The 50,808-nt window shown below is 67.4% G+C and carries 47 protein-coding genes; 25 read left to right on the top strand and 22 right to left on the bottom strand.

Annotation, left to right across the window (positions count from 1 at the left end; translation table 11 throughout):
* Positions 1 to 592: 592 nt before the first annotated feature.
* The 4 genes from EKL94_RS14250 to EKL94_RS14235 are packed head-to-tail and all read right to left on the bottom strand — an operon-like array spanning position 593 to position 4,397.
* Complete coding sequence (locus tag EKL94_RS14250; RefSeq protein ID WP_005414428.1) at positions 593 to 1,243, bottom strand: response regulator; 651 nt, start codon at positions 1,241 to 1,243, stop codon at positions 593 to 595.
* A gap of 28 nt (positions 1,244 to 1,271) precedes the next feature.
* Positions 1,272 to 2,327 (bottom strand): ABC transporter substrate-binding protein, encoded by a 1,056-nt coding sequence (locus EKL94_RS14245; protein ID WP_126929575.1) that lies wholly within the window; start codon positions 2,325 to 2,327, stop codon positions 1,272 to 1,274.
* Entirely contained in the window at positions 2,324 to 3,715 is a 1,392-nt protein-coding gene (locus EKL94_RS14240) for a sensor histidine kinase (RefSeq protein ID WP_087802434.1), read from the bottom strand. The genes EKL94_RS14245 and EKL94_RS14240 overlap by 4 nt, the downstream gene beginning before the upstream one ends.
* Entirely contained in the window at positions 3,708 to 4,397 is a 690-nt protein-coding gene (locus EKL94_RS14235; RefSeq protein ID WP_126929574.1) for a response regulator transcription factor, read from the bottom strand. Before EKL94_RS14235 ends, EKL94_RS14240 begins: the two co-directional genes overlap by 8 nt.
* Positions 4,398 to 4,639: 242 nt before the next feature.
* Between EKL94_RS14235 and EKL94_RS14230 the strand changes: the two genes are divergently transcribed.
* From EKL94_RS14230 to EKL94_RS14210, 5 genes are all read left to right on the top strand, one after another.
* Positions 4,640 to 5,779: an OprO/OprP family phosphate-selective porin gene (locus tag EKL94_RS14230; RefSeq protein WP_126929573.1), complete on the top strand. Its 1,140-nt coding sequence runs from the start codon at positions 4,640 to 4,642 to the stop codon at positions 5,777 to 5,779.
* A 75-nt stretch (positions 5,780 to 5,854) separates the two neighbouring features.
* On the top strand, positions 5,855 to 7,183 hold the full coding sequence (locus EKL94_RS14225) for a CitMHS family transporter (RefSeq protein ID WP_032130486.1): 1,329 nt from the start codon (positions 5,855 to 5,857) through the stop codon (positions 7,181 to 7,183).
* Between the two features lie 24 nt (positions 7,184 to 7,207).
* The gene (gene phbB, locus EKL94_RS14220; RefSeq protein WP_126929572.1) at positions 7,208 to 7,948 is read left to right on the top strand and encodes an acetoacetyl-CoA reductase; all 741 of its coding nucleotides are present in this window, start codon (positions 7,208 to 7,210) and stop codon (positions 7,946 to 7,948) included.
* A gap of 208 nt (positions 7,949 to 8,156) precedes the next feature.
* Positions 8,157 to 8,681, top strand: coding sequence for a hypothetical protein (locus EKL94_RS14215; protein WP_126929571.1), 525 nt, complete (start codon positions 8,157 to 8,159; stop codon positions 8,679 to 8,681).
* A gap of 160 nt (positions 8,682 to 8,841) precedes the next feature.
* The gene (locus EKL94_RS14210; protein ID WP_126929570.1) at positions 8,842 to 11,139 is read left to right on the top strand and encodes a TonB-dependent receptor; all 2,298 of its coding nucleotides are present in this window, start codon (positions 8,842 to 8,844) and stop codon (positions 11,137 to 11,139) included.
* Between the two features lie 439 nt (positions 11,140 to 11,578).
* On the opposite strand, the gene EKL94_RS14205 is transcribed toward EKL94_RS14210, so the two are convergent.
* Together EKL94_RS14205 and rsgA are read right to left on the bottom strand one after the other, a co-directional pair.
* A complete protein-coding gene (locus tag EKL94_RS14205) occupies positions 11,579 to 12,832 on the bottom strand; it encodes a flavohemoglobin expression-modulating QEGLA motif protein (RefSeq protein ID WP_024956039.1) in 1,254 nt (417 codons plus the stop codon).
* 158 nt (positions 12,833 to 12,990) lie between these two features.
* Positions 12,991 to 14,100, bottom strand: a complete 1,110-nt coding sequence (gene rsgA, locus EKL94_RS14200) for a ribosome small subunit-dependent GTPase A (RefSeq protein ID WP_032965961.1) — start codon at positions 14,098 to 14,100, stop codon at positions 12,991 to 12,993.
* 114 nt (positions 14,101 to 14,214) lie between these two features.
* Between rsgA and EKL94_RS14195 the strand changes: the two genes are divergently transcribed.
* The 3 genes from EKL94_RS14195 to EKL94_RS14185 are packed head-to-tail and all read left to right on the top strand — an operon-like array spanning position 14,215 to position 16,834.
* Positions 14,215 to 15,489, top strand: coding sequence for a pyridoxal phosphate-dependent aminotransferase (locus tag EKL94_RS14195; RefSeq protein WP_005414441.1), 1,275 nt, complete (start codon positions 14,215 to 14,217; stop codon positions 15,487 to 15,489).
* Between the two features lie 3 nt (positions 15,490 to 15,492).
* Positions 15,493 to 16,110, top strand: coding sequence for an SGNH/GDSL hydrolase family protein (locus EKL94_RS14190; protein WP_126929569.1), 618 nt, complete (start codon positions 15,493 to 15,495; stop codon positions 16,108 to 16,110).
* A gap of 4 nt (positions 16,111 to 16,114) precedes the next feature.
* Positions 16,115 to 16,834, top strand: a complete 720-nt coding sequence (locus EKL94_RS14185; protein WP_126929568.1) for a class I SAM-dependent methyltransferase — start codon at positions 16,115 to 16,117, stop codon at positions 16,832 to 16,834.
* 112 nt (positions 16,835 to 16,946) lie between these two features.
* On the opposite strand, the gene EKL94_RS14180 is transcribed toward EKL94_RS14185, so the two are convergent.
* Positions 16,947 to 17,726 (bottom strand): polysaccharide deacetylase family protein, encoded by a 780-nt coding sequence (locus EKL94_RS14180; protein ID WP_126929567.1) that lies wholly within the window; start codon positions 17,724 to 17,726, stop codon positions 16,947 to 16,949.
* Positions 17,727 to 17,785: 59 nt separating this feature from the next.
* Here EKL94_RS14180 and grxD point away from each other — a divergent pair, with 59 nt between their 5' ends.
* On the top strand, positions 17,786 to 18,712 hold the full coding sequence (gene grxD, locus EKL94_RS14175) for a Grx4 family monothiol glutaredoxin (RefSeq protein ID WP_126929566.1): 927 nt from the start codon (positions 17,786 to 17,788) through the stop codon (positions 18,710 to 18,712).
* Positions 18,713 to 18,789: 77 nt separating this feature from the next.
* Here the strand turns inward: grxD and EKL94_RS14170 are convergent, their stop codons facing one another.
* On the bottom strand, positions 18,790 to 19,329 hold the full coding sequence (locus EKL94_RS14170; RefSeq protein WP_006384394.1) for a DUF924 family protein: 540 nt from the start codon (positions 19,327 to 19,329) through the stop codon (positions 18,790 to 18,792).
* Positions 19,330 to 19,372: 43 nt separating this feature from the next.
* Positions 19,373 to 20,149 carry an AMP nucleosidase gene (locus EKL94_RS14165; RefSeq protein WP_005414446.1) on the bottom strand — a complete coding sequence of 259 codons (777 nt, stop codon included), beginning with the start codon at positions 20,147 to 20,149 and terminating at the stop codon, positions 19,373 to 19,375.
* A gap of 152 nt (positions 20,150 to 20,301) precedes the next feature.
* Between EKL94_RS14165 and EKL94_RS14160 the strand changes: the two genes are divergently transcribed.
* From EKL94_RS14160 to EKL94_RS14140, 5 genes are all read left to right on the top strand, one after another.
* Positions 20,302 to 21,711: an amidohydrolase gene (locus tag EKL94_RS14160; protein ID WP_126929565.1), complete on the top strand. Its 1,410-nt coding sequence runs from the start codon at positions 20,302 to 20,304 to the stop codon at positions 21,709 to 21,711.
* Positions 21,711 to 22,994: an amidohydrolase family protein gene (locus tag EKL94_RS14155; protein ID WP_126929564.1), complete on the top strand. Its 1,284-nt coding sequence runs from the start codon at positions 21,711 to 21,713 to the stop codon at positions 22,992 to 22,994. The genes EKL94_RS14160 and EKL94_RS14155 overlap by 1 nt, the downstream gene beginning before the upstream one ends.
* A 20-nt stretch (positions 22,995 to 23,014) precedes the next feature.
* Positions 23,015 to 23,647: a 2-hydroxychromene-2-carboxylate isomerase gene (locus EKL94_RS14150; RefSeq protein WP_126929563.1), complete on the top strand. Its 633-nt coding sequence runs from the start codon at positions 23,015 to 23,017 to the stop codon at positions 23,645 to 23,647.
* Positions 23,648 to 23,742: 95 nt separating this feature from the next.
* On the top strand, positions 23,743 to 24,684 hold the full coding sequence (locus EKL94_RS14145; RefSeq protein ID WP_126929562.1) for a DegV family protein: 942 nt from the start codon (positions 23,743 to 23,745) through the stop codon (positions 24,682 to 24,684).
* 77 nt (positions 24,685 to 24,761) lie between these two features.
* A complete protein-coding gene (locus tag EKL94_RS14140) occupies positions 24,762 to 25,100 on the top strand; it encodes a hypothetical protein (protein ID WP_006469105.1) in 339 nt (112 codons plus the stop codon).
* 109 nt (positions 25,101 to 25,209) lie between these two features.
* On the opposite strand, the gene EKL94_RS14135 is transcribed toward EKL94_RS14140, so the two are convergent.
* The 4 genes from EKL94_RS14135 to EKL94_RS14120 all read right to left on the bottom strand — a co-directional run bounded on the left by EKL94_RS14135 (position 25,210) and on the right by EKL94_RS14120 (position 30,323).
* Positions 25,210 to 26,622: an efflux transporter outer membrane subunit gene (locus tag EKL94_RS14135; RefSeq protein WP_126929561.1), complete on the bottom strand. Its 1,413-nt coding sequence runs from the start codon at positions 26,620 to 26,622 to the stop codon at positions 25,210 to 25,212.
* The gene (locus EKL94_RS14130) at positions 26,619 to 27,701 is read right to left on the bottom strand and encodes an HlyD family secretion protein (protein ID WP_126929560.1); all 1,083 of its coding nucleotides are present in this window, start codon (positions 27,699 to 27,701) and stop codon (positions 26,619 to 26,621) included. The genes EKL94_RS14135 and EKL94_RS14130 overlap by 4 nt, the downstream gene beginning before the upstream one ends.
* A 21-nt stretch (positions 27,702 to 27,722) precedes the next feature.
* Positions 27,723 to 29,252: an MFS transporter gene (locus EKL94_RS14125; protein ID WP_126929559.1), complete on the bottom strand. Its 1,530-nt coding sequence runs from the start codon at positions 29,250 to 29,252 to the stop codon at positions 27,723 to 27,725.
* Between the two features lie 153 nt (positions 29,253 to 29,405).
* On the bottom strand, positions 29,406 to 30,323 hold the full coding sequence (locus EKL94_RS14120; RefSeq protein ID WP_005411002.1) for a LysR family transcriptional regulator: 918 nt from the start codon (positions 30,321 to 30,323) through the stop codon (positions 29,406 to 29,408).
* 141 nt (positions 30,324 to 30,464) lie between these two features.
* Here EKL94_RS14120 and EKL94_RS14115 point away from each other — a divergent pair, with 141 nt between their 5' ends.
* Both EKL94_RS14115 and EKL94_RS14110 read left to right on the top strand, forming a co-directional pair.
* Positions 30,465 to 30,911, top strand: coding sequence for a universal stress protein (locus EKL94_RS14115; protein WP_032129880.1), 447 nt, complete (start codon positions 30,465 to 30,467; stop codon positions 30,909 to 30,911).
* A 5-nt stretch (positions 30,912 to 30,916) separates the two neighbouring features.
* Positions 30,917 to 31,387, top strand: coding sequence for a hypothetical protein (locus tag EKL94_RS14110; RefSeq protein WP_126929558.1), 471 nt, complete (start codon positions 30,917 to 30,919; stop codon positions 31,385 to 31,387).
* A 54-nt stretch (positions 31,388 to 31,441) separates the two neighbouring features.
* On the opposite strand, the gene EKL94_RS14105 is transcribed toward EKL94_RS14110, so the two are convergent.
* The 5 genes from EKL94_RS14105 to frmR all read right to left on the bottom strand — a co-directional run bounded on the left by EKL94_RS14105 (position 31,442) and on the right by frmR (position 35,787).
* Positions 31,442 to 32,887 (bottom strand): GGDEF domain-containing protein, encoded by a 1,446-nt coding sequence (locus EKL94_RS14105; RefSeq protein ID WP_126929557.1) that lies wholly within the window; start codon positions 32,885 to 32,887, stop codon positions 31,442 to 31,444.
* A gap of 186 nt (positions 32,888 to 33,073) precedes the next feature.
* Positions 33,074 to 33,904, bottom strand: a complete 831-nt coding sequence (fghA, locus tag EKL94_RS14100) for an S-formylglutathione hydrolase (RefSeq protein ID WP_126929556.1) — start codon at positions 33,902 to 33,904, stop codon at positions 33,074 to 33,076.
* Positions 33,905 to 33,967: 63 nt separating this feature from the next.
* Positions 33,968 to 34,327, bottom strand: a complete 360-nt coding sequence (locus EKL94_RS14095; protein WP_126929555.1) for a YqcC family protein — start codon at positions 34,325 to 34,327, stop codon at positions 33,968 to 33,970.
* 8 nt (positions 34,328 to 34,335) lie between these two features.
* Complete coding sequence (locus tag EKL94_RS14090) at positions 34,336 to 35,445, bottom strand: S-(hydroxymethyl)glutathione dehydrogenase/class III alcohol dehydrogenase (protein ID WP_126929554.1); 1,110 nt, start codon at positions 35,443 to 35,445, stop codon at positions 34,336 to 34,338.
* A gap of 66 nt (positions 35,446 to 35,511) precedes the next feature.
* Positions 35,512 to 35,787, bottom strand: coding sequence for a formaldehyde-responsive transcriptional repressor FrmR (frmR, locus tag EKL94_RS14085; protein ID WP_005411009.1), 276 nt, complete (start codon positions 35,785 to 35,787; stop codon positions 35,512 to 35,514).
* A 213-nt stretch (positions 35,788 to 36,000) separates the two neighbouring features.
* Here frmR and EKL94_RS14080 point away from each other — a divergent pair, with 213 nt between their 5' ends.
* Together EKL94_RS14080 and EKL94_RS14075 are read left to right on the top strand one after the other, a co-directional pair.
* A complete protein-coding gene (locus tag EKL94_RS14080; RefSeq protein WP_126929553.1) occupies positions 36,001 to 39,090 on the top strand; it encodes a TonB-dependent receptor domain-containing protein in 3,090 nt (1,029 codons plus the stop codon).
* Positions 39,091 to 39,302: 212 nt separating this feature from the next.
* Complete coding sequence (locus EKL94_RS14075; RefSeq protein ID WP_126929552.1) at positions 39,303 to 39,722, top strand: Imm70 family immunity protein; 420 nt, start codon at positions 39,303 to 39,305, stop codon at positions 39,720 to 39,722.
* Positions 39,723 to 39,732: 10 nt separating this feature from the next.
* On the opposite strand, the gene EKL94_RS14070 is transcribed toward EKL94_RS14075, so the two are convergent.
* Positions 39,733 to 40,638, bottom strand: coding sequence for a LysR family transcriptional regulator (locus tag EKL94_RS14070; protein ID WP_126929551.1), 906 nt, complete (start codon positions 40,636 to 40,638; stop codon positions 39,733 to 39,735).
* 128 nt (positions 40,639 to 40,766) lie between these two features.
* On the opposite strand from EKL94_RS14070, the gene EKL94_RS14065 reads away from it, so the two are divergent.
* Together EKL94_RS14065 and EKL94_RS14060 are read left to right on the top strand one after the other, a co-directional pair.
* Positions 40,767 to 41,870, top strand: a complete 1,104-nt coding sequence (locus tag EKL94_RS14065; protein ID WP_126929550.1) for an alkene reductase — start codon at positions 40,767 to 40,769, stop codon at positions 41,868 to 41,870.
* A 59-nt stretch (positions 41,871 to 41,929) separates the two neighbouring features.
* A complete protein-coding gene (locus EKL94_RS14060; RefSeq protein WP_126929549.1) occupies positions 41,930 to 42,346 on the top strand; it encodes a VOC family protein in 417 nt (138 codons plus the stop codon).
* A 12-nt stretch (positions 42,347 to 42,358) separates the two neighbouring features.
* On the opposite strand, the gene EKL94_RS14055 is transcribed toward EKL94_RS14060, so the two are convergent.
* Positions 42,359 to 43,054, bottom strand: coding sequence for a DAPG hydrolase family protein (locus EKL94_RS14055; RefSeq protein ID WP_126929576.1), 696 nt, complete (start codon positions 43,052 to 43,054; stop codon positions 42,359 to 42,361).
* A gap of 76 nt (positions 43,055 to 43,130) precedes the next feature.
* On the opposite strand from EKL94_RS14055, the gene EKL94_RS14050 reads away from it, so the two are divergent.
* Complete coding sequence (locus tag EKL94_RS14050) at positions 43,131 to 43,793, top strand: TetR/AcrR family transcriptional regulator (RefSeq protein ID WP_126929548.1); 663 nt, start codon at positions 43,131 to 43,133, stop codon at positions 43,791 to 43,793.
* 110 nt (positions 43,794 to 43,903) lie between these two features.
* On the opposite strand, the gene EKL94_RS14045 is transcribed toward EKL94_RS14050, so the two are convergent.
* Positions 43,904 to 44,788 (bottom strand): LysR family transcriptional regulator, encoded by an 885-nt coding sequence (locus EKL94_RS14045; RefSeq protein WP_126929547.1) that lies wholly within the window; start codon positions 44,786 to 44,788, stop codon positions 43,904 to 43,906.
* Between the two features lie 107 nt (positions 44,789 to 44,895).
* Between EKL94_RS14045 and EKL94_RS14040 the strand changes: the two genes are divergently transcribed.
* Positions 44,896 to 45,954, top strand: a complete 1,059-nt coding sequence (locus EKL94_RS14040) for an NAD(P)-dependent alcohol dehydrogenase (RefSeq protein ID WP_126929546.1) — start codon at positions 44,896 to 44,898, stop codon at positions 45,952 to 45,954.
* A 91-nt stretch (positions 45,955 to 46,045) separates the two neighbouring features.
* Positions 46,046 to 47,302: an NnrS family protein gene (locus tag EKL94_RS14035; RefSeq protein WP_126929545.1), complete on the top strand. Its 1,257-nt coding sequence runs from the start codon at positions 46,046 to 46,048 to the stop codon at positions 47,300 to 47,302.
* A 77-nt stretch (positions 47,303 to 47,379) separates the two neighbouring features.
* Here the strand turns inward: EKL94_RS14035 and EKL94_RS14030 are convergent, their stop codons facing one another.
* On the bottom strand, positions 47,380 to 48,744 hold the full coding sequence (locus tag EKL94_RS14030; RefSeq protein ID WP_126929544.1) for a glutamate--cysteine ligase: 1,365 nt from the start codon (positions 48,742 to 48,744) through the stop codon (positions 47,380 to 47,382).
* A gap of 152 nt (positions 48,745 to 48,896) precedes the next feature.
* Between EKL94_RS14030 and EKL94_RS14025 the strand changes: the two genes are divergently transcribed.
* Positions 48,897 to 49,601: a VIT1/CCC1 transporter family protein gene (locus EKL94_RS14025; RefSeq protein WP_032129894.1), complete on the top strand. Its 705-nt coding sequence runs from the start codon at positions 48,897 to 48,899 to the stop codon at positions 49,599 to 49,601.
* On the top strand, positions 49,598 to 50,422 hold the full coding sequence (locus EKL94_RS14020; RefSeq protein WP_126929543.1) for a helix-turn-helix transcriptional regulator: 825 nt from the start codon (positions 49,598 to 49,600) through the stop codon (positions 50,420 to 50,422). Before EKL94_RS14025 ends, EKL94_RS14020 begins: the two co-directional genes overlap by 4 nt.
* Positions 50,423 to 50,808 lie beyond the last annotated feature (386 nt).

Raw genomic sequence — 50,808 nt, 5'->3', positions numbered from 1 at the left:
GCAATGGCTTTGACCGATGTGGAGGTCTTGCAGGCCTCTTTGGCGACCTGCAGTTTGAAACGCGCGTCGTATCTGTTCATGTATCCCTCGGGTTGGAACTGGTGTCCAACTCCCGGGGGTCACTTCACCTTGGGGGCTTGGCCGCGGCATCCATGCCGCGGACACCCCGCACTACCCACCCACCCGGCCGCTGACAGATTCCGGGTGCTCCTCACCCACGGAAGAGAAAAGAAGATCAAAAGCAAAGGCAGCCTGGCAGGCTGCCTTTTGCAGAACCGAGCCCACGCTCGGCTGCTGTCCGGCCGGTCCGCGAAGCCGAGCATGGGCTCGGCTCTACACGAGCAAGCGCAGTGCGGCGACCCGCTGTTGATCTTCTTTTTCTTCTCCGTGGGTGACAGGCCACCGAAATCTGTCAGCGGCCGGTCGGGTTGGGTGCGCGGGGGTGTCAGCCGCATGGATGCGGCTGCCAAGCCTCCAGGGACGGATTCACGGCGTCCCCCGCGCACCCAACCCGACCGGCCCACTCGCAGCTTCTGCCTTCAACGACCCACCCAATGCTCCACCCACGAGAGGCTGCGCCGTTGGCTGGAAACTACAACCCGATGCCGGCGTCGCCCTCGGGCTCCAGCGCCTTCACCAGCACCGCCGCCTGCGTGCGGCTATGGCATTCGAGCTTCTTCAGGATCGCGGTGACGTGCACCTTCACCGTGTTCTCGGCCAGGCCCAACGTGTAGGCGATCTGCTTGTTGAGCAGGCCATCGGCCAGGCACAGCAGCACGCGGAACTGCTGCGGGGTCAATTGGGCCAGGCGGCTGGCCAGCAGCGCATCGGCCTCGGAGCGTTCTGCGGCCATCGCCGGGAACCACAGTCCGCCGTCCAGCACCGCCTGCACGGCTTCGCCGATGGTCTCGGCCGGGGCCGACTTCGGGATGAAACCGGCGGCACCGAACTGCTGGGCGCGGCGGATCACACGGGGGTGGTCGTTGGACGAGAGGATCACCACCGGAATGTCCGGGTGCGAACCGCGCACGTGCAGCAGCGCGGAAAAACCATGTGCACCGGGCATGGTCAGGTCAAGCAGCACCAGGTCCACATCCGGGTGTGCGTCGAGTGCTTCGGCCAATGCCTCGGCACTGGCGACCTCGCGCACCTGCGCCAGCGGCAGGCTCTGCCGCAATGACTGCACCACCGCCGAACGCAGCAGCGGGTGGTCATCGGCGATCAGGATGGTGTATTCGCTCATGCCGCCATTGTACGGGCAGGCCGGAGCCTCAGCGCCCTGCCGGCTCCACGCTACTGCGCCAGGCATCCAGGAACTGGCGGCGCTTGAGTGCATCCAGATACACCAGCAGTCCCGGACCCAGCTGGATCGGACGACGGCTGCGACCCGGTGCGTCTTCGCCCCGTGCGCTGCCGGTCACGATCGGCATCAGCCGTGCCTCGCGTGACAGCACCTGCTGGCCTCGCGGCGACAGCAGGTAGTCGAGGAAGCGTCGCGCTTCTTCCGGGTGTGGGCCGGTGCGTGGAATCACCGCGGTACGCAGCACCACCAGCGTGTAGTCCTCGGGCTCCACGATCGCCAGCGGGGCACCCGCGTCGATGCGCGCCTGCGCGTAGGAGCCGAGCACGTTGTAGACCAGCGACAGCTGTCCGCTGGCGACCTTGTCCAGCAGTACACCGGTGCGCTCCTCGCGCACCACGTCGTTGTCGCCCAGCGCGCCCAGCAACGCGCCGGCGATGCTGCCACGCTGCGCATCCTGGGTAGACAGCAGGTAGCCGACGCTGCTGCGCTCGATGTCATAGGTGCCGACCCTGCCGCGCAGCGGTGCCCCCTCCGCGCGCAGCCGGTCCAACAGCTGGCGGCGCGTATGCGGCACCTTCGCCGACGGCAGCGCACGGGTGTTGTAGACCATCACCACCGGCTCGTAGCTGATGCCGAATGCCTCGTTGCGCCACTGCGCCCAGGCCGGCAGCGCGGCGGTCTGCGCCGAGCGATGTGGCAGCGCGTGGCCATCGTTGACCAGCTTGGTCTGCAGGTCCATGCCGCTGGAGATCAGCAGGTCCGGCGATGCCGGTCCGCCACGGTCGTGCAGGTAACGTGCGTACAGGTCCTGGGTGATGATGTCCTCGTACACCACTTCAGTGCCGGGGTGCAGCCGCTGGTAATCGGCAATCACTACCGCGAACACTTCGATGTCAGTGGTGCCGTGAATGCGCAGCTGCGCAGTGGCCTTTGCCTGGGCCGGGAAGCGGCGCACGTCGCCCGGTGCCGCAAGCACCGGCACGGCCAACAGCAAGGCAACGGCAGCAGCGAACAGGCGGATCATGGACTGCTCCGGGGCAGACGGATGGTCGCGACCAGCCCGCCCTGCGGACGGTTGCTGAGGTCGATGCGGCCGCCGTGGCTGTCGACCACGCGCTTGACGATGGCCAGGCCAAGCCCGGCGCCGCCGGACGGCGCGCCTTCGCCACGGGCGAAGCGCTCGAACACGCGTTCGGCATCAGCGGCGGCAATGCCGGCACCGTGGTCGGCGATGGTCAGCACGGCCTGCCCGCCTTCCACGGTCAACGCGATCTGCAACGGGCCGTCACCGCCGTACTTGAGTGCGTTGTCGACCAGGTTCTTGATCGCCTCGCGCAGCAGCAGTGCATCACCATGCACCTGCACCGGCTCGGCCGTCATCGCCAGCTGCACGCGCGGTGCCGGGCCGGCCTGGGGCAGGGCTTCATGCAGGGCCTGGTGCACGGTCTCGGCCAGGTCCACCGCCGCAAAACGCTGCAGATGCGAGCGATGGATCACGCTGGCATCGCTGAGCAGCTGGTTGAGCAGCCGGCTCATGTGGGTGGCATTGCGCTCGATCGCCTGCAGGCTGCGCCGCATGTCTTCCGGGTCGTCGTCATCCAGCGCCAGCTGTGCCTGCGCGCGCAGGGCAGCCAAGGGTGTGCGCATCTGGTGGGCAGCTTCGGCCATGAATGCACGCAGGGTTTCATTGCTGCTGGACAGGCGTTCCATGAAGCGGTTCAACGCCGCCACCATCTGGTCCATCTCGCGCGGCACGCGCGCATCCAGTGGCTTCAGGTCGGACGGCTCGCGGCGCGACAGCTCGCGTTCCACCCGCACCAATGGCCGGAACGCGCGATGCACGCCAAAGGCCACCAGCGCCAGCAGCAGCCCGGACAGCACACCGATCGCCAGCAATGCACGGTTGACCATGTCCTGCGCGACCGCTTCGCGCGCACGCCGGGTCTGGCCGACCTGCACCTGTACTTCCCCCTGCGCCGAGGCGGCGGCGAAACTGCGGCCGACCACCACGAAGCGCACGGTCTCGCCGCTGTACGCCGCATCAAACAGCTGCGGTTGCGTGCCGGGCCGTCGCGGCGGCGCCGGCAGGTCGCCGTAGCCGGTGATCAGGTTGCCGCGGCTGTCGGCGACCCGATAGAACACGCGGTCTTCCGGGGCCATCGCCAGCAGGTCCAGCGCGGCATAGGGCAGATCGACCTGCCATTGGCCATCGACCAGGGCCACCGAATCGGCAATGGACAGCGCCGAGGACACCAGCAGGTGATCGTAGGAACGGTTGGCGGCGCGCTGGCCATAGCCGCGCGCGGCAAACAGCAGGGCCACCGCGAACACCGCCAGCAACGCGCCGAGGTAGAGCAGCAGCGTGCGCCGCAGCGAGCCCGGTGCGGCATTCGCGGTACGCGCGTCAGCCATCGGCGTCGGCGCTGTCATCGCTGGTTTCCAGCAGGTAGCCAACGCCGCGCACCGTGGTGATGCGCAGCGGTGCGCCTGCCAGCTTTCTTCTCAGGCGACCAACATACAGCTCGATGGCATTCGGGCCGGCTTCGTCGTCGAAGCCGAACAGGCCGTTGCCGATTTCGTCCTTGCCGACCACCTGGCCGAGGCGGCCGACGAGGATCTCCAGCAGCCGGTATTCGCGGTTGGGCAGTTCGATCGGTTCGCCGTCGAGACTGACCCGGTGCGCCGCGTTGTCGAACTGGAAGCCGCCAATCTGCACCACTTCGCTGGCCTGGCCACGCGCACGCCGCAGCAGCACGCGGCAGCGCGCCTCGAACTCGCGGAAGTCAAAGGGCTTGCCCAGGTAGTCGTCGGCACCGACATCCAGCGCCTGCACACGGTCTTCGATGCCATCGCGCGCGGTCAGCATCAGTACCGGCGTGCTGTCGCCGCGCTCGCGCATGCCGGCCAGCACGCGCAGGCCATCGAGCTTGGGCAGGCCGATATCCAGCACCACCAGGTCGAAGCTCTGGTAGCGCAGCACGCTGGCTGCGGCCAGGCCATCGGCCTGCCAGTCCACGGCGTGCCCGCTGCGGCGCATGCGGCGGATGATCGCATCGGCCAGATCCGGATTGTCTTCGACCAGCAGCAGGCGCATGGGCACGGGGGTGGGAGGGGAAACGAATGCTACCGCATGCCGCTGCCGCGCTCGCCGGGCCCCGCCCGGAGGCAGCAGCGGGCCGCTTTACGCTGCACCGCACAATCCGTTGACAGGACGATGACAGCTTGCCCGACCCAGACTGCGGCCGCGCACCGTCCGGTGCCCACGATTGCCGCGCGCCTGGCGCGCACCTGGGAGGGTTTGTGGAATTCACGTTTGCCTGGCGGCGTCCTGCCGCCATGATGGCTCTGGCTGCCCTGTCAGCGCCGGCCTTTGCCGCCGAAGACGACCGTCCGGTCACGGCCTCCCTCGGGGGCCGCCTGCACCTGGACTTCGCCACCTTCGACAACGACAACCGCGGGACGCCAAACAAGGACGACACCGAGATCCGTCGCGCCTGGCTGGACGTGTCGGGCAAGTTCTTCGTGGTCGACTACAAGCTGGAAGCCGATTTCTCCGGCGACCGCGTCGAGGCCAAGGACGTGTACCTGGCACGCAGCTTCGGCAAGGCCGGCAAGCTGACCGTAGGCCAGTTCAAGCAGTACTTCTCGCTGGATGACCGTACCAGCTCCAACTACGGCAGCTTCCTGGAACGCGGCAATGCCGGCACCACGCTGGCGCCGCTGTACCGCCTGGGTGCGTCATGGCAGGCCAACCCCGGTGACTTCACCTGGGCGGCCAGCATCTACAGCCTGGAGAGCATCGACGCCTGGCAGGTGAAGGGTCGCGCCGCCGGTGGCCGCGTCACCTGGGCGCCCTCGCCCAGCGACGGTGACGTGCTGCACCTGGGCCTGTCGCTGGCCCGCGAGGCCTACGACAACCCCGGCGCCAACGGCGTGCCCGGCCTGCGCATCCGCCCGCGCCCGGCCGGCCACCTGTCCGACGAGAGCCGCCTGACCCTGGTCGACTTCTCCGCCGGCCGCGATACCGACGTCAACAAGTGGTCGCTGGAATACGCGCAGGTGCGCGGCCCGCTGTCGTGGCAGGGCGAGTTCAGTGGCGCCACCTTCGATGACGGCGCCCAGCGCGGCGACGTGATGGCCGCCTACGGCATGCTCAGCTGGTTCGTGACCGGCGAAAGCCGCGCCTACGACCGCAAGACCGGCCGCTTCGCGCGGGTGAAGGACATCCGGCACAAGGCCGGTGCCTTCGAAGTGGCGCTGCGCTACGACCAGATGTGGGGTGCACAGCACCTCGATGGCGCGCCGGACCTGCGCCGCGGCAGCACCGAAGCGTGGACGCTGGGTGGCAACTGGTACCTGCGCGACAACCTGCGCTTCATGCTCAACGTGATTGAAAGCCGCAACCGCGACCGCCTCGCCGGGGTCACGGTGGACCGCACGCGCGCGGTCACCGGGCGCCTGCAGTACGACTTCTAAGCCTGATATCCCGGGCATGCCGCCCGGGCCCCTTCCACTTCCCCACGTCCTGTTTTCGCAAGGAGTCCGCAGATGATGCTGAGCATCCTCGGCTTTGGCATGGTCATTACGTTCATGTACTTGATCATGAGCAAGCGCCTGTCGCCGCTCGTCGCCCTGATCACCATCCCCATCCTGTTCGCGCTGATCGGCGGCTTCGGTGCCAACATCGACGAGATGATGCTGGAGGGCATCAAGAAGATCGCGCCCACCGGCGTGATGCTGATGTTCGCCATCCTCTACTTCGGGGTGATGATCGACGCCGGCCTGTTCGACCCGCTGGTGAGGGTGATCCTGCGTTTCGTCAAGGGCGATCCGATGAAGATCGTGCTTGGCACCGCGGTGCTGGCGATGCTGATCTCGCTCGACGGTGATGGCTCGACCACCTACATGATCACCGTCTCGGCGATGCTGCCGCTGTACCAGCGGCTGGGCATGAACGCGCTGAACATGACCTGCGTGACCATCCTTGCCGGCGGCGTGATGAACCTGACCCCGTGGGGCGGCCCGACCGCACGCGCGGCCACGGCGCTGCACGTGGACCCGGCCGACGTGTTCGTGCCGCTGATCCCGTCGATGGTGATCGCCTGTGCCGGCGTGCTGCTGCTGGCCTGGTACCTGGGCCTGAAGGAACGCCGTCGCCTGGGCGTAGTGACCCTGCCCAAGGGCGGCAGCTGGATGGACAACAGCGTGTCCGATGACAGCAACCCGCTGCCGACCGTGGAAGACGCCGAAGACATCAAGCGCCCGAAGCTGCTGTGGGTGAACCTGGCCCTGACCGTGGCACTGATGACCGCGCTGATCATCGGCGTGCTGCCGATGCCGGTACTGTTCATGGTCGGCTTCGCCATCGCCCTGGTGATCAACTACCCGAACCTGGCCGAGCAGCGCCGCCGCGTGGTCAACCATGCCGGCAACGTGCTGTCGGTGGTGTCGCTGATCTTCGCTGCAGGCATCTTCACCGGCATCCTCAACAACACCGGCATGGTCGAAGCGATGTCGCACAGCTTCCTGGCCGTCATTCCGGAATCGTGGGGCCCGTACCTGGCGGTGATCACGGCGGTGGCGTCGATGCCGTTCACCTTCTTCATGTCCAACGACGCGTTCTACTTCGGCGTGCTGCCGATCCTGTCCGAGGCCGCCGGCAACTACGGCATCACCCCGGTGGAAATGGCGCGCGCCTCGCTGGCCGGCCAGCCGGTGCACCTGCTCAGCCCGCTGGTGCCGTCCACCTACCTGCTGGTGGGCCTGGCCAAGGTCGAATTCGCCGACCACCAGAAGTTCACCCTGAAGTGGGCCATCGCCATCTCGATGCTGCTGATGGTCGGCAGCCTGCTGTTCGGCCTGTACCCGCTCGCCGCCTGACCCTCTACCAAGGAGCCTTCTGCAATGACGCTTCGAATCGCTTACGTCACCAGCGGCATGGGCAGTGTCGGTACTGCCATCTGCCAGAGCCTGGCCCGCAGCGGCCACACCGTGGTTGCCGGCTGCGCGCCGAACTCGCCGCGCAAGGCCAACTGGCTGCGCGAGCAGCGCGAACAGGGCTTCGACTTCATCGCCTCCGAAGGCAACGCGACCGACTGGGCCTCGACCAGCGCCGCGTTCGCCAAGGTGCGCGCCGAAGTCGGTGAAGTGGACGTGCTGGTCAACAACTCCGGTGGCAGCCGCGACCTGCTGTTCCGGCAGATGACGGTGGAGGACTGGAACGCGGTGATCGCCTCCAACCTCAATTCGCTGTTCAACCTGACCAAGCAGGTGGTGGACGGCATGGCCACGCGGGGCTGGGGCCGCATCATCAACATCGGTTCGGTCAGTGCCCACAAGGGCCAGATCGGCCAGGTGAACTACGCCACCGCCAAGGCCGCGATGCATGGCTTCAGCCGTGCGCTGGCCGCGGAAGTGGCCTCGCGTGGCGTCACCGTCAACACGCTGTCGCCGGGCTACATCGCCAGCCAGGCGATCAGCAGCTTCCCGCCGGATGTGCTGGACCGGCTGGCCGCCTCGGTGCCGGTGCGCCGCCTGGGCCGCCCCGAGGAAGTGGCCGGCCTGTGCGCGTGGCTGGCTTCGGATGAAGCCTCGTATGTGACCGGTGCCGACTACGCGGTCAACGGTGGCCTGTACATGGGTTGAGCCCGTCTCCACGCAACGCGTGGACCGCCTCCCCCACGGAGCGCGCGGGGCCGGTGAACCTTCGCTTGCGAGGGGGATCCGACCCCTTTTTTGTTTCTGCATTTTCGGGACGCATTGCCCGATACATCGGCAGAACCGGTGCTATACCTGCCAACGCTCGCTGAGCCCGATGGATGAACGGCCGGAATCGTGGATCAAGGAGGTTGGCATGCGTGCATTGCTGATTGCGCTTCTTGTGGTCGCCACCCCGCCACTGGCGGCCACGCCACCCACTGCCACTGCGGAAGAGGCGGATGCAACATGGCGGCTCGTGGAACGCTGGTCCCTGCAGCTGGCACGCTCTGACCTTGTCGCGCAGCTATCACCACTGGCTCCGGCCGGCTCGCGCTCGGAAGCAAGAATGGGCCGGGGCGACAGCGCCACCATCGATCTGGCGCCCTTCGTGGTCGCCGGGAGGATCAAGGGGCCTTCTGGCCAGATCTACACCGATGCGTCGGGGCGAATCATCAAAGGCATTACGCTGTCGCTGGGCGGCGCCTGCATCTCGCGAAAGCAGATGGGTCGTCGCTACCCCGACTTCAATGTCCTTTCCGTGCCGTCAGGGCATAGCCTGGACGAGTCGACGGTGTTCGGCACGGTAGTGAACGGCATCCAGATCGGGTTCTCATTCTCCGAACATGACCGTGACTGCATGGACCAGCTCAAATTGAGCTGGCCTGGGGAGCGCTTCTGATTCCCATCGGCATACCACCATGACGAACATGTTGCAGGACACGCACCACGGCCCTGCAGCCTTCGTTGGTTTTTCGTAAAGAAGGTTTCATGTTCCGTTCGCATAGTGGCCGTGCACCGCGCACGCGTGCCGGTGACCACCCCCAATGCAACGGACCACCATGCAGACCCGACACCTGACGATCGCCGTGGCGATCGCGCTCTCCGCCGCCGCCAGCGCCCATGCCGCCACCGCCGCCGATACCGGCGCCAGCACCGATGCCGCGCTGAGCGCGCAGACGCTGGATACCGTCTCCGTGATCGGCCAGGGCGAGACCCGCCAGGTGCAGCGCATCACCACCGTCGACAAGCAGGTGCTGCCGCCGGGCACCAGTGGCCAGAAGATCCTCGACCGCCTGCCGGGCGTGTCGGTGCAGTCCAACGATGCCTTCGGCGCCAACGAAGAATCGCAGACCATCAGCCTGCGCGGCTTCGACAAGAGCCGTCTGGGCTACACGCTGGACGGCATCCCGCTGGGCGACAACAGCTACGGCAACTACAACGGCCTGAGCGTCTCCCGCGCGATCATCGCCGAGAACCTGGCCGGTGCCGAGCTGTCGCAGGGCATCGGTTCGCTGGGCGTGGCCTCGACCAGCAACCTGGGCGGCACCATCCAGTACTTCTCGATGGACCCGTCCACCGAATTCGGTGGCCGCGCCAGCGTCACCGTCGGCGACAACAGCCAGCGCCGTGGCTACCTGCGCGTGGATACCGGCGACATCAACGGCTTCTCGGCCTATGTGTCCGGCGTGCACCAGGACCAGGACATGTGGGCCGCGCCGTACCAGAACCAGACCACCCGCCAGTTCAACGCCAAGGCAGTGTGGAACGTCGGCGACCACCGCTTCGGTGCGTTCGTGGCCACCTCGCGCGCCAGCCAGGCCAACTACGCCTACCTGTCCAAGGACATGCTGGCACGTGGCATGGGCTATGACTGGAACATCTACGCGCCGGACTGGGACCGTGCCGTCGCCGCCGCGTACTGCGCGCCCGGCACCTTCAATGCTTCGAAGTGCAAGTACAGCGGCAATGTCCGCAGCATCGACGACGCCTACTACCAGAGCCGCGCACTGCGTGACGACAACCTGTACTCGGTCGATGCCGACCTGCGCCTGGGCGAGCAGGGCCGCCTGAAGCTGCTGGCCTACCACCACGACAACCGTGGCCAGGGCCACTGGTGGGCACCGGGCCAGCCGTCCTACCCGGGCACCGACAAGATGCTGCCGATTTCGATCCGCAGCACCAACTACACGATCAACCGCGATGGCCTGACCGCCGCACTGTCGTGGACGGTCGGCATCCACGAGCTGGAAGCCGGCCTGTGGTACGAACAGAACGACCACAACGTGTCGCGCAACTTCTACTACATCAGCGGCCCGTTCCTGGACGACCTGTACCTGAAGAACCCGGACCGCCTGCTGTTCAACCAGGACTTCGACATCCGCACGCGCCAGTTCTACGTGCAGGACCGCATGCGCTTCCTGGACCAGCGCCTGACCGTGGATGTGGGCATCAAGAGCCCGAACACCCGCATGCGTGCCACCGCCCAGCCGGGCGTGGAAACCAGCATCGCCTCGGGCACGCTGACCGCCAAGGAATCGGTGCTGCCGCAGGTGGGCCTGGGCTTCAAGCTCAACGCCAACAACGAGCTGTTCGCCTCGTATGCCGAGAACATCGCCGCCTTCGTCGGCGGTGGCAGCGGCGGCCCGCTGCAGGTGTCGCCGGAATCGTTCGCGGCCAGCGCCGGGCTTGAGCCGGAGAAGTCCAAGAGCCTGGAAGCCGGCTTCCGTACCTTCGGCGAGAAGTACCAGGCGTCGATCGCGGGCTACAACGTGAAGTTCGACAACCGCCTGCTGTCGTTGAACCCGTGCTCGAGCATCGAAGTCGGCACGCGTCCGGAGTGCGTGACGCGCTTCATCAACGTCGGTTCGGTGAAGAGCTACGGCGCGGAACTGACCTTCATCCTCAAGCCGATCGACGGCCTGCAGTGGTACAACGCGCTGTCGTGGAACAAGACCACCTACGAAGACGACTACCTGTCCGGCGGCGCGGTAGTGCCGGTGGCCGGCAAGATCACCGTGGATACGCCGCAGCGCATGGCCTCCAGTGAGATCAGCTGGAACCGCGACGGCTTCTTCGCCAGCCTGCGTGCCAAGTACACCGGCAAGCGCTACTACACCTACACCAACGACCAGTCGGTGCCGGGCGTGACCACCTTCGACGCCGGTGCGGGCTACGACTTCGGCCCGGGCCTGGGCCTGCGCAACGTGCGGGTGTCGTTGAATGCGACCAACATGACCAACAAGCGCTACGCCGGCCAGCTGAGCTCGTTCGCGCCGACCGATCCGAAGGGTACGCGTTATGCGATCCATGCGAGCGCACCGCGGCAGCTGTTCATGACGGTGGCGGCGGAGTTCTAAGTCGAAAGCGTTGCCCCGCGGCGTCTTGATTATCGTCGCGGGGCAGGGCCGGATGGGCCGGCGCAGGACACGCCGTAAACCCATCCATGGGGGCTCGATGGCGCCATCCATGGCGCCAACGGTCCTGCGCCGGCCCATCCGACCCTGCTCGACGGTTTCCCGCGCCACGGTGCGGAAGGCAAAGAAGAGCAAAAAGCAAAGAGCCGGGCATTGCCCGGCTCTTTGCTTTTCAAGCGCAATCCCTTCGGCGCGGTGATGTGCTGCCGCCCGCGCGGGAAACTGTCTGGCGGCGGTGGGGCACCCTGGCGAGGACCGTGAGGCGCATGGATGCGCCGATCGAGCCCCCATGGATGGGTTTACGGCGTGTCCTGGCCAGGGTGCCCCACCGCCGCCCAGCGACATCAATCGAGGCGCCAGCGCATCATCCCGCCAACGCATTTCATTCCGGCGCCAGCTGGTCCATCCGTATCCGGTTGGCAAACAGCGAAAACGCCAGCATGCCCGCCAGGCCGTTCGCCCGGCTCACCCAGTGCGGCAGCCAACGCGGTGGCTTCAATACCCCCGCCTCGAACAGCGGCGCGAACGCGATCGCATCGGTCAGGCTCATCTTGCCGGCGAACAACCAGCGGCAGACCTGCAGGCGGTCCTCGGCCAGCATATGGCGGAAGAAGGTATGCACCGACACCAAACCCCGCAGGTACACCGTGTCCTTGGTGAAGGCCAGGCCGCCACTCGGCGGTACACCACGGAACACGCGTTGTGCCGAGGCGAAGCTCTCTTCTGCGTTCTGCCCGGCGTCGCAGAAATAGCGGAACACTTCGATGAAATCGGCGCCTTCGCGTGCCATCGCAATCGCTTCGGTACGCAGGCTGATGCGCTTGAGGCGCTCGATGTCGATGCTCCCGGTGATCTGCTCGGCGAAGGTGGCCAATCCTTCCTGGGTGGCGGTCACCCGCGGCGAGGACAACGCCAGGCTGGGCAGCACAGGTTGTTCGCGGCCGTTCAATGCGGTCAGCGAATGCACCAGCGCTTCGTGGTGGAACAACTGCGCGCGGTCGTAGGCACTGAAGCGCGCACTGGTGCGCAGGCGGATGCGGGTTGGGCCGGCAGCCGCCTTGGACACCAGTTCCGGATCGAGCTGCACCTGGATGATGCGCGATTCGAAGAAGGCATCCAGGTCGTTCTGCAGCTGCAGCTGCAGGGCAATGGCCGAGACCGGCACCTGCTCTTCCGGCGCCAGCAGTTCGTGGTCCAGTTCGGCGGCAATCTGGATGAAATGGCGCGCTGCTTCGCGCGTGCTCGGGCCATTGCCCGGCAGCGGCTGCTCGGGTGCGCCGAACAGCTGCACCGAACAGGTATCGACCGCCGCGGTGCCCAGCCCTTCCAACAGCTGCGCGGCCAGGTCCCAGCTCTGCGCCGACTGTCGCACGTAGTGGCCCAGCGGGTGGCTGTCATCACAGTCGGCGGCGATCGCGGCCAGCGCGCGACGTTCTTCGCTGAAGTCCAGCCGTGGGTAATCCACCTTCGGCAGCACCGGCTGGCCTCGCGCCACGCTGTCCAGGAACGGTGCCTGCACCGTTGCCGGCCAGCTGGTCAGGCCCAGCAGGCGGATGCCTCCCACGGCCTCGACCAGGCGCGCATCGAGCGCTGCATGGTGGGCCACGTCACGGTCCAGCGTCGCAGTCGGTTCCATGCGCGGACTATAGCGCCCTGCCCTTGCTTTGGTAGGTGCCAACCTTGGTTGGCATCGGCCGAAGGCGGGCTGCGGACAGATTCGTGCCAACCAAGGTTGGCACCTACCACAAGCGGTCAGTTGGCCCCCACCAGGAGCAGGTTTCCGGTACTACGGGGTCAGCGCCTACGCGGCTTGCCGGCCGGGCGGAACTGCTGGCCCTTGCCCTTCTTGCCGCCACGTTCCTGCGCGGTCTCGGCCTGGCGGACCGCCAGCTTGGCGGCGGCGGCGGCCACCTCTTCCTTCAGCTTGAAGTAGTTGAGCAGCCGGCTCTCTTCGATTTCACCTGCGTCGATCGCTGCGCGTACGGCACAGCCCGGTTCCTGCTGGTGCTTGCAGTCGTTGAAACGGCACTGTGCGGCCAGCGCTTCGATATCGGCGAAGCCGCCTTCGGACAGCGTCTCTTCACCGGTCGGCTTCAGCTCACGCATGCCGGGGGTGTCGATCAGGCAGGCGCCGGTCGGCAGCGGCATCAGCGCGCGGTGCGTGGTGGTGTGGCGTCCGCGCGAATCGTTGGCGCGCACCGCGTTGGTCTTCATCCGCTGCTCGCCCAGCAGGGTGTTGGTCAGCGTGGATTTGCCGGCACCGGACGAGCCCACCAGCACCACCGTGCGGCCCGGGCCCAGCCACGGCTGCAGCACCGCCACGCTGTCGGCATCCAGGCCGTTGATCGCATGCAGCGCGATGCCCTGCATCTCCAGCTCTTCCAGCACCGCCAGCGCGTCTTCGCTGTACTCGGTCTGGTCGGCCTTGGTCAGCACCACCACCGGTTCGGCACCGCCACCGCCGACCAGCAGCAGGTAGCGCTCGATGCGGCGCGGATTGAAGTCGGCATCCAGGCCGCAGACGATGAACACCGTATCGATGTTGGCCGCGATCACCTGCTGGTGATAGTGCTCACCGGCGGCACCGCGCTTGATCGCGGTACGGCGTGGCAGCAGCGCGACGATGCGGATGCCATCGAGCAGCACCCAGTCACCCACCGCCGGCCGTTCATGGCTGGGGAAGCGCGGGCGCTGCCATTCCGGCAGCGACTCGGCCTTGATCGAGGCGTCCGGGCCATCGGCCACCACGTAGTGGGTACGGTGCTGTTCGATCACCCGTGCCGGGCGGGCCTGCGGGTGCGCGGCCATCGCGGCCTGCCAGTCGGCCTGCTGCGCCGGGCCCGGCCAGGGCCAGCCAATGGTCTGCAGGGCGATGAAATCGGGGGTCTGGGTCATCGCCGCCATTCTACCTGTGACGGCGCCCTGCCAGCCCAGCAATGACGGGCCCGGAGCCCTTGCCATGCATTGCAGCAATTCCGGTAGGATGGAAGCCCCATGCCTTTTGACGGCCCAGCCCCCATGTCCACCAACTCGCCCAAGCCCCTGGCCATCCGCGAGCGCCTTTCCGAAGTGCGCTACGAAATCCGCGGAGAACTGGCGCGGCGAGCCCGGGAGCTGGAGGCGCAGGGCCGCAAGCTGATCAAGCTCAACATCGGCAATCCGGGCGCTTTCGGCTTCCGCGCGCCGGAGCATCTGCAGCGTGCGATCGCCGACGACATGGGCCGCACCGACCCGTACACGCACCAGCAGGGCCTGCCGGTGGCGCGTGAAGCCATCGCCAGCTACTACGCCCGCCGTGGCGCGCCCGATGCGCACCCGGACCGCGTCTTCCTCGGCAACGGCGTCAGCGAGCTGATCGACCTGTCACTGCGTGCGCTGCTCAATCCCGGCGACGAAGTGCTGGTGCCCTCGCCCGACTACCCGCTGTGGTCGGCCTCGACCATCCTCAACGATGGCCGTCCGGTGTACTACCGCTGCGCACCGGAGAACGGCTTCCAGCCGGACCCGAGCGAGATCGAGACGCTGGTGTCCTCGCGCACCCGCGCCATCGTGCTGATCAATCCGAACAACCCCAGCGGCGCCAGCTACCCGCGCGAACTGCTGGAGCGCGTGGTCGAGATCGCACGCCGCCACAACCTGTTGCTGCTGGTCGACGAGATCTACGACCAGATCCTGTACGACGACGCGGTGTTCCAGCCGGTTGCACCGCTGGCCGGTGATCATCCGTGCCTGACCTTCAGCGGCCTGAGCAAGGTGCACCGCGCCTGCGGCTGGCGCGTGGGCTGGGCCCACCTCAGCGGCGACGATGCCCGCCTGGGTGACTTCCGCGCGGCACTGGACCTGTTGGGCGCGCTGCGCCTGTGCGCCAACGTGCCGGGCCAGTACGCCATCGAGGCCGCGGTGAACGGTCCGGACACCATTTCCGAGTTGTGCACGCCGGGCGGCCGCCTGTACGAAACCCGCCGCGCGGTCATCGAAGCCTGCGAAGCCAGCGAACACCTGTCGCTGGTCGCGCCGGCCGGCGCGCTGTACGCATTCCCGGCCGTGGTCGGCGCCGCGGCGAAGGGCTTCGACGACCACAACTTCGCGCTGGACCTGATGAACAACGAAGGTGTGCTGGTGGTGCCGGGCTCGAGCTTCAACGTGCCCTACCGCCATCATTTCCGTGTGACCCTGATGCCGGAGGCCTCGGTGATGCGCGATGTGTTCGCGCGCATCGACCGCGTGCTGGCGCGACGTGCCGAGGACGCGACCAAGGTCGTGCCGTTGAAGCCACGCCGTTCGGTGGCCTGAGCCGTGGCGCTGTCCTACCTGGCGCTGGGCGACTCGTACACCATCGGTGAAGCGGTTGCAGTCGAAGGCCGCTGGCCGCACCAGCTCGCCGCCGCGCTGCGTGCGCAGGGCATTGAGCTGTCCGATCCGCAGACCATCGCCACCACCGGCTGGACCACCGACGAACTGGACGCTGGCATCGATGCGGCCGCGCCGCAGGGACCGTTCGATTTCGTCAGCCTGCTGATCGGCGTCAACAACCAGTACCGCGGGCGTCCGCTGGACGAATACCGCAGCCAGTTCCAGGCGCTTCTGCAGCGGGCGATCGGCTTCGCGGGCGGTGACGCCGGCCGCGTGCTGGTGCTGTCCTTCCCCGATTGGGGCGCGACCCCGTTCGGCGCCGGCAGTGGCCGCGACCTGGCCGCGATCGAGATCGAAACCGACGAGTTCAACGCGGCTGCCGAGGTGATCAGCACCCGGCACGGCGTGGCCTTCGTCGACATCACCGATATCAGCCGCGCGCAGGGCGAAGACCCGACGATGATTGCCGAGGATGGCCTGCACCCTTCGGCGCGGATGTACGCGCTGTGGAGCGCACGCGCCCTTCCGGTGGCCGCGCATCTGCTTGGCGGCACGGACTGAGGCGATGGACGGCACGCCACGGAACGGCCCGCCCCTGCCCTGCACTCCCCTGACGGCCCCGCAGGCCCGCTTGATCGCCGAGGCCTTCCGCCCGGCGCAGGCCTGGGGCAGCCGCCGCGACTACTACTACACCCGCGGCAAGCTCGGCAGCGATCCGCTGTACGACGGCGTGCTGCAGCATCTGCCTGACGACGGGCAGCCGGTGCTGGACCTTGGCTGCGGGCTGGGCCTGTTCGCCCATGTGCTGCGCCAGCGCGGCGGTACCCAGCGCTACCTGGGCGTGGACGTGGATGCCGGCAAGATCACCCGCGCGCAACGTGCTGCCGCCGACCTGCAGGACGTGCGCTTCGACTGCGTGGATGTGCAGGCGCCGCTGCCGGCGCAGGCCGGGCACGTCCTGCTGCTGGACGTGCTGCAGTACCTGGACGCAGGCCCACAGCAGGCACTGCTGCGCGCGGCCAGCGCGCAGGTGGCCCGCGGCGGCTGCCTGCTGCTGCGTACACCGCTGGCCACCGGCGATGGCCGCGACCGCACCACGCGGGTGGCGGACCGGCTGGCCTGGCTGATCGGCTGGATGGGCACACGACCGCGCCACTATCCCGATCCGCAGGTATTGCAGGCGACGCTGACCGAAGCCGGATTGCAGGTGACGGCCCCCCGGCCGCTGCACGGACGTACCCCCTTCAACAGCTGGCTGCTGGTGGCCAAACGCCCCGAGGCGTAGAGCCGAGCCCACACTCGGCTGTGCTGTTGCGGTAGACCCTCGCCATGCGTGGATGGCATACGTGGTGGAGTCGAGCCCATGCTCGGCTGCTCCAAGCGACCAGAACCCGGAGTTACAGGGCCGGCAGCTGGGCCTTCAACCCGCGCTCGTCCAGCGCCTGCAGCACACGCTCGATGATCACCCGATTGTGGCCATGGGCGGCACCTTCGTGCAGCAGCACGATGGCGCCCGGGCGCAGGTCAGGCAGCAGCCGTGCCAGCACGCCGTCCGGCGTGCAGCCCACCCCGTCGTAGCCACGGGCACTCCAGCCCACGCGCAGCAGGCCCTGGGTCTTCAACACCGGCGCCACGAACGGATTGGTCATGCCCACCACCGAGCGGTACCAGCGCACTGGATGGCCGCTCAGGGACTGCAGCGCGTGCTGGCAGCCTTCGATCTCGGCACGCATCGCGGCCGGGCCCAGCCGCCAGAAGCGTGCCTGCGGATGGCTGTGGCTGTGATTGCCCAGGTCGTGGCCACGGCGCAGGATCTCGGTCACCAGTTCCGGCTGCGCCAGCGCACGTTCCCCCACCAGGAAGAAGGTGACGCGCGCCTGGTGGCGGTCCAGCAGGTCGAGCACAGCGAGGGTTTCCGGGCCGGGGCCGTCATCGATGGTCAGCCATACCGTGTTGCCGGCCTCCGGCAGCCGGCTCAGCACCGGCGCATAGAAGCGGCTGTTGGGCAGGAACACCGGCACCATGAACACTGCGTGGCTGGCCGCCATCAGCGGCAGGCCCCACTGCCAGCCCGCCAGCACCCAGATCAGGATCACGGCCAGCTGCGACGCCACCAGCCAGGGCAGCCAGCGCCAGGGGTGGGCCGGGATGCGATGCAATGTTCCTGCGTTGCTCATCCCCCATGATGCCATGGGGGTTAGAATTGATGATTCGAATTCCCGGAAACCCGACGTCCATGTCCCTCGATCCCGCCCTGCGTTCGCGCATCGAATCCATCCTCAACGCCAACCGCGTCGTGCTGTTCATGAAGGGCCAGCCGTCGATGCCGCAGTGTGGTTTCTCGGCCAAGGCCGTGGGCGCCCTGCAGGACCTCGGCGTCGAGTTCGCCCACGTCAACGTGCTGGCCGACCAGGAAATCCGTGAAGGCATCAAGGCCTACGGCGACTGGCCGACCATCCCGCAGCTGTACATCGACGGCGAACTGGTCGGCGGCAGCGACATCGTGCTGCAGATGGCCGCCAGCGGCGAGCTGAGCAGCGTGCTGGGCCTGGCCGCACCGGACCGCACCCCGCCGAGCATCACCGTGACCCCGGCCGCCGTGGAAATGCTCAAGGGCGCGCTGGCCGACGCCCCGGGCGCCGCCCTGCAGCTGAGCATCGACGCCGGCTTCCAGCCGAACTTCCAGCTGGCCCCGCACGACGAAGGCGCGATTGCCGCCGAGTCCAACGGCCTGCGCGTGCAGTTCGACCTGGCCAGCGCGCGTCGCGCCAACGGCATCACCATCGACTGGGTGGACGACATCCGCGGCAAGGGCCTGGCCATCGACAACCCGAACGCGCCGAAGCCGGTACAGGAAATCAGCGTGCGCGATGCCGATGACCTGGTGCGTGCCGGCAACATCACCCTGGTGGACGTGCGCCCGGCCGACGAGCGCGAGATCGCCGCCGTGGGCGTGCCGTTCAAGAGCTTCGATGGCAACGGCCGCGCCGCGCTGGAAGCCCTGCCGAAGGACACCGCGCTGGCCTTCATGTGCCACCACGGCGGCCGCAGCGCACAGGCTGCCGAGCAGTTCCGTGCACTGGGCTTCACCAAGGTATTCAACGTCACCGGCGGCATCAACGCCTGGTCCGAAGAGGTCGACAACGGCGTGCCGAAGTACTGATCGGCACTGAAAAAGGGGACGGAGGGGATTAAGTCGTTTGTGCCATAAACGACTTAATCCCCTCCGTCCCCTTTTTCTTAGCCGGCGAACCCGCCTTCGGCCAGGTAGTCCAGTTCTTCCGGCGTGGGGATGCGGCCCAGCACGGCGTTGCGATGCGGGAAGCGCCCGAAGCGGCGGATGATGTCGCGGTGCAGTTCGGCGTACTGCAGGTATTCCTTGTCACCCAGCACGTCGAACATCGCCACCGAGCGGTCCTGGTCCAGCGGGTCCTCGGAGTGCTCGAACGGCAGGTAGATGAAGGCGCGCAGCTTCGGCACCAGCTGCAGGTCCAGGCCTTCCTCGATGGCGCGCATGGCGTAATGCCGGGCCAGGCCATCGGTGGCGTAGGAATGGGCAGTGCCCCGGAAGCAGTTGCGCGGGAACTGATCCAGCAGCAGCATCAGGGCCAGCGCCCCTTCGGCACTGCCCAGCCAATGCTCGCGCCCGCGCGAAGCGGCGGCGAAATGCTCATCCAGAAACAACTGGCGGAACTGCGCGTCGAACGCGTCGTCGCGGGCGAACCACTTCGCAGGGCCCGCCTCCTTCCAGAATTCCACCACTTGCGCGGCAACGTCCATTACCTACTCCCAGGCCCGGACGCCCCGCGCCCGGCCTTCATCATCATTCGTCGAAGCGCAGGTGGCGGACCGACTTGCCGTTGCGCCGGATAAGCTTAAGCGCCTCGATACCGATCTGGATATGGTTTTCCACGAACTGGGAGCTGACCTTGGCATCGGAGGCTTCGGTCTTGACCCCATCGGGGATCATCGGCTGGTCCGAGACCAGCAGCAGCGCGCCACTGGGGATGTGGTTGGCGAAGCCGGCGGCGAACACCGTGGCCGTTTCCATGTCGATGGCCATGCAGCGCATCGCCCGCAGCCGTTCCTTGAAGGCCTCGTCGTGTTCCCATACCCGGCGGTTGGTGGTGTAGACGGTGCCGGTCCAGTAGTCGTGGCCGAGGTCGCGGATCATGGTCGAGACCGCACGCTGCAGCGCGAACGCCGGCAACGCCGGAACTTCCGGCGGCAGGTAATCGCCCGAGGTACCCTCGCCACGGATCGCAGCGATCGGCAGCACCAGGTCGCCCAGCTGGTTCTTGCGCTTGAGGCCACCGCACTTGCCCAGGAACAGCACCGCCTTGGGCATCACCGCCGACAGCAGGTCCATGATGATCGCGGCATTGGGGCTGCCCATGCCGAAGTTGATCATGGTGATGCCATCGATGGTGGCACTGGCCATCGGCCGGTCCAGGCCGATGACCGGCGCGCCGGTCAGCTCGGAGAACGTATGCAGGTAGCCCCCGAAGTTGGTCAGCAGGATGTGCTGGCCGAACTGGTCCAGAGGCACGCCGGTATACCGGGGCAGCCAGTTGTCGACGATTTCCTGCTTGCTCTTCATGGGCGGTCCGGTACGGCGGGGGACCGGGTATTTTCAGCCACCCGGCCGGTGCCGTCGAGCCACCGTCGGCAGGCCTGTGAAGAAGGTCACTTGGCAAGCCCGCCGCCTCCGGGCTAGCGTCGACGGTTGGACCAGGCTGCAAGGGGAACTGCATGGCATCGACGTTGTTGCGCGCCGGGGTAGCCCTGGCACTGCTTTCATTGAGCACGGCTCCGGCGGTGGGCGCCTCGCGCTTCGTCGCCGATCCCTACCCCAGCACCTACCAGGCCCATCCCGATGCGCCGGTGCTGATCCAGAACGCCACCGTGCTGACCGGCACCGGCCAGCGCCTGGACAATGCCGACGTGCTGCTGCGCGAGGGCCGCATCGTCGCCGTCGGCCGCCAGCTGCAGGCCGATGCCGGTGTCACCCGCATCGATGCGCAGGGCAAGTGGGTCACCCCCGGCCTGATCGACGTGCACTCGCACCTGGGCGTGTACCCCAGCCCCGGCGTCGGCGCGCACAGCGACGGCAACGAGATGACCGCGCCGGTCACCGCCAACGTCTGGGCCGAACACTCGGTGTGGCCGCAGGACCCGGGCTTCGCTACCGCGCTGGCCGGCGGCGTGACCAGCATGCAGGTGCTGCCGGGCTCGGCCAACCTGGTCGGTGGCCGTGGCGTGACCCTGAAGAACGTACCGGCCATCACCTACCAGGCGATGAAGTTCCCCGGTGCGCCGTGGGGCCTGAAAATGGCCTGCGGCGAGAACCCCAAGCGGGTCTATGGCGAAGGCAAGGGCGTGACCCCGGCCACGCGGATGGGCAACGTGGCCGGCTACCGTGCCGCCTTCATTGATGCCGCCGACTACATCGCCAAGAACAAACCCAAGCCGGCCAAGCGCAAGGGCTGGTTCGGCAGCGACAAGGGCGACAGCGCCGGTGATGCCGGCGGCAAGCGCGATCTCAAGCTGGACACGCTGGCCGGCGCGATCGAAGGCGACATCCGCGTGCACATCCACTGCTACCGCGCCGACGAGATGGCCACCATGCTCGATCTGGCCAAGGAATTCGGCTTCAAGGTGGCCGCCTTCCACCACGGCGTGGAGGCCTACAAGCTGGCCGACCGGCTGGCCGCCGACGGCGTCTGCGGCGCACTATGGGCCGACTGGTGGGGCTTCAAGATGGAAGCCTTCGACGGCATTCCGGAGAACATCGCGCTGGTCGACCGGCCGAAGAACAGCTGCGCCATCGTCCACTCCGATTCACCCGAAGGCATCCAGCGCCTGAACCAGGAAGCGGCCAAGGTGATGGCGTCCGCGCGCCGCGCGCGCATGCCGGAGATCACGCCCGAGCACGCCATCACCTGGATGACTGCCAACGCCGCCAAGGCGCTGGGCATTGAAGGCCAGACCGGCACCCTGGAGGCCGGCAAGATGGCCGACGTCGTGGTCTGGAACGGCAACCCCTTCAGTTCGTATGCGCTGGCCGAGCAGGTCTTCATTGATGGCCGCAGGCTGTACGACCGCAGCGCACCGGCAGCGACGCCGCGTTCTGATTTCCAGCTTGGCCAGGAGGTGCGCTGATGATGGTGCTCAAGCAGTTGGCGCAGTCTGCCGCGAAGGGCAGCCGGGCATGGCTCGGCTCTACTGTCATGGTGCTGGCCTGCCTCTCGGCATCCGCACAGGCACAGGACCTGCTGGTGCGCAACGCGACGGTGCATACGGCCAGCGCGCGCGGCAGCCTGCAGAACGCGGACGTGCTGGTGCAGGGCGGCATCATCCGTGCGGTGGGCACCGGCCTGTCAGCGCCCGCTGGCGCCACCGTGGTCGAAGCCAACGGTCGGCCGCTGACACCGGCCCTGTTCGGCGGCATCACCGAAACCGGTATCGAAGAGGTCTCGGGTGAATCAAGCACGGTGGACAGTTCGTTGAAGCTCGGCGAGCAGCCGCTGCGCCCGGAATTCGACGTCACGCTCGCCTACAACCCGGCCTCGGTGCTGATTCCGGTCACGCGCCTGGAAGGCATCGGCTTCACTGCATTGGGGGCCGCCACCGGCGGTGGTTTCGTGGCGGGCCAGGGCGGCGTGATGCGGCTGGACGGCAGCGCCGACCCGATCGGACCGCGTGCCCTGTTCCTGCGCATCGGCGCGGCAGCCTCCGAACTGACCGGGCATTCGCGCGCCGCGCAATGGATGCTGCTGCAGCAGATGATCGACGAAGCACGCGGACAGGTCGCGGCGGACTCGCCGCATGCGCTGCTGACGCCGGCCGGGCGCCGCACGCTCAGCCGCTATCTGGCCGGCCAGGGCCGCATCGTGGTGGAGGTGGATCGCGCCGCCGACATCCGCCAGCTGCTGCGCTGGGCCGCCCGCGAAAAGGTGAAGATCGCCATCGCCGGTGCCAGCGAAGCGTGGCAGGTGGCGCCGGAGCTGGCCGCTGCGCACGTGCCGGTGTTCGTCGACGTGCTGGCCAACCTGCCGGCCAGCTTCGACCAGCTCGGTGCCACCCTGGAAAATGCCGCGCGCCTGCAGCGTGCCGGCGTGGCGGTTTCCTTCGTGCAGCGCGGCGACGCCACCCACAACGCGCGCAAGATGCGCCAGCTGGCCGGCAACGCGGTGGCCAACGGCCTGCCGTGGGCCGATGGCCTGGCCGGGCTGACCCGGGTGCCTGCACAGGCGTTCGGGGTGGCCGACCAGATCGGCAGCATCGAGCCCGGCAAGCGTGCCGACCTGGTGCTGTGGGAGGGCGATCCGCTGGACGTGGCGCATTATGCCGAGCAGGTCTGGCTGGGTGGCCGTGCGATGCCGATGCGCTCGCGCCAGACCGAACTGCGCGATCGCTACCTGCAGCGCAACGCGCAGCCCTGACCGCACACGAGGACACACCGATGGCGACGCTGCGCTGGTACTTCGACTTCATCTCGCCCTATTCCTACCTGCACTGGCAGAAGCTGAAGCAGTTGCCGCAGTTCGCGCAGATCCAGACCGTGCCGATCGCCTTCGGTGCGGTGCTGCATCACCTGGGCAACCTCGGGCCTGCCGAGATTCCGGCCAAGCGCCGCTTCATCTACCGCCAGCTGCTGTGGACCGCGCAGACCGAGGGCACACCGCTGCGGTTCCCGCCCGGCCATCCGTTCAACCCGCTGTCCGCCCTGCGCCTGTGCCTGGCCGCCGGTGCCAGCGTGCAGGCGGTGGACGTGCTGTTCGACTGGATCTGGCGCGATGGCCACGCCGGTGACAGCGCCGAGGCCCTGCGCGAACCGGCCGCCCAGCTCGGTATTGACGATGTCGCCAGCGCCATCGCCGACCCGGCGGTCAAGGAGCAGCTGCGCCGCAACACCGAGGCCGCAATTGGCACCGGGGTGTTCGGTGTGCCGACCCTGGCCATTGATGACGAGCTGTTCTGGGGCAACGACGCGCACCCGCTGATGGCAGCGGTGCTGGCCGACCCGGGCCTGCTGCGGCAACCCGAATGGCAGCGCCTGACCAACCTGCCGGTGGCGGTGCAGCGCAGTCGCTGAACAGGGCGTGGCGCGTTTCCCTCGCGCGCCACGCCAGATTTTGAGATAGATTTCACGTTTCCGAACCTACAACCGCCCTGGAGGGGGAGCCGCGGATGCGCATCGGAATCGTCGTCGACTCGGCCTGCGACCTGCCGCAGGACTTCATTGCCGAGCACAACATCGTGCTGCTGCCGATCACCGTACGGATCGGCGAAGCCGTGCTGGCCGATCATCGCGATGAGCAGGCCACCCTGAGTTTCCTGCACGCGCATGTGGCCGAACATGGCGCTGAAGCGGAGACCATCCCCTTCAGCGTCAACCAGATCCGCGACCTGTTCCTGCAGCAGCTGGTGATCGATTACGACCACGTGTTCTGCATGACCATCACCAAGACCCGCAGCCCGATCCACGACAACGCGCTGCAGGCCAGTTTCGCCATCCTCAACGACTACAAGCCGGTGCGTCAGGCAGCGGGCTACAACTCGCCGTTCGCGCTGCGCGTGCTCGACACCCAGAACCTGTTCGCTGCCCAGGCGGTGACCGCGGTGGAAGCCGTGCGCCTGCGCGACAGCAATGCCAGCGTGCAGCAGATCCGTGAGCGGCTGGAGGAACTGGCCAGCAACGTGCACGGCTACATGGTCACCCGTGACCTGTACTACATGCGCGCGCGTGCGCGGCACAAGGGCGACCGCAGTGTCGGCCTGCTCAGCGCCGCACTGGGCAGCGCGCTGGACATCAAGCCGGTGCTGCATGGCTACCGCGGCGAGACCGGGCCGGTGGCCAAGATCAAGGGATTCGACAATGCCGTGCAGAAGCTGTTCGCGGTGGTCGGCCAGCGCGTGCGTGCCGGGCTGATGACACCGACGGTGTGCGTCAGCTACGGCGGTGAGCTGGACGAGCTGCGTAGCCTGCCCGGCTACGCACAGCTGAAAGAGGTCTGCGCCACCCATGGCGTGACCGTGTACGAATCGGTGATGAGCCTGACCGGCATGGTCAACGTCGGCAAGGGCGCGGTCACCGTGGGCTTTGCCGATGGGCCGCATCGGTTCGAATGAGCGCTGGCCACGGCCGGAATCTGCACATCGATTCCACCGCGGTTGTGCCAGCCTTGCCGCACTTCAAGGAGAACTCCATGCCTGCGCAGTACCACATCAGCCTGCCCGACCCGTCCAAGGCCCGTGGCAATGACCCTGACCTGTCCTTCCACTCGCAGGGCGCTGCCGGTTTCGCCGAAGAGCTGCAGGACGCCCTGCGCAGCGGCACGCTGTTCGAGCGCTGGAAGGCCAAGCAGCCCGACCCGGACGCGGTGGAACCGCAGTGGGGCGTGACCGATCCGGACGCCACCGTGACAGGCGAGCAGAAGGACCTGCGCATCAACCTGGTGGCTACCACCCGCATCGACAGTGACGTGTTCAAGCAGCGCCTGCGCCTGCTGGCCGGCCACCATTGGGAACTGCGCGACGTGCGTTGAGGCCCTGCTCTGGTAGATGCCAACCTTGGTTGGCGCTCCAAAAAAAGCTGCCAACCAAGGTTGGCAACTACCGACGAACCGCCGGGCATGGCCCGGCGTTTCCATATCGCTACCAGCCACCACCCAGCGCGCGGTACAGCTCCACCCGCGCGATCGCGGCCGTGGCCTGACTGTTGGCCAGCGCGGCCTGGTTGTCCAGCGCGATGCGCTGGGTGGTCAGCACGTCCAGCATGTCGACCACGCCGGCCTGGTACTGCCGGCGCGCAGCGCCCAGTGCGGTCTCGCTCTCATCCACCGCCACGTGCAGCTGCACCGTGCGCTGCTGCTCGGCGCTGTAGCCATCAATGGCGTCGTCCACTTCATGCCAGGCCTGCAGCACGGTACGGCGGAACTGCAGCGACGACTGTTGCTGCTGCAGCCTGCTCAGCGCGAGGTTGGCCTTCAGTCGCCCACCCTGGAAGATCGGCACGCTGATCGACGGCCCGATGCTGAAACGATGCGCGTTCCAGCCATCCAGGTCATCGAGCTGCTTGGCCTGGAAGCCAGCGTCGCCATTCAAGGTGATGCGCGGCAGGAAACTGGCCTTGGCCACGCCGATGCCCGCCGTTGCCGCATGCAGTGCGGCCTCGGCGCGACGGATGTCCGGGCGACGCTCGGCCAGTTCACTGGGCAGCCCCACCGCTACGGCCGGCAACGCCGGCCAGTCGCGGCGTGCATCCTGCAGCTGCGCGTCCAGCGCCTGCGGCGGCTGTGCCAGCAGGAACGCCAGCGCATTGCGCAGCTGTGATTCGCGATGCCGCAACGGCGCGATGCGTGCCTGCAACGATGCCACCTGCGCGGACGCGCTGGACACCTGCAGCGTGCTGGCCACGCCCTGCTGCTGGCGTGCCTCGGTCAGGCGCTTCATGTCGAGGGCGATGCTGAGGTTGTCCTCGGTGATCGCCAGCAGCTGCCGCGTCGCACGCAGCTGCAGGTAATCACGCGCGGTTTCCGCCAGCAGCGCGATGCGCACGGCGTGTGCATCCTCCTCGGCCATCTGCACGCGCGCATCGGCCGCTTCCACCTGGCGCCGCACGCGGCCCCACAGGTCCAGCTCCCAGCTCAGGCCGAGACCGGCCTGGAACAGTCCGTAGTCATCACGGCCGCCGTTGCCGGACGGATCATTCAGGCCCACCTCGCTGTTGCGTGCACGCACGCCACTGGCGCTCGCGCTGACGCTGGGCAGGCGTTCGGCGGCGGTGATGCCGCGTGCAGCACGGCTCTGCTGCACGCGGTTGGCCGCCAGCTGCAGGTCCAGATTGGCCGCCAGCACCTGGTTGGCCAGCTGCCCCAGCAGCGGATCGTCGAAACCGGCCCACCAGGCCGCGTCCTGGTCGATGGCGTTGCCGGCGACAGCCTCACCCTGCCAATGGCTGGGCAGTTCCGCCTGCGGGCGTACGAAGTCCGGACCCATCGTGCAGGCAGCCAGGGCCGTGCACAGGCTGGCCGCAACGAAGGTGCGGAACACGGTGACTGCGCTCATGCACCCTCCCCGCTCTTGTGGCCCGGACTGTGCTGCACGCTCTGCGCGCGCGCGCGGCTGCCCAGGTCAACGCTGGCTTCCACCGACATGCCGGCACGCAGCTGGTCCAGCAGCGGCTGGCCCGGCTCCAGCACGATCTTCACCGGAATGCGCTGCACCACCTTGGTGAAGTTGCCGGTGGCGTTCTCCGGTGCGACGGCAGCGAAGGTGACGCCGGTGGCCGGTGCAATGCTGTCGATGTGCCCGCGCAGCGGTTTGCCCGGGAACACGTCCACCTTCAGTTCGACCTGCTGGCCGGCCTGCATGCGGGTCATCTGCGTTTCCTGGAAGTTGGCGACCACGAAGGCGCGCTTCAGCGGTACCACCGCAGCCACCGGCGTACCCGGGGTCAGGTAGGCACCCACGCGCACTGCGCGGCGACCGACCATGCCATCGATCGGCGCGCGCAGCACGGTGTGCGACAGATCCAGTTCGGCGCGTGCCTGCGCCGCTTCTGCACGCTGCACCGCCGCCTGCGCGGCCTGCACGCCCGCGCTGAGGATGTCGGTGCGCTGGCGTGCGGTCGACAGCGCGGCCTGGCCCTGCTGCAGATGCGCACTGGCCACGGCCTGCTTTGACTGCGCCTGCTGTGCGTTCTGCACGGTACCGGCGCCGTCACGGGCCAGTTCGCGGTAGCGCTGCTGGTCGGCACTGGCCAGTGTCAGTTCGGAACGGCTGACATCGACGCTGGCCCTGGCCTGCTCGATCAGCGAGTCCTGCTGGGCCAGTGCGGCCTGCGCATTGGCCAGCTGTGCACGGGCATTGGCGAGGTCGGCACGGGCCGCCTGCAGGGCGACCTGGTAGTCGCGGTCGTCGATGCGGGCAAGCACGTCGCCGGCCCTCACCGACTGGTTGTCATCGACTTCCACGGCACTGACGAAGCCGGGAATCTTCGGCGCCACCAAGGTGTAGTCAGCCACCACGTACGCATTGTTGGTGGTCTGGTGGCCGCCATCGCGCAGCAGCAGCCAGGCACCGATGGCCAGGGCCAGCACGCCCAGGCCCAGGCCGGTGTTGAGAGTGGTTCGATTGATCGTCATGAGGGGGTTCCTGCGAAAGGTTCAGGCCACGGCACGTGGCGGATGGATGCGGGTGGGCATCCAGGCAATGAGGGGAATGAAGGCCAGCGCCACCAGTGCGACCACCCAGTACAGGTCGGCCGAGGTCAGCGCCTGTACCTGTGCATGCAGGCGCGCGCCCAGCTGCGGGCCATCGGCCAGCCACGGTTGCTCGCCAAGGCGGTCGACCAGCACGGTGGAATGGAAATGACGGCGGCCTTGGGCGACGGCATCCAGCACGCCGCTGGCGAGTACTGCAGCGAAGCCCTTGACCGTGTTGAACCACGCCGAGGCAAACGGGCCGTCCTGTGGCGCCAGGCCGCCAGTGGCGAGCATCAGCAGCGGCAGCACCGCCATCGGCTGGGCAAACACCTGCAGCAGCTGCACCCACAGGAAGTTGTCGCGGATCCAGGCCACATCCAGGTGCGAGCCCAGCCAGCAGGCCAGCGCCAGCATCGCCAGGCCCGTGGCCTGCACCCAGCGGCAGTCCACCGCGCGGATGTTCAGCAACGCCGCCACCAGCGGCAGCGCGATCACCTGTGGGAGTGCCACCCACAGCAGCATCGGTGCGGTCTGCAACGGCCGGTAGCCCTGCACGCTGGCCAGGAAACCGGAGGGGATCGAGATCACCGCCAGCAGCACGAACAGCACGCCGCCCAGCGTCACCAGCGAGTAGCTGAGGTTGCGGTTGGCCAGCAGCTGCAGCTTGAAGAACGGCAGCGGATGGAACCATTCATTGATCATGAACAGCACCATCAGGCCGGCACCGCCGCCGATCATCAGCGTGATCATCGGCGAGTCGAACCAGTTCAGGCGGGGGCCCTGCACCAGGCCCAGCACCAGCAGCACCAGCGCCGGCAGGCCCAGCAGCAGGCCGACGCCATCGAACTGGGCAAAACGCTCCAGCCGCAGCGGGTCCTGGGGCAGGCCCCAGCTGACCATCGCCATGGCGGCCAGGCAGTACGGCACGATCTGCCAGAACGCCCAGTGCCAGCCCACCTGCTCGACCCAGAACGCGGCCAGCGGCGTGCCCATGCTTGGGCCGAACGTCGCCGTCAGCGCGTAGCCGGCCAGGCCGTACAGCTTGATGCCCGGGGGCAGGAAGCGCAGCGCCACGCTCATCAGCAGCGGCGGCAGCGCGCCACCGCACAGGCCCTGCAGCGCGCGCAGCAGCAGGAACACCTGCAGGTTCGGGGCAAGCGGGCAGAGCACGCCCAGCACCATGAAGCCACCGATCATCGCCAATGCGAAGCGGCGCAGCGAGAAGGTGGCGGCGCACCACGGTGCGAAGGCCATCGCGCTGACCGACATCGCGCTGTAGAGCGCGACGATCCAGCTGCCGTCATCGACGCTGAAACCCATCGCGCCACGGATGTCGGCCAGGGCGACCTTGGTGATGTTCTCGTTGAAGCCCGACACCAGCACCGCCAGCAGCACGCCACACAGGCCGACCAGAACGCGGCGGTCGAGCCCGGGGGCGGCGGCAGGACGGGGCGCTGCGGCGGCCGGGACAGCGGCGGCCGGCGTACTCATCGCCGGGCACCTATCCGTGCAGTGCACGGCATGTTGGGGGTCATTGGAATGCGCTCAGTGAAACTCCGGGGAGCGCAGTCTAGGGAGCCGGTACCCTGCGAAAAATGGCGCGACCCGCATCCCAGGCGTGCGCCAGGCGCACGCCTGCAGATGTCAGCGCGGGGCCTCCCCTGCGCTTTCGCACATGGTCTTGATCGAGCGCCGCAGCCATTGATGGGCGGCGTCGTTGTCCAGGCGCGGATGCCAGGCCTGCACGATGGCCGCGGTCCGCACCGGAATCGGCAACGGGAACAGGCGCAACGGCAGGCGCATGCTGACGATCCGCTCCAGCATCACGCTCGGCATCTGCGGCAGGATCAGGTCCGATTCGGCCGCCGCGAAGATCGCACCGTGGAAGGTCGGGCTGATCAGTGCCACCCGCCGCTGCAGGCCCAGCGCGGCCAGATCATCGTCGATCGGACCACGCGGCAAGCCGCGGCGCGACACCGCGATGTGATCGCAGGCGGCAAAACGCTCGGCGCTGATCTCCTCATCGAACAACGGATGATCTTCGCGCGCGGCGCCCATGAACGAGGTACTGAACAGGTTCTGCACCTTGGTATCGGGCGCATGCTTGCCGGCGGTGCTGATGTACAGGTCGATCCGGCCCTGCGCCATCGCATCGTCGTCGGTATCGCCCTCGGGCACGAAGCGCAGCACCGCGCGCGGCGCCTGCTGGCGGAACAGCTCGCGCAGGCGTCCGCCGAAACCACCGACGAACACATCATTGGCACGCACGCTGAAGGTTCGCTCGAGCACGCGCATGTCTACTTCGCGACCGGCGTTGAAGACGCGGTGGGCCTGCTCGATCACATCGCGGACCTGCTCGCGCAGCTGCAGGGCGCGGGGCGTGGGCGCCAGGCCGCGGCCGGCACGCACCAGCACCGGGTCGCCCAGCGCGGTGCGGATCCGGCCCAGGGTACGGCTCATCGCCGGCGCGCTCAGGTTCATCCGGCGCGCGGCGGCGGCCACGCTGCATTCGTCAATCAGCACGTCCAGTGCCAGCAACAGGTTCAGGTCCGGCAGGGGCATGACAGTCTCCAGTAAATCAGATGACTCTACGACACTTGTAACCACCGTGGATTGCGTTATACGCATTCATTGACTGCCGCGCACGGCATGGGTGCGCGCGGTGACATCGGCGACCATCCCCGGCCTGCCAAGGAGACATCCATGTTCAATACCCTGCTGGTCGCCCTGGATGGTGGCCCCCAGCACGCACGCGTGCTGGACCTGGCCGCCGCCATCGCCGGCCCCCACAGCCGCCTGCACCTGCTGTGCGTGCTCGACCCCGAATTCGCGCTGGCGGCCGATGCCAGCGAAGCCGACCGCATCGAGTACCCGGAAGCCGCCCGCCAGCGCTCGCGGGCCGAAGCGGTGCTGGCCGAAGCCCTGGCCGAGCTGCGCGAGCGCGGGGTCGACGCCATCGCGCAGATTCCCTCCGGCGACCCGGGCGAAGTGATCAGCGAGCAGGCCCGGCGCCTGAAGTGCGACCTGATCGTCATCGGCCACCGTCACCTGTCCCGCCTGGAACGCCTGTTCGAACCCTCGATCGGGCAATGGACCATCGACCACGCGCCCTGTCCCGTGCTGGTGGAAACCCGCGACCCACAGCCCTAGCAACCATGGCCTCCCGTTCCCCGTTGTTTCCCACCCGGGTCAACTACCGCGCCTTCGGCCGCCAGTTCGGCCGCGGCGAACAGGCGCTGCTCGGCGCGATACGGCAGCTGCGCGACCCTGAACTGCACGCCGATGGCCTCGCCCAGCTGAGCGGACTCGGGCTTGGCCAGGAGGGCTGCGACGCCTTCATCGGCCTGCTGCCGCTGCTGGCCACGCCTGCCGCTCCGATCGATCTGCTGCCGGCCGGCTCTCCGTTCATCGCTGCCAGCGAACTGGACCTGCTGGTCTGCCTGCTGCGCATCGCACAATGGCGGCATGCCCGGCCCCGCGAAGACGACACGCTGGCACCGTTGCGCCAGCAGCTGGCGCGCTGTGCCATGGCCGTGCAGGCGGCAAACCTGCCGTTGCGGCAGCGCTCGTTGTCACCGGTCGGGCTGAGGCTGCTCGATCCCACCGGCTGGCTGCGGCAGCGATGACCCGGCCGCGCCGCCCGTGCGCAATCGCGCACCGGGACCGGCCACCTGGTGCGCTCAGCAATCCATCCTGCCGTGCGCACTGCCTTCGTCGTCGAGCACGTGCGCATGCAGGATCACCTGGTTGCGACCGGCGCGCTTGGCGGCATACAGGCCGGCATCGGCATCCGCCAGCAACTGATCGGCACTGGCCAGCGCCGGCGGATGCAGGTAGCCCACGCCGATGCTGATACTGACCGCCCCTTCCGGCAGTGGTAGCGCCGCCACCGCCTCACGCAGGCGCTCGGCCAGCGCCAGTACGCCCGACAGCGGGCTTCCGGGCACGATCACCGCAAATTCCTCGCCGCCGTAACGGGCGACGCTGTCACCGGCGCGGCCGGCACTGATCTTCAGGACGGTGGCCACGGCCTGCAGGCAGCGGTCCCCGGCCGGATGTCCGTGGCGGTCGTTGAAGACCTTGAAATGGTCGATGTCCAGCAACAGCAGGCCCAGCTCGCTGCCGCTGCGCCGCGCACGGTTCCATTCGGCCAGCAGCAGTGCGTCGAACTCGCGCCGGTTGGCCACGCCGGTCAGTCCATCCTGCCGTGCCAGCTGGTCCAGCGATGCCTGCCGTTCCATCAGGTCCACCTGCAACAGGATGCTGCGCACGCCGAAGCCCAGCGTTGCCACCACGAAGCCGGTGACGGCCAGTGGTCGCGCGTGGTCGACCACCAGGGTACCGACCACCAGCAGCAGCAACGGCAGGATCATCGGCCCCGCCGCCTGCACCGTTCTGGCCAGCCTCGGGTGCATCACGAACGTCGGCGCGGGCGCCTGGCTCATCGCCAGCAATGCCAGCAGCAGGAACGGCAGGTCGATCAGCAGATCGTTGTAGGCACCGAAGGACTGTTCCGAGGTGTAGTGGTTGATGTAGTACGCCACCATCAGGTAGCCCACCGCATAGATCGCCAGCGCGCGGAAGAAGTTGCGCCGCTCCGGAACGTCGCCCACCAGCCAGCGCACCACCGCGAACCCGGCGATGCACAGATTCTGGATATCGAACATGCGCTGCATGTTGGACAACGCGTGGTCATCGATGTCGACGCGCGCGGCGAACGACTGCGCGTGCACGAAGAACAGCACGCCCAGCAACGCGGCCATCGCCGCGTCGATCAGGCTGATGCTCAGCCGCTCGCGGCGCGCACGGGCCAGGATGAACACCAGCGGCACGCCGTACAGCACATACAGGAACAGGCTGGCCTGCGGCGTGACATCGGCACGGCCCGCACCAAGCGCGTCGATCATGTTGACGGCCATGCCACCTGCCCAGAGCAGCAGCGCCAGGGCGGTGGCGCGCCAGCCGAGCGGGGCACGGTCGCGGCGCGCCCGCCACAGGCAGGCCGCCGCCGCCAGCAACGGGGCGCCCGTGAGGAACACGAAGGAACCCACACCGGCCGGACCCGGCCACAGGGCCACGACCAGACCGTGGCACAGCACATACAGCAGCGCCAGCACTACCGGCATGCATCCCCCGATCCGCAAGGCCGTATGGGCGCACCATAGCCCCGCCCGCGCCACGGCCACGTGATTCACTGCGGCAAGACGACACTCCGCGTGTGCCGCCATGGTAGTGCCGGCCGCTGGCCGGCAATCCCAATGAATCACAGGGCTGCAGGTTGCCGGCCAGCGGCCAGCACTACCGGAAAGCCCTCAGCCGTGAAGGGCGCGGGCGTGGTGGGCGATGTGCTCGCCGATGAAGCTGGCGATGAAGTAGTAGCTGTGGTCGTAGCCCGGCTGCAGGCGCAGGGTCAGCGGATGGCCGGCGGCATCGCAGGCCTGCTGCAGGCGCTGCGGCTGCAGCTGGGTCTGCAGGAATTCGTCCGCCTCGCCCTGGTCGACCAGCAGCGGCAGGCGCTCACGGGCCACGGCGACCAGTTCACTGGCATCCCACTGCGCCCAGTCCGCCGGGTTGTCGCCCAGGTAGGCGTGGAAGGCCTTCTGCCCCCACGGCACGTGGCTGGGTGCGACGATCGGCGAGAACGCCGACACGCTGCGGTAGCGCCCCGGGTTGCGCAGTGCGATCACCAGCGCACCATGGCCGCCCATCGAGTGGCCGCTGATGCCACGCGCATCGGTGACCGGGAAATGCGCCTCGATCAGTGCCGGCAGCTCCTGTGCCACGTAGTCGTGCATGCGGTAGTGCTTCGCCCACGGTGCACGGGTGGCATTGAGGTAGAACCCCGCCCCCTTGCCCAGGTCATAGCCCTCGGCATCGGCCACGTCATCGCCGCGCGGGCTGGTATCAGGCGCAACGATGATCACGCCGTGCTCGGCCGCATAGCGCTGCGCGCCGGCCTTGGTGATGAAATTCTGCTCGGTGCAGGTCAGGCCGCTCAGCCAGTACAGCACCGGCAACGTCTGCGTTTCCGCCTGCGGCGGCAGGTACACGGCGAACTGCATGTCGCAGCCCAGCGTGGTGGAATGATGGCGGTAGACGTCCTGCCAGCCGCCGAAACAGGCGCGGTGTTCAATGCGTTCCATGGTGCTCTCCTGCACGGCGCGTCAGCGCACGCGTGCTTCTGGTAGATGCCGACCTTGGTCGGCTTATCCACGCGCGGCGTGGATGCCTTTGTTGATCCGTTCATCCAGCTGCGCCAGCAGGCGCAGCAACGGTTCGACGCCAGGCTGGCCATCAAGATTGCGCCAGGCCGCCACGGCCACATCGCTGCGCGGCGGCCATTGCCCGGCCGCACGCGCCTCGTAGAGGCGCGGCAGGAACACCTGCGCAAGCCACTGCTCGAACGGCATGCCATCATCGCTGCCGAAGGCCGAGGTCACCGCACGCGGTGGCCCCACCTCGCCCACTACCCAGCCCAGCGCACGCAACGCCTGCTCGATCGGGGCCACCAGGGCCGCGCGCGGGTCTTCCGCACGCGGCCGGCGCAGGGCATCCAGCCAGCCCATGACGCGGCTCAGTAATGGACCACCGAACGGATCGACTTGCCTTCATGCATCAGGTCGAAGGCTTCGTTGATCTTGTCCAGGTCCATGGTGTGGGTGACGAACGGGGCCAGTTCGATATCGCCCTTCATCGCGTCTTCCACCATGCCCGGCAGCTGGCTGCGGCCCTTCACGCCACCGAAGGCGGTGCCCATCCACTTGCGCCCGGTCACCAGCTGGAACGGGCGGGTGGAGATCTCCTGGCCCGAACCGGCCACGCCGATCACCACGCTCTGGCCCCAGCCACGGTGCGCGCATTCCAGCGCCGCGCGCATCACGTTGACGTTGCCGATGCACTCGAAGCTGTGGTCCACGCCCCAGGTGGTCATTTCAACGATGACCTGCTGGATCGGCTTGTCGTAGTCCTTCGGGTTGATGCAGTCGGTGGCACCGAATTCGCGCGCCAGCTCGAACTTGGACGGGTTGGTGTCCACCGCGATGATGCGGCCGGCCTTGGCCTGGCGCGCGCCCTGGATCACCGCCAGACCGATGCCACCGAGACCGAACACGGCCACGCTGTCGCCTTCCTGCACCTTGGCGGTGTTGTGCACCGCGCCGATACCGGTGGTGACGCCACAGCCGAGCAGGCAGACGTGCTCCGGGTTCGCTTCCGGATTGATCTTGGCCAGCGAGACTTCGGCCACCACGGTGTACTCGCTGAAGGTCGAGCAGCCCATGTAGTGGTACAGCGGCTCGCCGTTGTAGCTGAAGCGGCTGGTGCCATCGGGCATCACGCCCTTGCCCTGGGTGGCGCGCACCGACACGCACAGGTTGGTCTTGCCGCTCTTGCAGAACAGGCACTCGCCGCACTCGGCGGTGTACAGCGGAATCACGTGGTCGCCGGGCTTGACGCTGGTCACGCCCTCGCCCACTTCCACCACGATGCCGGCGCCTTCATGGCCCAGCACCACCGGGAACAGGCCTTCCGGATCATCGCCGGACAGCGTGAACGCATCGGTGTGGCAGACACCGGTGTGGGTGATCTTGACCAGCACTTCGCCCTTCTTCGGCGGGGCGACGTCGATCTCGACGATCTGCAGCGGCTGGCCGGGACCAAAGGCGACGGCGGCACGGGACTTCATGGTGGTTTCTCCAGGATCAGGCGGAAATGGGATGGCAGGGAGATCGGCGCGAAGTGGCGCCGATGCTTATTTCAGGTACGAGCGGATCAACGCGCTCATGTCGCGCACGCGTTCGGCGCGTTGTTCGTCGGAGGCTGCGGGTTGCCCGAACTCCTCGCGCAGATGGGCCTCCATCACCTCGGACATCAGGCCGTTGACCGCGCCACGGATGGCCGCGATCTGCTGCAGCACCGGCCCGCAGTCGGCACCGGCTTCCAGCGCGCGGTCCAGCGCATCGCACTGGCCGCGGATGCGGCGCACGCGAGCCAGGACCTTCTTCTTCTCTTCGGGGGAGTGCGGCATGGCGGGGCCACCTTGGAACTATACTGGGGGATAGTATACATACACGGACAGATGAAGCCACATCGCGCTGCCAGGGCATGCGCTACTGACAGATCAGTCCGGGAAAATGAATGAATAATAAATAGATTCAAATGTTACTTTTTCATGACTTAGGGTGTCTGCTCCGCCCTACCGTTTATCCCTGAGTCACATTGGCGTGACCAGGGAGAGATCATGTACCGACCGTTGTTCGCCCGCAGTCGCTTGTCTGTCGCGCTGGGTTCGGCATTGGTGCTGGTGGCCGCCGCACCGGCCATGGCGCAGCAGGCCGCCACGCAGGAACAGAAGGCCGAGCCCGCCAGCAGCAAGACCCCCGTGCAGCTGGACCGGATGACCGTCACCGGCTCGCGCATCTACCGCGCCGGCTTCGACACGCTGGAGCCCGCTGCGGTGGTCAGCCGTGAATCGATCGAGAACTATGGCGACACCAACCTCATTGACGCAGTAACCCGGATTCCCGGGGTCAGTGCCGGCGTCAGTTCGCGCGGCGACCAGGCCGGTTTCGGTGCCGGCGTCAACTTCGCCAGCAAGTTCGGCCTGGGCAGCAATCGCCTGCTGACCCTGGTCAATGGACGCCGCTTCGTGACCTCTACACCGCCCACCATCTTCGGTGCCGGCGGCGGTTCGGGCATCCAGGTCGACATGAACGCCATTCCCAGCGTCATGGTGCAACGCATTGAAAGCCTCAGCGTTGGCGGTGCCCCCACCTATGGCTCGGATGCGATCTCCGGCGTCAACAACATCATCCTGCGCGACAAGTTCGATGGCGCCGAAGTCGAACTCGGCTATGGCAGAACCAGCAAGAACGACAACGAGCGCTACTCCTGGTCGGCCATCTTCGGTACCGGATTCGCCGATGGGCGTGGCCACATCGTGGTGGCGGCGGAACTGGACAATGCCGATGGCGTGAACGCGCTGCAACGCGATTTCTACCGCCAGGGCTACAGCCTGCAGGCCAATCCCACGGCGGCCAATGCCACCTCCCAGCCCCTGCGCCGGCCAACCAATGATGGCCGCATCGACGGCAGCATTCCGTTCAACACCGGGCCCCGCGATGGCATCCCCGACCAGGTCTGGATCCGCAACCGACGCCTTGCCAGCATGACCTTCGGTGGCCTGGTGATGCCGGCCACCGGCAGCTACACGCGAAACGGCCTGGGCGACATCCTTGGCTTCGGCCCGAACAAAGACAAACTGTGGCAGTTCAACAACGAGGGCAAGCTGGTCGAGTTCAATCCCGGCATCAGCTACGCCGGCGGCAACGCCTCCGGCGGTGACGGCCTGAACCTGTTCGAGACAGTGCCGCTGATCGCCGACCTTGAACGACGCTCGGTGTTCTCCACCGGCAGCTTCGACTTCACCGACAACGTGCGCGGCTTCTTCGAGCTTTCGCGATACGAAGCGACCGCCCGCGAAACCCTGGACCAGAACGTCTACAACGCCGTGTCCTTCGGCAATGCGCGCCTGGACGGCGGCGGTACCGCCAGCGGCGCACTGACCTTCAGCGCCAGCAATCCGTTCCTGAGTGCGGAAACCCGTAGGATCCTCGCCGACAACGGCATCACCTCGTTCCGCCTGTCGCGTTCTTCGCGCGACCTGTCGATGAACAACGCCAGCACCGAGACCCGCCTGACCCGCGCGGTGCTCGGCCTGAACGGCTTCTTCGAGGTTGGAAAGCGCGGCTTCAACTGGGAAGCCAGCGTCACCCATGGCCGCGGTGACTTCGACTACCTCGGCACCGGCCTGATCCAGCAGAACTTCATCAATGCAATCAACGTCACCACCGACGCCAGCGGGCGCATCATCTGTGATGCCACCCGCCCGGGCACCACGGCCGATGCGAACTGCCGCCCACTGAATCTGTTCGGCGAGAACCAGGCGTCGCGCGAAGCCCTGGACTATGTCTCCACCCGGACCGTGGCCAAGGCGCAGACCCGCCAGACCGTCATCAACGCGTCGGTATCCGGCGGCCTGTTCGATCTTCCCGGCGGCGAACTGTCCGCGGCGGCCGGCTTCGAACACCGCCGCGAAGAAGGCTCCTTCACCCCCAGCGAATACCAGCGCCTGGGCCAGGGCCGTTCGGTGCCGACCCAGGCGGCGGAAGGCAAATACCACACCAATGAAGTGTTCGCCGAAGTGCTGGCACCGCTGTTCAATCCCGACTGGGATATTCCGGGCCTGCATCGCCTGGACCTGACCGCCAAGTTCCGCCGCGTCGACAATTCCGTTGCCGGCGCGTTCAATGCGTTCACCTACGGCGTCCAGTACGAACCGATCGCCGGCCTGCAGCTGCGCGGCAACAAGACCCAGTCACTGCGCGCGCCGTCCATCGCCGAGCTCTACACCACCCAGCAGCCGGCCTACTACAACATCCCGGAAGTGTGCTCGCTGGACAACATCAGCGGCGGCTCCAATCCGGCGATGCGTCGCCGCAACTGCCAGGCGTTCTTCGCCGCCTACCCGGGCGCCGATCCGAACACCTTCCGCCAGCAACCGACCAATACGCTGGGTTCGACCAACGGCAGCACCCGCCTGCAGAACGAAACGGCGAAGTCGTGGACGGCCGGCATCGTGTTCGCGCCGGAATGGATTCCGGGCCTGCGCGTCGCCGCCGACTGGTATGACATCAAGATCAACAACGTGATCACGTCGCTGAGCGCCAACGACATCATCACCGGTTGCTTCGACACTGCCGACTTCAACGCCGCCAACGTGCCCAACGCCAACCGCTTCTGCGGCCTGGTGACGCGTGATCCGAACACCGGCGTGGCGACCAGCATCAAGACCGAGTATGGCAACGGCCCGGTGCTGATGTTCCGCGGCTGGACCGCCGAAGTCGGCTACCGTTGGGACCTGTCGCGCTTCGGCGTGCTGGACCTGGACTTCTACGGCTACATGCCGAAGAACCGTGGCCAGGCCGCGAACCGGGACGTGCCGTTCGTCGAACAGGCGGGCAGCTTCAACGAGCCCAAGCGCCAGTTCCGCTGGACCGCCCAGCATCGCATCGGCAACTGGAACTACGGCGTGGCCTCCAACTACACCAGCCGCGCCCAGTACACGATGACCGATACCCCGGAAAGCCGTCAGTACTTCTACCGCGACAGCTGGACCACCTGGGACGCCAACGTCACCTACCGCATCACCGACGCCGCACGCGTCACGTTGTCGGTGATCAACGTGGGCGATGACATCGGTCCATTCCCCTATGTACTGGATGCACTGGGCCGTCGCTACATGGCCAGCCTGCGCTACAACTTCAAGTAGGCCAGGCGCAGCGGTTTCACAGACGGGGCCCGGTGTACGGGCCCCGCTCTTTTCAATGCGCCCTCGGATTCTGCAATGTTTCGTATGGACGCCCCCCTCTACCGGGGCCGATCATCAAGGGAACATCACGCGGAATGAAAATCGATGAGGCACCATCAGGAGATCGCCTATATCCTGCCTGCGGTTCCGGCCAGTCATTGGAGTCCACGCGCATGACAGTCGGCATCCGGCTTGGACAGATCACCGATGAAATAGGAAGTCCCAGCTTCCTGTACGCGTTCTTCTCAACCATCGCAGGAAATCTCGAACCGGATGGATGGGGAAGCCGATTCCCTGTTCTCCTGAGGCAGCTGTACGCCGGCAGACTGCAGCAATCAGATGCTGCCGACGCACTGGTCGAACTGCATAGGGTCCGCAGCGAGCTGGCCGAGCTGCCCCCAGCCCGTGTCATCTGGTCGTTCGAGGATCGAACCCAGCATCCACCGTGGGGAGGCGATATCGCTCCCGACATCGACAGCCTGGCGACCTACTTCGTCACCGCGCATGGACGCGATCTGATCGCGCTTCTGGCTGAGGTGTTTGAAGCACTTCAGGAAGGCGAAGACACGTCCGCCCGGATCGTCGACTATTGATGCCCTCCGCTCAATCAAACAGACCCTCTTCCGCCAACCGGGTCAGCTCGTCCACCACATAGCGCACCTTCGGCCGCAGGTGGCGCGTCGGTGGCCACAGCGCATGGATGTCGATATGCCGTTGCATGTGCGCGTCCAGCACCGATTGCAGCGCGCCGGAATCCAGATGCCGGCGTACCAGTGAAATGGGCATCTGGCAGATACCGAGGCCAGCGAGGGCCGCTTCGATCACCGCATCGCCATCATTGAGTTGATAGGGCGCACTGGGAATGAACGTTCCGTCGTCCTGCCCGCTGCCGATCCGCCACCAGACCGGCTGGCCATGACGGAAACCGACGATGCTGCGGTGCTGCGCCAGTTCCTCCACCGTGCGCGGCACGCCATGTGCCTGCAGGTACTCCGGAGATGCGCAGGTGACCAGCCGCTGGCGCCCGAGCCGCCGCGCCACCAGATGCTCTGCCTGGTGCAGCCCACCGAAGCGGATCAGCAGGTCGATGCCTTCCTCGACGGGATCCACAAAGTGATCGGTGAAGGTCATCGTCAACTGCAGGTCCGGGTACTGCCGGCACAACCGCAGCAGCACCGGCAACACCACCAGCCGCCCGAACGAGGACGGCATGTCGATGCGCAGCCGCCCGCTGGGCAGCCCGGCCGAACCCAGGCAGGCCTCGGCCGCGGAGATCTCTTCCAGCGCCGCTGCACAGGAGGCGTAGTACGCCTCGCCATCGGTGGTCAGCGCGATGCGCCGCGTGGTGCGGTGGAACAGGCGCACCCCCAGCCGCGCTTCCAGCCGCGCGATGGCCTTGCCCACCGCCGAGCGCGAGATGCCCAGCGCGTCGGCAGCCTCGGTGAAGCTACCCGAGCGTGCGGTGGTGACAAAGGTCACCAGGCCATTCAAGGATTCCAGCGGCAGCATCGTTCACACCCCATTGGGGACAAATAGTCCCGCACCAAGGGAGATCGAAGCGCTTTATGCGCCTGCATGTCAACTCCATCCTGTGTGCATCGCGCCGCTGGCGCCTCCCCCGCACCGAGATGACCGACATGACCGCCGCCCTCTTCCGACCCTTCGACCTGTCAGGCACCGCCCTGCGCAACCGCATCGCGATGGCCCCGATGACCCGCGCCCGCAACCCCGGCGTCGTGGCCAACGAACTGACCGCCCAGTACTACCGGCAGCGCGCCAGCGCCGGCCTGATCATCAGCGAAGGCACCCCGGTCTCGCCGCAGGGCCAGGGCTACATCGACGTGCCCGGCATCTGGTCGGCGGCGCAGGTGGCGGGCTGGAAGCAGGTGACCGACGCCGTGCACGCCGAACAGGGCACGATCTTTGCGCAGCTGTGGCACGTCGGCCGCATGTCGCATGCCTCGCTGCAGCCTGACGGTGGTCAACCGGTCAGCGCCGGCACCCGCCCGGTGGCCAGCGCACCGAAGAACACCTCGTTCGTGTACCTGGACGACGGCAGCCGCGGCCATGCCGATCCCACCCCGGCACGTGCACTGGAGACCGCGGAGATCCCCGGTATCGTCGACGACTTCGTGCGCGGGGCGGACAACGCCATTGCAGCCAGCTTCGACGGCATCGAACTGCATGCGGCCAACGGTTACCTGTTCGAGCAGTTCCTCAACCCGCTCATCAACCAGCGCGAAGACCGCTACGGTGGTTCGCTGCCCAATCGTGCGCGGTTGATCCTGGACACCGTCGATGCAATGGCGCAGCGTATCGGTGCGCATCGCATCGGCGTGCGCCTGGCACCGAACAACCTCACCTTCGACATGCCGTTCTACCCCGACAACGAAGCCACCTATCTGTACCTGGCCGACGAACTGGGCAAGCGCGGCCTGGCCTATGTGCACCTCAACGACAACCTGCAGGCGGGCCAGTCGGTGCTGGACGAGGCGTTCCTGCAACAGTTCAAGCAGGCCTACGGCGGCACCGTGATCCTGGCCGGTGGCATGACCCGCGAACGCGCCCTGCAGCTGGTCGAGGCCGGCACCATCGACCTGGCCGCGTTCGGCCAGCCGTTCATCGCCAACCCGGATCTGGTCGAGCGCCTGCAGCACAACGTCGCGCTGGCCACGCCGGACCGCAACACCTATTACGGCGGCGGCGAAGCAGGCTACCTCGATTACCCGCGCGCACAGTAGAGCCACGCCATGCGTGGATGCAGGCGTACACTGCCCGCCCGCATCCACTGAATCTGCCCATGGATACGCCCACCGCATCGTTCATCGTCAACCTCGATGTCCCCGATCTCGCCGCTGCCGAAGACTTCTACATCCGAGCCTTCGGCCTGCGTACCGGCCGCCGTCTCGGCCCGGGCGCGGTGGAGCTGCTCGGTGGGCCAGCGCCGCTGTACCTGCTGCAGAACGAGGCCGGCAGCGCCGCCACCGAAGACGGCGACGTGCGCGACTACGAGCGCCATTGGACGCCGCTGCACCTGGACTGGGTGGTGGATGACATCGAAGCGGCGCTGGCACGAGCGGTTGCGGCCGGGGCGACGCTCGAGCAGTCCGTGCGCGAGCGTCGCTGGGGGCACATCGCCGTGCTGGCCGATCCGTTCGGCCACGGCTTCTGCCTGATCCAGTTCAGCGCTGAAGGCTACGACGCGCTGGTCGAATGACCGGCGCCACGTTCACCACGGCAACGGCACCGCTTCGCCGTTGGCGCGCTCGCCGTAGTACAGCGACGGCAGCAGGCGCGAGAGGAAACTGAACTCCGTGTAGCAATGCTTGAGCAGGCCCAGGCCGACCGCATCGCCGGCATCGAGGTGCGGATCGGCGCTGTCCAGGCCGAGCACGAAGCGGCTGCGCAGCACACAGCCAAACGGCGTATCACGCGCCACGTGCAGCATCTGCCCGTCGCAGGGATCACCGTTTGCATCCAGGCGGACGTGGTCGCCGAAGCCGATGCGCGCGGCGATCACCGCCGATACATCGCCTGCATCCTGTGCCGCCTGCAGGCGCTCGGGCACCAGCAGCGTGCGCGGGTCATGGAACTTCAGGCGCGCCGCCACCGGCGGAATGTCGGCCAGCGATTCCACCGCATGGATGCTGGCACCGTGGTAGCTGCGTCCTCGCTGCCAGGCCTCGTCCCAGCCGCGATGCTCGACATGATCGACCGGATGCCACCAGCGGATGTGCTGGGTGGTCTCGAAGAAGGTGAACCACCAGTCCAGCATGCGGCCCTTGCAGCCGTGCAGATCGGTACGCACCGCCACCAGCAGGGTGCCGTCTTCGCGGCGCTGGATGCCGGTTTCCAGGCGCATCGGTGCCGGGTCGAGCAGATCGTGGTGGTCCAGCCAGGCGCGGGCATTCACAGCGGTATCTATCGGGGTCTCCTGCGGTGTTGGGAGATCCGACAATACGGAAACGCTATTCGTTTCGCAATTGTCCGAATGCGGTAAGATGGGCGCAATGAACAGCACCACCCTGCCCGAGCCACCTCCACCAACCCGCCGCCGCGGCCGCCCTGCGCGACCGGAAGCCGAAGTCCGCCACGCCGTGCTGCAGGCCGCGCTGGAGCTGTTGCTGGCACAGGGTTACGAGGCCACCACCATCGAAGCGGTGGCGGCGCACGCCGGGGTGGCGAAGAAGACCGTGTACCGCCACGCCAGCAACCGCGAGGAACTGGTCGGGTTGGCGGTGCGCGAGTGGACCGACGGCTTCGCGCCGCAGCTGCAGCGCGATGCGCGCAATGCCGACGAGGTGCTGCCGTTGCTGCAGGACATCCTGCAGGCGGTGTGCGCGCAGGCGCTGTCGGCGCAGGCGGTGCAGGTATTCCGCCTGTTGGCCACCGACTTCCCGGGCAAGGACGCGCTGCTGCAGGCCTATCTGGACAACGGTATTGAACGCGGCCGTGCGCTGCTGGCCGACTGGCTGGCGCGGCAACAGCAGCGTGGGCTGCTGCGTGAGGGAGATCCTGTTCGCATGGCACGATTGCTGCTCGCGATGGCCGTGGCAGAGCCACTGCGCGAACGCGTGATCGGTGTGGTGGCCGAGGATGCGCCGGTGGACGTGCATCTGGGTGAGTGCATGGCGTTGTTGGGGCCGGTGTTGCAGGCGCCGTAAGATTGCGCCATCCACGCATGGCGTGGATCTACCGGCCGATCCCGATTCGTTGGACAGCAATGGCCTGCCCCCGGTGGGTGCCGACCGTTGGTCGGCACTCCTGCAGCAACTCACTCGCGCAGCATATCCACGAACGCGCGCAGCGCACCGGGCATCTGCCGCTGTTTCGGGTAGTACAGCGCGAAGCCGGCGAACGGTTCGCTCCAGTCTTCCAGCACCGCCACCATCTGGCCCGAATCGATGTACGGCCGCGCGGTGTCTTCCAGCACGTAGGCCAGGCCGATGCCATCGAGCACCGCGCCGACCACGGTGCCCTGCTCGCCCAGCGTGAGCCGTCCGGGCACGTCGATCTCCAGCGCCTGCCCACCGCGCTCGAACTGCCATTTGTACAGATGCCCGCTGGCGAAGCGGAAGCGGATGCATTCATGTGCAGCAAGATCGCGCGGATGCTGTGGCGCGGGGTGCCGCCGCAGGTAATCCGGCGAGCCGACAATCAGCCCGCGCAGCGGTGGCCCCATCGGCACCGCCACCATGTCCTCGGGTACGAACTCGTGCAGGCGCACGCCAGCGTCGTAGCCCTCGGCGACGATGTCGACCAGGCCATCGTTCTCGGTCAGCTCCACCCGCACGTCGGGATGGGCGTGCAGGAAGCGCGCCAGCCGTGGTCCCAGCTGTGTCGCTACCGCCGCACGGGTGGCATTGATGCGCAGCAGGCCCGCCGGCGCGGCGCGGAACTGGTTCATCTCCTCCAGAGCGTCATGCACCTGGCCCAGCGCGGGCTGCAGGCGTTCCAGCAGGCGCTGCCCGGCCTCGGTCAGGGCCACGCTGCGGGTGGTGCGATGGAACAGGCCCACGCCCAACCGTTCTTCCAGCGCGCGGATCGCATAGCTCACCGCCGAGGTCGACAGCGCCAGCTCGGCGCCGGCACGGCGGAAGCTGCGGTGGCGGGCGACCGCGGCGAACGCGGCCAGGTGCGAGAGGTTGTCAGTGGCCATGATTGTGCAGTTTCACTTGATGAATCATGCCAATATCCGGGCTTTCTGCCGCTGGGTACGGGGCGTATTGTAAAGCGCCTTTCGACAAACCCTGCCAAGGATTCCCCATGTCCCTCGCCCGTGGTTACGCCGCCCATTCACATACCGACCCGCTGATCCCGTACGAGTTCGAACGCCGCGCGGTCGGCCCGGACGATGTGCGCATCGAGATCCTCTACAGCGGCATCTGCCACTCCGACCTGCACCAGGCCCGCGACGACTGGGGTGGCTCGATCTACCCGATGGTGCCAGGCCACGAGATCATCGGCCGCGTGACCGAGGTCGGCAGCAACGTCACCCGCTTCAAGGTCGGCGACCACGCCGGCGTGGGCTGCATGGTCGACTCGTGCCGCCACTGCGACGCCTGCGAGCACGACCTGGAGCAGTACTGTGCCGAAGGCGCGACCTGGACCTACAACGGCCGTGAACGCGAAAGCGGCGCGCCGACCTACGGCGGCTATTCCGACCACGTGGTGGTCGAACAGCGCTTCGTGGTGAAGGTGTCCGAGACCCTCGACCTGAAGGCCGCCGCCCCGCTGCTGTGCGCCGGCATCACCACCTGGTCGCCGCTGCGCCACTGGAAGGTCGGCCCGGGCCAGAAGGTCGGCGTGATCGGCCTCGGTGGCCTCGGCCACATGGGCGTGAAGTTCGCCAAGGCGCTCGGCGCGCACGTGGTGATGATCACCACCACGCCGGAAAAGGGTGCCGACGCCAAGCGCCTGGGCGCCGATGAAGTGCTGGTCTCGCGCGATGCCGCGCAGATGAAGGCGCACGCCGGCAGCTTCGACTTCCTGCTCAACACCATCCCGGTCGGCCATGACACCAACCCGTACATGGGCCTGCTCAAGCGCGAGGCCACCATGTGCCTGGTCGGCGTGCTGACCGAACTGGACCCGCCGCTGACCGGTGGCAGCGTGATCTTCGGCCGCAAGCACCTGACCGGTTCGGCGATCGGCGGCATGGCCGAAACCCAGGAAATGATGGACTTCTGTGCCGAGCACGACATCGTCAGCGACGTCGAGATGATCGACATCAAGAACGTCAACGAAGCCTGGGAACGCATGGCGAAGAACGATGTGCGCTACCGCTTCGTGATCGACATGGCGACGATGAAGAACGCCGCCTGATCGATCGGCGACGGTGAACGAAGAACCCCGGCACTGCCGGGGTTTCTTTCTGGTCGCGCCGGCCGCTGGCCGGCACGAGCCATGCATTGGCATGACGAAGGTCAAGGAAGCGGCCATCGCCCGGGCGCAGACTCCCCGCATGGCCCGCCTGCCCTCCCCTGCGATGCTGATGCGTGCGCCGCATCGGCTGCTGTTCTTCATCGGCGCCAGCAACCTGCTGCTGGCCATGCTGTGGTGGGCGCTGTGGCTGGGCGCATTGCGCGGGCTGTGGACGCCGCTGCCACCGCCGCTGCCACCGGCCTGGCTGCACGCGCTGCTGATGCAGTACCTGGTGCTGCCCAGTTTCATCTTCGGCTTCCTGCTCACTGTGTTCCCGCGCTGGATGGGGCAACCCGAGCTGCCACGCAGCCGTTATGCGCCGGTCGGCATCGGGCTGTTTGGCGGGCAGGCGCTGCTGATTGCCGCCGCCTGCGGCTGGACACCCGGGCTGTGGCCTGGCCTGCTGCTGGCACTGGCCGGCTGGAGCGCCGGGTTGATCGTGCTGGGACGCGTGCTCCAGGCCGCCGGCCCCAACCGCAACTGGCATGCGCGTGCCTGCTATGCCGCACTGCTGCTGGGCTGGCTGGGGCTGCTGCTGTTCATGGCGGTGGTACGCGGCCACGCCACGCTGATGCCGGTCACTGTGGCACTCGGCACCTTCGGCCTGCTGCTGCCGGTCTACCTCACCGTCGCGCATCGGATGATCCCGTTCTTCGCCAACAACGTGGTGGACGGCTATGTGGCGTGGCGGCCGCTGCGCTGGCTGGCCGCGATGTGGGCGCTGCTGATGTTGCGCCTGCTGTTGAGCGCGTTGCAGATCGATAACGCGCTGTGGCTTGCCGATGCACCGCTGCTGATGTTGTCGCTGCAAGCGCTATGGCATTGGTGGCCACGCGGGCCGATGCCGGGCCTGCTCGCGGCCCTGTTCCTGGCGCTGGCGTGGCTGCCGATCAGCTTCGCGCTGTATCTGCTGCAGGACATCGGTCATCTGCTCGGCCATCCGCAGCTGCTCGGACGCGCGCCATTGCATGCTCTTGCCGTGGGGCTGTTCGGCAGCCTGCTGGTGGCGATGGTGACCCGGGTCACCCAGGGCCATTCCGGGCGACCGCTGGTGATGCCGGCAGTCGCCTGGTTTGCGTTCGTCGCGCTGCAGGCGGTGGCGATCATGCGCATCATTGCCGAGCTGATGCCCGACGCCTACGCCTGGCATTTCGCCGCTGCCATCGGCTGGTTGCTGGCCTTGGCGCCGTGGGTGGCGCGGCTGGGCTGGATCTACCTGAGCCCTCGGCGCGACGGCAAGCCGGGCTGACGTCACCGCCGGGCATGACCCGGCACGCAGCCCTCATCGGTAGCGCCGGGCCATGCCCGGCATCCCGAACAATCCACTCAGTACGCGAACTCGCGGAACACCGGATCGACGTCGCCATGCCAGCGGCCATGGAACAGCGCCAGCTTGCGCTCGGCCGGGGTCAGGCCGGACTCGACGATCTCCTGCAGCACGTCCAGGAACTTGCTCTCGTCCTGGCCGTCGGCATTGCGCGCCGCGCGGCGCTTGAGGCCTTCAACGGAAATCTTCACCGCTTCGCGGGCCAGGTCGCGCACGCTGCCAGTGCGGAACGGCAGATTCATCGCATGCTTCGGCACGCCGTCGCGCAGTGCATGGCGCTCGGCCAGGGTGAAGTCACGCACCAGGTCCCAGGCCGCATCCAGCGCGGTGTCGTCGTACAGCAGGCCCACCCAGAACGCCGGCAGCGCACACAGGCGGCTCCACGGGCCACCGTCGGCGCCGCGCATTTCCAGGTACTTCTTCAAACGCACTTCCGGGAACGCGGTGGTCATGTGGTCCGACCAGTCGCGCAGCGTCGGCAGCGCACCCGGCAGCACCGGCAGCTTGGCCTGCATGAAATCGCGGAAGCTCTGCCCGCTGGCATCGTGGTAGATACCGTCGCGGTAAGAGAAATACATCGGCACGTCGAGCAGGTAATCGACATAGCGCTCGTAACCGAAGCCATCCTCGAACACGAAGTCGAGCATGCCGGTGCGGTCGGCATCGGTGTCGGTCCAGATATGCGAGCGGTAGCTCAGGTAGCCGTTGGGCTTGCCTTCGGTGAACGGCGAATCGGCGAACAGCGCGGTGGCAATGGGTTGCAGCGCCAGCGATACGCGGAACTTCTTCACCATGTCCGCTTCGGTGGCGTAGTCCAGGTTCACCTGCACCGTGCAGGTGCGGGTCATCATGTCCAGGCCCAGCGAACCGACCTTGGGCATGTACGAGCGCATGATCTTGTAGCGGCCCTTCGGCATCCACGGCATCTCATCGCGCTTCCACTTCGGCTGGAAGCCCATGCCGAGGAAGCCCAGCTGCAGTTCGCCGGCCACCTGCGCCACTTCGTTGAGGTGGGTACCGGTTTCCACGCAGGTCTGGTGGATGGTCTCCAGCGCCGCTCCGGACAGTTCCAACTGACCGGCCGGTTCCAGCGTCACCGAGGCGCCATCGCGCAGCAGGGCGATCGTGTTGCCATTCTCCTGCACCGGCTCCCAGCCGAAGCGGACCAGGCCGTTGAGCAGCGCCTCGATCCCGCGCTCGCCTTCAAAGGTCGGCGGGCGCAGGTCATCCAGGCGGAACCCGAACTTCTCGTGCTCGGTGCCGATGCGCCACTGCGCGCGGGGCTTCTCGCCGGAGGCGATCACCTCCACCAGCTGCGAGCGGTCGGTAATGGGTGTATCGGCGACGTGGCTGGGGCTCGACAAGGGGAAGGCTCGCTGGACGGTGGCGGGGGATGTGGGGCTCGGAGCCTTCCATCGCAAGGGCGCACTATAGCGTGGCGACCCGTTGCGTCATGCGACGGAGACGGTTTTCAGCATCCTACCGACGCCCTCTTGACCCTCGTACACTCGGGGGCATGAGCCGCCATTCACGACACCCCGAACTGCACCGCTCCGAGCGCGTCGGCTGGCTGCGTGCCGCCGTGCTGGGGGCCAACGATGGCATTGTCTCGGTGGCAGGGCTGGTGGTCGGCGTGGCCGCCAGCGGTGCCTCAGCTGCAACCATCCTGGCCACCGGCGTGGCCGGCACCGTGGCCGGCGCGATGTCGATGGCCGCCGGCGAGTATGTCTCGGTACAGACCCAGGCCGACACCGAAGACGCCGACCTGGCGATGGAAAAGCGCGAACTGCACGAAGATCCGCACAGCGAGCTGGAAGAGCTGGCCGCGATCTACCGCCACCGTGGCCTGGAGCCGGCGCTGGCACGGCAGGTGGCCGAACAGCTCACCGCCCACGATGCACTGGGCGCCCACGCCCGCGACGAGCTGGGCATCACCGATACCCTGCGCGCCCGCCCGCTGCAGGCAGCGCTGGCCTCGGCCGGCGCCTTCACCTGCGGTGCGGCACTGCCGGTGCTCACCGCGCTGCTCGCGCCGGTCGACAAGGTCGCGATGATGACCACCGCCAGCACCCTGCTCGGCCTGTGCCTGACCGGCGCGATGGCGGCCCAGGCCGGCGGCGCACCGCCGGTACGCGGCGCGATCCGGGTGATGTTCTGGGGCGCGTTGGCGATGGCCGCCGCCGCCGGCGTCGGTCGCCTGCTCGGCGCACACGTGACATGACCGCCATGCTGCCCCCGGCCACCGCACTGCTGGCCGAGATGGCCAGCCTGGCCGGCTGCGCACGCGCCGAAGGTTATGCCTGCATCACCGCACGTCGCGAGCATGGCGCCAGCTCGGTGGAGATTCCGCAACCGCAGTTCGCGATCCTGCTGGAAGGCCGCAAGCAGGTGCGTACCGCACACCAGTCGCTGGAGTTCGTCCCCGGCGACATCCTGCTGCTGACCCAGCGCTGCCGCATCGATGTGGTCAACAGCCCCGACCCACGCAGCGGCCGTTACCTCAGCGCCATCGTGCCGCTGTGTGCCGAAGTGCTGGCGGCCGCTCGCACGCTGTGGAGCGAGGACCTTCCCGCGCCGGGCCAGGTGATGGCACGACTGCCGTTGGTCGACCATGGCACAGTGCTGCGCCAGTGGCGGCAATCGCTGCAGGACGGCCGTTACAGCGAGGCACGATTGGCCCTGGCCTCGCTGGTGCTGACCCTGTGCCGGCAGGGCCACGGCAACCTGCTGCTGCCGCAGGCACCGAGCCTGGGGGAACAGATCCGCGACCGCATCGCGGCCGAACCGGCACGCGACTGGCAGTCGCGCGATGTGGAAGATCAGTTCGCACTGAGCGGTGCAACCCTGCGTCGTCGTCTCGCCGCCGAGGACACCAGCCTGCGCCAGCTGCTCACCGAGGCACGGCTGGCGCATGGCATGCAGCTGCTCTACACCACGGACCTGCCGTTGAAGACCGTGGCCGCACGCGCGGGCTATCGGTCCACGGCGAGTTTCAGCAAGCGCTTCGCCGAGCAGTACGGACTGGCTCCCACAGACATTTGAGGGGGTTCGGCAGGGCTTGCAGCCCTGCACCTGCAGACGCAACGGCAACAGCCGAAGCAACAGCGACAGCAACAGCGTGCATTCCGTGGGATGGCGGGGCGGTGTGGGTGGGCAGGACACGCCGTAAACCCCGCTCCGCGGTCCGGCCCAGCCGCTGGCGGCTGTGCGTTCGGGCGCTTGCGAGGCATGCCTCGCAGGCAAAGCGCCCTCACCCATGGGGGCTCGATGGCGCCATCCATGGCGCCAACGGTCCTGCCCACCCACACCGCCCCGCCTTCGACAGATTCCGGCGGCTGTTGGTAGGTGTCGACCTTGGTCGACACGGTAGATCCACGCCATGCGTGGATGCTTTTCGATTCCAATTCGAAATATTCGATTCCGATGGA

It is taken from the genome of Stenotrophomonas maltophilia, from assembly GCF_003970865.1.
Classification (GTDB): Bacteria; Pseudomonadota; Gammaproteobacteria; order Xanthomonadales; family Xanthomonadaceae; genus Stenotrophomonas; species Stenotrophomonas maltophilia_AR.
The sequence above is the reverse complement of the archived record's forward strand: the minus strand, read 5'-3'. Positions and strand labels throughout refer to the sequence as shown.

Coding starts and splice junctions, on each gene's coding strand:
- EKL94_RS14250 (WP_005414428.1), bottom strand. CDS start 1,243: ATGAGCGAATACACCATCCTGATCGCCGATGACCACCCGCTGCTGCGT.
- EKL94_RS14245 (WP_126929575.1), bottom strand. CDS start 2,327: ATGATCCGCCTGTTCGCTGCTGCCGTTGCCTTGCTGTTGGCCGTGCCG.
- EKL94_RS14240 (WP_087802434.1), bottom strand. CDS start 3,715: ATGGCTGACGCGCGTACCGCGAATGCCGCACCGGGCTCGCTGCGGCGC.
- EKL94_RS14235 (WP_126929574.1), bottom strand. CDS start 4,397: ATGCGCCTGCTGCTGGTCGAAGACAATCCGGATCTGGCCGATGCGATC.
- EKL94_RS14230 (WP_126929573.1), top strand. CDS start 4,640: ATGATGGCTCTGGCTGCCCTGTCAGCGCCGGCCTTTGCCGCCGAAGAC.
- EKL94_RS14225 (WP_032130486.1), top strand. CDS start 5,855: ATGCTGAGCATCCTCGGCTTTGGCATGGTCATTACGTTCATGTACTTG.
- phbB (WP_126929572.1), top strand. CDS start 7,208: ATGACGCTTCGAATCGCTTACGTCACCAGCGGCATGGGCAGTGTCGGT.
- EKL94_RS14215 (WP_126929571.1), top strand. CDS start 8,157: ATGCGTGCATTGCTGATTGCGCTTCTTGTGGTCGCCACCCCGCCACTG.
- EKL94_RS14210 (WP_126929570.1), top strand. CDS start 8,842: ATGCAGACCCGACACCTGACGATCGCCGTGGCGATCGCGCTCTCCGCC.
- EKL94_RS14205 (WP_024956039.1), bottom strand. CDS start 12,832: ATGGAACCGACTGCGACGCTGGACCGTGACGTGGCCCACCATGCAGCG.
- rsgA (WP_032965961.1), bottom strand. CDS start 14,100: ATGGCGGCGATGACCCAGACCCCCGATTTCATCGCCCTGCAGACCATT.
- EKL94_RS14195 (WP_005414441.1), top strand. CDS start 14,215: ATGTCCACCAACTCGCCCAAGCCCCTGGCCATCCGCGAGCGCCTTTCC.
- EKL94_RS14185 (WP_126929568.1), top strand. CDS start 16,115: ATGGACGGCACGCCACGGAACGGCCCGCCCCTGCCCTGCACTCCCCTG.
- EKL94_RS14180 (WP_126929567.1), bottom strand. CDS start 17,726: ATGAGCAACGCAGGAACATTGCATCGCATCCCGGCCCACCCCTGGCGC.
- grxD (WP_126929566.1), top strand. CDS start 17,786: ATGTCCCTCGATCCCGCCCTGCGTTCGCGCATCGAATCCATCCTCAAC.
- EKL94_RS14170 (WP_006384394.1), bottom strand. CDS start 19,329: ATGGACGTTGCCGCGCAAGTGGTGGAATTCTGGAAGGAGGCGGGCCCT.
- EKL94_RS14165 (WP_005414446.1), bottom strand. CDS start 20,149: ATGAAGAGCAAGCAGGAAATCGTCGACAACTGGCTGCCCCGGTATACC.
- EKL94_RS14160 (WP_126929565.1), top strand. CDS start 20,302: ATGGCATCGACGTTGTTGCGCGCCGGGGTAGCCCTGGCACTGCTTTCA.
- EKL94_RS14155 (WP_126929564.1), top strand. CDS start 21,711: ATGATGGTGCTCAAGCAGTTGGCGCAGTCTGCCGCGAAGGGCAGCCGG.
- EKL94_RS14150 (WP_126929563.1), top strand. CDS start 23,015: ATGGCGACGCTGCGCTGGTACTTCGACTTCATCTCGCCCTATTCCTAC.
- EKL94_RS14145 (WP_126929562.1), top strand. CDS start 23,743: ATGCGCATCGGAATCGTCGTCGACTCGGCCTGCGACCTGCCGCAGGAC.
- EKL94_RS14140 (WP_006469105.1), top strand. CDS start 24,762: ATGCCTGCGCAGTACCACATCAGCCTGCCCGACCCGTCCAAGGCCCGT.
- EKL94_RS14135 (WP_126929561.1), bottom strand. CDS start 26,622: ATGAGCGCAGTCACCGTGTTCCGCACCTTCGTTGCGGCCAGCCTGTGC.
- EKL94_RS14130 (WP_126929560.1), bottom strand. CDS start 27,701: ATGACGATCAATCGAACCACTCTCAACACCGGCCTGGGCCTGGGCGTG.
- EKL94_RS14125 (WP_126929559.1), bottom strand. CDS start 29,252: ATGAGTACGCCGGCCGCCGCTGTCCCGGCCGCCGCAGCGCCCCGTCCT.
- EKL94_RS14120 (WP_005411002.1), bottom strand. CDS start 30,323: ATGCCCCTGCCGGACCTGAACCTGTTGCTGGCACTGGACGTGCTGATT.
- EKL94_RS14115 (WP_032129880.1), top strand. CDS start 30,465: ATGTTCAATACCCTGCTGGTCGCCCTGGATGGTGGCCCCCAGCACGCA.
- EKL94_RS14110 (WP_126929558.1), top strand. CDS start 30,917: ATGGCCTCCCGTTCCCCGTTGTTTCCCACCCGGGTCAACTACCGCGCC.
- EKL94_RS14105 (WP_126929557.1), bottom strand. CDS start 32,887: ATGCCGGTAGTGCTGGCGCTGCTGTATGTGCTGTGCCACGGTCTGGTC.
- fghA (WP_126929556.1), bottom strand. CDS start 33,904: ATGGAACGCATTGAACACCGCGCCTGTTTCGGCGGCTGGCAGGACGTC.
- EKL94_RS14095 (WP_126929555.1), bottom strand. CDS start 34,327: ATGGGCTGGCTGGATGCCCTGCGCCGGCCGCGTGCGGAAGACCCGCGC.
- EKL94_RS14090 (WP_126929554.1), bottom strand. CDS start 35,445: ATGAAGTCCCGTGCCGCCGTCGCCTTTGGTCCCGGCCAGCCGCTGCAG.
- frmR (WP_005411009.1), bottom strand. CDS start 35,787: ATGCCGCACTCCCCCGAAGAGAAGAAGAAGGTCCTGGCTCGCGTGCGC.
- EKL94_RS14080 (WP_126929553.1), top strand. CDS start 36,001: ATGTACCGACCGTTGTTCGCCCGCAGTCGCTTGTCTGTCGCGCTGGGT.
- EKL94_RS14075 (WP_126929552.1), top strand. CDS start 39,303: ATGACAGTCGGCATCCGGCTTGGACAGATCACCGATGAAATAGGAAGT.
- EKL94_RS14070 (WP_126929551.1), bottom strand. CDS start 40,638: ATGCTGCCGCTGGAATCCTTGAATGGCCTGGTGACCTTTGTCACCACC.
- EKL94_RS14065 (WP_126929550.1), top strand. CDS start 40,767: ATGACCGCCGCCCTCTTCCGACCCTTCGACCTGTCAGGCACCGCCCTG.
- EKL94_RS14060 (WP_126929549.1), top strand. CDS start 41,930: ATGGATACGCCCACCGCATCGTTCATCGTCAACCTCGATGTCCCCGAT.
- EKL94_RS14050 (WP_126929548.1), top strand. CDS start 43,131: ATGGGCGCAATGAACAGCACCACCCTGCCCGAGCCACCTCCACCAACC.
- EKL94_RS14045 (WP_126929547.1), bottom strand. CDS start 44,788: ATGGCCACTGACAACCTCTCGCACCTGGCCGCGTTCGCCGCGGTCGCC.
- EKL94_RS14040 (WP_126929546.1), top strand. CDS start 44,896: ATGTCCCTCGCCCGTGGTTACGCCGCCCATTCACATACCGACCCGCTG.
- EKL94_RS14035 (WP_126929545.1), top strand. CDS start 46,046: ATGACGAAGGTCAAGGAAGCGGCCATCGCCCGGGCGCAGACTCCCCGC.
- EKL94_RS14025 (WP_032129894.1), top strand. CDS start 48,897: ATGAGCCGCCATTCACGACACCCCGAACTGCACCGCTCCGAGCGCGTC.
- EKL94_RS14020 (WP_126929543.1), top strand. CDS start 49,598: ATGACCGCCATGCTGCCCCCGGCCACCGCACTGCTGGCCGAGATGGCC.